Annotated in this window: 49 protein-coding genes and 2 riboswitches; of the genes, 26 read left to right on the forward strand and 23 right to left on the reverse strand. The window is 36.6% G+C overall.

Annotated features, from left to right (window positions below):
* Window positions 1-298 precede the first annotated feature (298 nt).
* Together V7122_RS17330 and V7122_RS17335 are read right to left on the reverse strand one after the other, a co-directional pair.
* The gene (locus tag V7122_RS17330) at window positions 299-442 is read right to left on the reverse strand and encodes a hypothetical protein (RefSeq protein ID WP_335347477.1); all 144 of its coding nucleotides are present in this window, start codon (window positions 440-442) and stop codon (window positions 299-301) included.
* Between the two features lie 455 nt (window positions 443-897).
* Complete coding sequence (locus V7122_RS17335; RefSeq protein WP_335354754.1) at window positions 898-1,215, reverse strand: hypothetical protein; 318 nt, start codon at window positions 1,213-1,215, stop codon at window positions 898-900.
* A gap of 898 nt (window positions 1,216-2,113) precedes the next feature.
* On the opposite strand from V7122_RS17335, the gene V7122_RS17340 reads away from it, so the two are divergent.
* Entirely contained in the window at window positions 2,114-2,686 is a 573-nt protein-coding gene (locus V7122_RS17340; protein WP_335347478.1) for a GNAT family N-acetyltransferase, read from the forward strand.
* 278 nt (window positions 2,687-2,964) lie between these two features.
* Here V7122_RS17340 and V7122_RS17345 read toward each other — a convergent pair whose 3' ends face one another.
* Window positions 2,965-3,492 (reverse strand): VUT family protein, encoded by a 528-nt coding sequence (locus V7122_RS17345; protein WP_335354752.1) that lies wholly within the window; start codon window positions 3,490-3,492, stop codon window positions 2,965-2,967.
* Window positions 3,493-3,506: 14 nt separating this feature from the next.
* The gene (queF, locus tag V7122_RS17350; RefSeq protein WP_335354751.1) at window positions 3,507-4,004 is read right to left on the reverse strand and encodes a preQ(1) synthase; all 498 of its coding nucleotides are present in this window, start codon (window positions 4,002-4,004) and stop codon (window positions 3,507-3,509) included.
* Between the two features lie 255 nt (window positions 4,005-4,259).
* Between queF and V7122_RS17355 the strand changes: the two genes are divergently transcribed.
* Entirely contained in the window at window positions 4,260-4,724 is a 465-nt protein-coding gene (locus tag V7122_RS17355; protein ID WP_335354750.1) for a PaaI family thioesterase, read from the forward strand.
* 75 nt (window positions 4,725-4,799) lie between these two features.
* On the opposite strand, the gene V7122_RS17360 is transcribed toward V7122_RS17355, so the two are convergent.
* The 3 genes from V7122_RS17360 to V7122_RS17370 all read right to left on the reverse strand — a co-directional run bounded on the left by V7122_RS17360 (window position 4,800) and on the right by V7122_RS17370 (window position 6,356).
* Window positions 4,800-4,973, reverse strand: a complete 174-nt coding sequence (locus V7122_RS17360) for an asparagine synthase (RefSeq protein WP_066298548.1) — start codon at window positions 4,971-4,973, stop codon at window positions 4,800-4,802.
* A 109-nt stretch (window positions 4,974-5,082) separates the two neighbouring features.
* On the reverse strand, window positions 5,083-6,108 hold the full coding sequence (splB, locus tag V7122_RS17365; protein WP_335347470.1) for a spore photoproduct lyase: 1,026 nt from the start codon (window positions 6,106-6,108) through the stop codon (window positions 5,083-5,085).
* Complete coding sequence (locus V7122_RS17370) at window positions 6,105-6,356, reverse strand: transcriptional regulator SplA domain-containing protein (protein WP_335347469.1); 252 nt, start codon at window positions 6,354-6,356, stop codon at window positions 6,105-6,107. Before V7122_RS17370 ends, splB begins: the two co-directional genes overlap by 4 nt.
* 157 nt (window positions 6,357-6,513) lie before the next feature.
* Between V7122_RS17370 and V7122_RS17375 the strand changes: the two genes are divergently transcribed.
* On the forward strand, window positions 6,514-6,879 hold the full coding sequence (locus tag V7122_RS17375) for a carboxymuconolactone decarboxylase family protein (protein ID WP_335347468.1): 366 nt from the start codon (window positions 6,514-6,516) through the stop codon (window positions 6,877-6,879).
* A 284-nt stretch (window positions 6,880-7,163) separates the two neighbouring features.
* Here the strand turns inward: V7122_RS17375 and V7122_RS17380 are convergent, their stop codons facing one another.
* On the reverse strand, window positions 7,164-7,592 hold the full coding sequence (locus tag V7122_RS17380) for a ferritin-like domain-containing protein (protein ID WP_335347467.1): 429 nt from the start codon (window positions 7,590-7,592) through the stop codon (window positions 7,164-7,166).
* Window positions 7,593-7,716: 124 nt separating this feature from the next.
* On the opposite strand from V7122_RS17380, the gene V7122_RS17385 reads away from it, so the two are divergent.
* Window positions 7,717-8,142, forward strand: a complete 426-nt coding sequence (locus V7122_RS17385; RefSeq protein ID WP_335347466.1) for a pyridoxamine 5'-phosphate oxidase family protein — start codon at window positions 7,717-7,719, stop codon at window positions 8,140-8,142.
* A 56-nt stretch (window positions 8,143-8,198) separates the two neighbouring features.
* Here the strand turns inward: V7122_RS17385 and uvsE (V7122_RS17390) are convergent, their stop codons facing one another.
* Window positions 8,199-9,164, reverse strand: a complete 966-nt coding sequence (gene uvsE, locus V7122_RS17390; protein WP_335347465.1) for a UV DNA damage repair endonuclease UvsE — start codon at window positions 9,162-9,164, stop codon at window positions 8,199-8,201.
* 53 nt (window positions 9,165-9,217) lie between these two features.
* On the reverse strand, window positions 9,218-10,171 hold the full coding sequence (gene uvsE / locus V7122_RS17395) for a UV DNA damage repair endonuclease UvsE (RefSeq protein ID WP_335347464.1): 954 nt from the start codon (window positions 10,169-10,171) through the stop codon (window positions 9,218-9,220).
* Between the two features lie 268 nt (window positions 10,172-10,439).
* Here uvsE (V7122_RS17395) and V7122_RS17400 point away from each other — a divergent pair, with 268 nt between their 5' ends.
* The 8 genes from V7122_RS17400 (at window position 10,440) to V7122_RS17435 (ending at window position 19,321) form a co-directional block, all read left to right on the forward strand.
* Entirely contained in the window at window positions 10,440-11,264 is an 825-nt protein-coding gene (locus V7122_RS17400; protein ID WP_335347463.1) for an alpha/beta fold hydrolase, read from the forward strand.
* A gap of 419 nt (window positions 11,265-11,683) precedes the next feature.
* The gene (locus V7122_RS17405; protein WP_335347462.1) at window positions 11,684-12,928 is read left to right on the forward strand and encodes an MFS transporter; all 1,245 of its coding nucleotides are present in this window, start codon (window positions 11,684-11,686) and stop codon (window positions 12,926-12,928) included.
* A 422-nt stretch (window positions 12,929-13,350) separates the two neighbouring features.
* The gene (locus V7122_RS17410; RefSeq protein WP_335527826.1) at window positions 13,351-14,799 is read left to right on the forward strand and encodes a DEAD/DEAH box helicase; all 1,449 of its coding nucleotides are present in this window, start codon (window positions 13,351-13,353) and stop codon (window positions 14,797-14,799) included.
* Window positions 14,800-15,237: 438 nt separating this feature from the next.
* Entirely contained in the window at window positions 15,238-17,397 is a 2,160-nt protein-coding gene (locus V7122_RS17415) for an Ig-like domain-containing protein (protein ID WP_335527828.1), read from the forward strand.
* 268 nt (window positions 17,398-17,665) lie between these two features.
* Complete coding sequence (locus tag V7122_RS17420) at window positions 17,666-18,088, forward strand: DUF1801 domain-containing protein (protein WP_335347460.1); 423 nt, start codon at window positions 17,666-17,668, stop codon at window positions 18,086-18,088.
* A 48-nt stretch (window positions 18,089-18,136) separates the two neighbouring features.
* Window positions 18,137-18,508, forward strand: a complete 372-nt coding sequence (locus V7122_RS17425; protein ID WP_335344336.1) for a VOC family protein — start codon at window positions 18,137-18,139, stop codon at window positions 18,506-18,508.
* A gap of 35 nt (window positions 18,509-18,543) precedes the next feature.
* Entirely contained in the window at window positions 18,544-18,939 is a 396-nt protein-coding gene (locus tag V7122_RS17430; RefSeq protein ID WP_335344335.1) for a VOC family protein, read from the forward strand.
* Window positions 18,940-19,045: 106 nt separating this feature from the next.
* A complete protein-coding gene (locus tag V7122_RS17435) occupies window positions 19,046-19,321 on the forward strand; it encodes a CC/Se motif family (seleno)protein (RefSeq protein ID WP_335344334.1) in 276 nt (91 codons plus the stop codon).
* Between the two features lie 42 nt (window positions 19,322-19,363).
* Here V7122_RS17435 and V7122_RS17440 read toward each other — a convergent pair whose 3' ends face one another.
* The 3 genes from V7122_RS17440 to V7122_RS17450 all read right to left on the reverse strand — a co-directional run bounded on the left by V7122_RS17440 (window position 19,364) and on the right by V7122_RS17450 (window position 23,809).
* A complete protein-coding gene (locus V7122_RS17440; RefSeq protein WP_335344333.1) occupies window positions 19,364-21,169 on the reverse strand; it encodes a carbon starvation CstA family protein in 1,806 nt (601 codons plus the stop codon).
* A gap of 143 nt (window positions 21,170-21,312) precedes the next feature.
* On the reverse strand, window positions 21,313-22,050 hold the full coding sequence (locus tag V7122_RS17445) for a LytR/AlgR family response regulator transcription factor (protein ID WP_335354561.1): 738 nt from the start codon (window positions 22,048-22,050) through the stop codon (window positions 21,313-21,315).
* Window positions 22,025-23,809 carry a sensor histidine kinase gene (locus V7122_RS17450; protein WP_335345005.1) on the reverse strand — a complete coding sequence of 595 codons (1,785 nt, stop codon included), beginning with the start codon at window positions 23,807-23,809 and terminating at the stop codon, window positions 22,025-22,027. Before V7122_RS17450 ends, V7122_RS17445 begins: the two co-directional genes overlap by 26 nt.
* 261 nt (window positions 23,810-24,070) lie before the next feature.
* On the opposite strand from V7122_RS17450, the gene V7122_RS17455 reads away from it, so the two are divergent.
* The 3 genes from V7122_RS17455 (at window position 24,071) to V7122_RS17465 (ending at window position 27,639) form a co-directional block, all read left to right on the forward strand.
* Window positions 24,071-24,577: a pyridoxamine 5'-phosphate oxidase family protein gene (locus V7122_RS17455; RefSeq protein WP_335527835.1), complete on the forward strand. Its 507-nt coding sequence runs from the start codon at window positions 24,071-24,073 to the stop codon at window positions 24,575-24,577.
* Window positions 24,578-25,228: 651 nt separating this feature from the next.
* Complete coding sequence (gene sstT, locus V7122_RS17460; protein WP_335345003.1) at window positions 25,229-26,467, forward strand: serine/threonine transporter SstT; 1,239 nt, start codon at window positions 25,229-25,231, stop codon at window positions 26,465-26,467.
* Window positions 26,468-26,637: 170 nt separating this feature from the next.
* On the forward strand, window positions 26,638-27,639 hold the full coding sequence (locus V7122_RS17465) for a hypothetical protein (RefSeq protein ID WP_335345002.1): 1,002 nt from the start codon (window positions 26,638-26,640) through the stop codon (window positions 27,637-27,639).
* 184 nt (window positions 27,640-27,823) lie between these two features.
* Here the strand turns inward: V7122_RS17465 and V7122_RS17470 are convergent, their stop codons facing one another.
* Window positions 27,824-29,188, reverse strand: coding sequence for a trypsin-like peptidase domain-containing protein (locus tag V7122_RS17470; protein ID WP_335345001.1), 1,365 nt, complete (start codon window positions 29,186-29,188; stop codon window positions 27,824-27,826).
* 381 nt (window positions 29,189-29,569) lie between these two features.
* Window positions 29,570-29,679, forward strand: a riboswitch (SAM riboswitch).
* 94 nt (window positions 29,680-29,773) lie between these two features.
* On the opposite strand from V7122_RS17470, the gene V7122_RS17475 reads away from it, so the two are divergent.
* The 11 genes from V7122_RS17475 (at window position 29,774) to V7122_RS17525 (ending at window position 42,400) form a co-directional block, all read left to right on the forward strand.
* Window positions 29,774-30,580 (forward strand): MetQ/NlpA family ABC transporter substrate-binding protein, encoded by an 807-nt coding sequence (locus tag V7122_RS17475; protein ID WP_335345000.1) that lies wholly within the window; start codon window positions 29,774-29,776, stop codon window positions 30,578-30,580.
* 240 nt (window positions 30,581-30,820) lie between these two features.
* Complete coding sequence (locus tag V7122_RS17480; protein ID WP_335527839.1) at window positions 30,821-31,834, forward strand: methionine ABC transporter ATP-binding protein; 1,014 nt, start codon at window positions 30,821-30,823, stop codon at window positions 31,832-31,834.
* 4 nt (window positions 31,835-31,838) lie between these two features.
* On the forward strand, window positions 31,839-32,501 hold the full coding sequence (locus tag V7122_RS17485; protein WP_335527842.1) for a methionine ABC transporter permease: 663 nt from the start codon (window positions 31,839-31,841) through the stop codon (window positions 32,499-32,501).
* A gap of 16 nt (window positions 32,502-32,517) precedes the next feature.
* Window positions 32,518-33,294: an enoyl-CoA hydratase/isomerase family protein gene (locus tag V7122_RS17490; protein WP_335527845.1), complete on the forward strand. Its 777-nt coding sequence runs from the start codon at window positions 32,518-32,520 to the stop codon at window positions 33,292-33,294.
* 21 nt (window positions 33,295-33,315) lie between these two features.
* Window positions 33,316-34,506 (forward strand): CaiB/BaiF CoA transferase family protein, encoded by a 1,191-nt coding sequence (locus V7122_RS17495; RefSeq protein WP_335527848.1) that lies wholly within the window; start codon window positions 33,316-33,318, stop codon window positions 34,504-34,506.
* Window positions 34,507-34,720: 214 nt separating this feature from the next.
* Window positions 34,721-35,575, forward strand: coding sequence for a chemotaxis protein (locus V7122_RS17500; RefSeq protein WP_335527851.1), 855 nt, complete (start codon window positions 34,721-34,723; stop codon window positions 35,573-35,575).
* Window positions 35,576-36,106: 531 nt separating this feature from the next.
* The gene (locus V7122_RS17505) at window positions 36,107-37,090 is read left to right on the forward strand and encodes an NAD(P)-dependent oxidoreductase (RefSeq protein WP_335345357.1); all 984 of its coding nucleotides are present in this window, start codon (window positions 36,107-36,109) and stop codon (window positions 37,088-37,090) included.
* Window positions 37,091-37,706: 616 nt separating this feature from the next.
* Window positions 37,707-38,579: an ATP-binding cassette domain-containing protein gene (locus V7122_RS17510; RefSeq protein WP_335527854.1), complete on the forward strand. Its 873-nt coding sequence runs from the start codon at window positions 37,707-37,709 to the stop codon at window positions 38,577-38,579.
* Between the two features lie 17 nt (window positions 38,580-38,596).
* A complete protein-coding gene (locus tag V7122_RS17515; RefSeq protein ID WP_335527857.1) occupies window positions 38,597-39,628 on the forward strand; it encodes an ATP-binding cassette domain-containing protein in 1,032 nt (343 codons plus the stop codon).
* A 143-nt stretch (window positions 39,629-39,771) separates the two neighbouring features.
* Window positions 39,772-40,632 carry an EamA family transporter gene (locus tag V7122_RS17520; RefSeq protein ID WP_335527860.1) on the forward strand — a complete coding sequence of 287 codons (861 nt, stop codon included), beginning with the start codon at window positions 39,772-39,774 and terminating at the stop codon, window positions 40,630-40,632.
* A 295-nt stretch (window positions 40,633-40,927) separates the two neighbouring features.
* Entirely contained in the window at window positions 40,928-42,400 is a 1,473-nt protein-coding gene (locus V7122_RS17525) for an alanine/glycine:cation symporter family protein (RefSeq protein ID WP_335527863.1), read from the forward strand.
* Window positions 42,401-42,550: 150 nt separating this feature from the next.
* On the opposite strand, the gene V7122_RS17530 is transcribed toward V7122_RS17525, so the two are convergent.
* The 9 genes from V7122_RS17530 to V7122_RS17570 form a co-directional block, all read right to left on the reverse strand.
* On the reverse strand, window positions 42,551-43,936 hold the full coding sequence (locus tag V7122_RS17530; RefSeq protein ID WP_335527866.1) for an MATE family efflux transporter: 1,386 nt from the start codon (window positions 43,934-43,936) through the stop codon (window positions 42,551-42,553).
* A 402-nt stretch (window positions 43,937-44,338) separates the two neighbouring features.
* On the reverse strand, window positions 44,339-44,821 hold the full coding sequence (locus tag V7122_RS17535; RefSeq protein WP_335346850.1) for a hypothetical protein: 483 nt from the start codon (window positions 44,819-44,821) through the stop codon (window positions 44,339-44,341).
* Window positions 44,822-44,913: 92 nt separating this feature from the next.
* Window positions 44,914-45,642 carry a class I SAM-dependent methyltransferase gene (locus V7122_RS17540; RefSeq protein ID WP_335346849.1) on the reverse strand — a complete coding sequence of 243 codons (729 nt, stop codon included), beginning with the start codon at window positions 45,640-45,642 and terminating at the stop codon, window positions 44,914-44,916.
* 243 nt (window positions 45,643-45,885) lie between these two features.
* On the reverse strand, window positions 45,886-46,668 hold the full coding sequence (locus tag V7122_RS17545) for a TatD family hydrolase (protein ID WP_335346848.1): 783 nt from the start codon (window positions 46,666-46,668) through the stop codon (window positions 45,886-45,888).
* Window positions 46,669-46,672: 4 nt separating this feature from the next.
* A complete protein-coding gene (locus V7122_RS17550; RefSeq protein ID WP_335346847.1) occupies window positions 46,673-47,413 on the reverse strand; it encodes an ABC transporter ATP-binding protein in 741 nt (246 codons plus the stop codon).
* A 1-nt stretch (window position 47,414) separates the two neighbouring features.
* On the reverse strand, window positions 47,415-48,176 hold the full coding sequence (locus tag V7122_RS17555; protein ID WP_335527870.1) for an ABC transporter permease: 762 nt from the start codon (window positions 48,174-48,176) through the stop codon (window positions 47,415-47,417).
* Entirely contained in the window at window positions 48,176-48,466 is a 291-nt protein-coding gene (locus V7122_RS17560) for an MTH1187 family thiamine-binding protein (protein ID WP_335354347.1), read from the reverse strand. Before V7122_RS17560 ends, V7122_RS17555 begins: the two co-directional genes overlap by 1 nt.
* Window positions 48,467-48,478: 12 nt before the next feature.
* A complete protein-coding gene (locus V7122_RS17565; protein WP_335527873.1) occupies window positions 48,479-49,477 on the reverse strand; it encodes an ABC transporter substrate-binding protein in 999 nt (332 codons plus the stop codon).
* A gap of 89 nt (window positions 49,478-49,566) precedes the next feature.
* Window positions 49,567-49,676, reverse strand: a riboswitch (TPP riboswitch).
* Between the two features lie 320 nt (window positions 49,677-49,996).
* Window positions 49,997-51,184 (reverse strand): MFS transporter, encoded by a 1,188-nt coding sequence (locus V7122_RS17570; protein ID WP_335527876.1) that lies wholly within the window; start codon window positions 51,182-51,184, stop codon window positions 49,997-49,999.
* Between the last annotated feature and the right edge of the window lie 90 nt (window positions 51,185-51,274).

Consider the following 51,274-nt stretch of genomic DNA (forward strand, 5'->3'; position numbering starts at 1 on the left):
CAACATCAGAAGAAGAAGCGACGTCAGAAGAAGAAGCGACATCAGAAGAAGAAGCAACGTCAGAAGAAGACGCAGTAACTGATAATCATTATTTCAAAGAGCCAAAAGGCTCTTTTTTTATGAAAGGCGGTATTTTGTCTTGATTGTTGGTATTGCAATAATTTCTTTACGGTTACTAAGTGGCCGAGCACTATTTTGGGTAAAAACAAACTAGGAATTCTGGATTCTTAGTCAAAAGAAATTACACCACAAATTTTGCAATACACCATTTAAACGTCTTCGCTGCAGTGGAAAGTTTCTAGATCTTCTTTGTAGTAGAGTTCGTATAAATGTCGAGTATCCGCTGGGTCTGACTTAACCTTTCGAAGGCTACTTTTCTAGTTTCGTAAGAACCCACTAGATTCACTAAATCTGGAATCACTAATAGGTCTGTCACTGTCATTATTTCCTCTCGCATCCAAGACGAGACTGAAGTTTTTTTTCATATGTAAGTATCTTAGATATGACAGCTCCAGCGGGATCAGTGCCGACTGCAATAAAATCAACAATGTTTCTTGAATTTATCAATTTGTATTTCCTTTACCATTAATTTATTTCATGAAAAAAAATGGGGGAGAATTAGGGAGAGATAAAGTTTTTATACAGTTTAAGAAATATATCATTCACTTAATAGGATTTGAAAGTTTAAAAAGAGTGGAACAATTTAATCCACTCTTCTTCCATTTCTAGTGTATAATATTACATTTGAAACATCATTTGGGATAATAGAAGAAATTCGAATTCTTTTCCTGGGTAAGATTTTCGAGATGCCTTAACGCATTATTATTGCTTTGAAATTCATCTTCTTATTTTTAGTGAAGGTGGGATAATAATTTTATTCCACCTTTTATTCAAATATTAACGACGACGACGGCGTCTTCTTTCTCTTTCTATATCTATATCTATGTCTAAATCTTGATCCTGATCATTTTCCTGTTCTTGTTCAGATCTCACTCTAGCGTTACTGCGGCTGTTGAGTCTGATATCAACCCTAGAATTACCTGAGTTAGTAATATTAGAACGTGCAACGTTGGTATTTTTATCGGTATTTCGAACATCCGCTTCTGATTCTGAATTAGATCTATTTCTTAACTCAGATTCAATATCTGTATCAAAATCCACATTTACATTTGTATTTTCATTATTTCTTCTTCTTATTCTTCTTCTTCTTGACATTTTTATTGACTCCTTCATTTTTTAAATATTTCCTTGCATTAGAACCTAAACAAGCTCTATATCAAAATATTAGTTTTGTACATTTTCTTGTTCTTGATTTGGATTAATACGAGCATTAGAAATTACACTCCAGAATTAATCGAAAACCTTGACAGTAGCATGTGTGGAAATATAAGTTTTTCGCAGTTTTACTAACTTCAAATTCAGTTTTTGACTTATCTCTGTTTCTGTTACGAATATCAGTTTTAACATCTCAGTATCAATATTTACCTTGATCTATTCATTCCTTTTCCTGTTTTCTCAACCTTAAATAAGTCTCCCCTTTCTTATTTACGTTTTTTCCTTTAAAGCCACTTTTCTTTCTTTTTAGTGTCCTCAGTAATACTGTATTCCTATGGTATTAATGATGAATAGACTAATCCCACAAATACGTTTGTTTTTTTACCCTTTTGGTAAAATTCTTTCATTAACGAGTGCTTTAGCACAATAAATGAGGAACTATTTTTGCAGTTTTTACGTGTTTTTCAATGTTATGCATTCGGGAGCGACTATAAAGTAAGTTTTGTATAGGGTCATTTAGTGTGAAGAAGGAAAATCATTTTGATAAGAAGAATATAAAAAGTGTTGTTAAGAATATTTGATGGAAGAATCCATCATGAATGGGATCGAAGCTGACGAATTACCACCGCAGAGCAATACCTTACAATGGATTACTTTGGGAGTAACATTAAGCTTGCTGTTCTGACTGTGGTTCATTTTATTATTCTTAGACGTAAAAAGAATGGCAGCAAGTTCTGCAACAAGAGATGAGCTTTTACTTAAAGAAGGACAAAAGAGCCCAATTCATCTGAAAATTAATGATAAACTAACTGGAGAATTAAATAAGGGGGGATTTATTATGACCAAAGATGTTGAAACTTTTCCGGTACTTGAAACTAATAGATTAGTATTGAGAAAAATTGAAAAAGGCGATGCAAACAGTATCTTGAAATATCTATCTGATAAAGAAGTAATGAAATATTATGGTTTAGAACCTTTTAAAACAATTAACGATGCTTTAAACGAGATATCATGGTATCAATCGATATTAAATGAAAGAACTGGAATAAGATGGGGAATTACTTTAAAAGGGGAAGATGAAGTTATTGGTAGTTGCGGATTTCATAACATGATACCTCAACATTATCGAACTGAAATTGGATTTGAGTTAAGTAAAAGTTATTGGGGGCAAGGATTAGCAAGTGAGGCATTGGAAGCTGTAATAAGGTACGGATTCGAACATTTAAAATTACAAAGGATCGAAGCGTTAATTGAACCGCCTAATATACCGTCACAAAAGTTAACAGAAAAACAGGGATTTATTAGAGAAGGGTTATTGAGGAATTATGAGTTTACTTGCGGTAAATTTGATGATTTATATATGTATTCATTGTTAAAGCAAGACTTTGATATACTTCAAAAAGAGAAATAAAGTATTTAAACAATTAATTATATTTCCGAGACCGAGAAGCGTTAATTTAACACTACATTATTAATGAACCTACTTTATTTAAATCAATTGTACATTGAATATATGTAAATAATGTGAGAACCATTGATTTTACAATAGTTCTCACATCGAAGTTTAGATATACGCGATTTGTTGGAGGTACCTAATAGATTTAGTCTGTGGATACAAGTTATTGTTGGATTAAACCGTATATAATTGTATTATGGCTAATTAATGTAATTATGAAATGGACTCAGTTATTAAATAATTTCTTTCTTAACACTTGCCAACTGCAGCACCAATACCCCAAGAAACTGCATGATCACTTTTACAATGATCTGGCCTAATATCGCCATCCAAATCACATTCCATGGTAAAATATTTGCACCAATTGGTGACAACCCGACAACGACAAAAATCGCTGAGTCTAATATTCCACCAATCACGCCGCTATACAAAACGCGTAAGTGCATCGGTAAATTTAATCTTGAATAAATCTCCGTATCAGTCGTTTCCGAAACAGCGAAGCTTATCGCACTTGCAAAAACAATCCACAACGTATCTCCAAGCAGATAACTAGAAATGGCTGATAGAATTAATGCTAAACAAATAAAAAGATAAGTTTTCTTTCTTCCATATTTATTTTGAACAAGATCCCGAAAAATAAATGTTGCCCCAATTAGAAATGAACCCATCGGAATTAGAAAAATGCCAGCTTCAAGCGGTGCAAATTTGGCAGTAACAACGTTTGCCAAAACGATCGCAAATAAATAGATGACTAATCTCATGTTATTTTCACTCCTTATCTATTATCAACTTTTTCGGGATATAAATCATGATTCATCAATCGATATTCTGCCATTTGTTCATATTTTGTGTTTGGCCGGCCGTAGTTTGTATAAGGGTCAATTGAAATTCCGCCCCTAGGCGTAAACTTGCCCCAAACTTCAATATATTTTGGATCCATTAATTTAATTAAATCGTTCATAATAATATTCATGCAATCTTCATGAAAATCGCCATGATTCCGAAAACTAAATAAATATAGTTTTAAAGATTTACTCTCCACCATCTTTTGTTCAGGGATATAACTAATATAAATCGTTGCAAAATCAGGCTGACCAGTTATTGGACAAAGACTAGTAAACTCAGGACAATTAAATTTTACAAAATAATCACGATATGGATGTTTATTACCAAAGGCCTCTAAAATCTCAGGGGAATATTCGAACAAATATTTTGTCCCTTGATTTCCTAGTAAGGTAATATCTTCTAATTCATGATCTTGACGTCCAGGCATAAAAAAATCCTCCTATTTGTCCCGAATGGACAGGGAGGCCAGCAGAATTAAACCAATAAAAAAAGCCATATCTATTTGCGGATATGGTTTACACCATAGTTTTTTATAGAGGGTTTCTGCTATGAACCTCTCCCGTTCAAACGGGTTTCTTTATTTAATTGATAAGGATACTATAAAGGAAAGACAAAGTAAGTGTCAATAGATAATTCCCTCTATCTGGTGATGGGAGAAAATAATAAAAGGGGGCAGGAAAAAGTGAAGAAGAAAATTGATGAGCACCAAATTTATGAGAAGCACTACGAACAAATTTATAATCAAGTGATAAGCGATCCATTTGCTCAATCCTTAGGCATTAAGTTAACAAAATTTGAGGCTGGTTTTGCAGAGGCAACGCTAGAAATGCAAAACCATATGGTAAATGCATATGGAACTGTTCATGGGGCCGTTATTTATGCTTTGGCAGATCATGCTTTTTCGGTAGCCTGTAATGCATATGGAAAAACATCGTTAGGACTTTTAGGACTTTCAACGACAATCCAATTTATTGAATCAGCCATGCCTGGCGACACGATCGTAGCCAGTGCAAAAGAGGTTAAACGAAACTATCGTACTGGTTTCTATCGGATCGACATTTATCCTAAGAGCAATTTGATAGCAACGATGGAAGCAGTATCTTACCGTAAAGACCATTATTTTATTAATCTTGATGAACAAGATTAGTAGCATCAAAAAATCATTTGCCATTAATAGCTAAAAGGAGGCGAGTCTAAAAAATAGCTCATCCTCCTTTAATTCTCAACGACGATGCTGGGCAAGGTCTATTACGCCTAATACTATGTGTGCTAAGCCAAATCCAAAAACGGTATTTGCAATCATCTTATTTGAACCTCGTTTTTGTTTTAAAGCGTAACCGGTAGCAGTAACAGCTGTACCTAATGCAGTCGGAATAATTCCTTCACGAATATTCATAGTAATATCCCCCTACATCGCATTTAGTTGGTGTTTAATCACCACCATTATTGTTGCCTTTATTAGTGTAATTATGCTATCTCCAATGCCATTGGAAGGCAACTTCCTTTTAAGTAAAATATTCTAATTTTGCTTCGGGGAAAAACTTTTCCATATAAGTGTAAAGATGTTTTTTTATATCCTCTTCTTCTTCTTTTTGATAAATATATTTTCCTATTCCATATTTACCCCATTTATATCTCCTTTTTTCTTCATCTAATTCTAACTTTGTCATAGGGTAGTTTTTTTCAATTACTCTCTTTGCCGGTTTTGTAAAACGATGCTGTATAAATTCAAAGGTAAGATCTTTCTTTGCTTCAGGAGGTAATTCAGCATCCAAACGCTCAAACATATGAAAGTATCCATCCTCCCATCCTTCATGAAGATAGATAGGTGCTACTATAAATCCAAGTGGATACCCAGCTCTTGCCACTTTTCCGGCAGCTTCAATTCTTTTTTCTAAGGGAGAAGTCCCCGGCTCAAAGTTTTTAATGATGTAATCTGCATTCACACTAAAACGAAATCTTGTTTTTCCGTTATGTTTAGCATCAAGTAAGTGATCTACATGGTGAAATTTTGTAACAAATCTTAATTTGCCGTATTCCGATTTTCCAAAATGCTCAATGGCTCTTTTAAGAGTATGGGTCAAATGATCAATTCCTACAATATCGGATGTACAAGAGGCTTCAAATCTTGTTATTTCTGGAGCGCGCTCCTCCATATATTTGTCGGCAGCCTCAAGAATTTCCTCTACATTAACATATGTACGGATATACGGCTTACTTCCCATCGTCGTTTGTAAGTAGCAATAATGACAGTGACCCATGCAGCCAGTTGCAAAAGGAATAGCATACTCTGCCGAAGGCTTCGAGTTGTCAAATTTAAGGGTTTTTCTAATACCAACAACTAGTGTAGACTTGGCCACCCGGTATCTTTGAAATTCGTTATCACCGGGGAGATTTCTTACTTGATTGTGGGAAGTGGTATGCCGAATCTCGATATCCATCTTTTTAAATTTCTCATGTAGTTCTTTTCCTAAAGGATAATCTAATGCATCAGGTTCAAAATAAACAAGTTTGGGTGTAAATGGTTTCATTCCAATATCCCCTCTGAATCATATCCGTAATAATAATGATAGGCCTGGTTTGCCTCTTGTTCTGTAGAATAAACAGCAATTTCATTTGATAGCGGATAATATGTTTCATATAAAAACAAGGCTAATTCATTCGCATTTTCAGGGTTATTGACTACTGCTGCTGCTTGAACATTCGCTACATCTTGGGTATGGGGATTACGATAAAAAACATAAACAATATCTCCAGCCTGATAATTTTGGTTTTCCATTCTATCACCTTCGTTTTATTAGTCCTATTAAGATTCTGCCATTCGTTCTGACAAATTATGATTTCTTAATTATGGAAAGGGATGAACAGGGAGTAAATAATTTATAGTTTGCTCATAATAATTTTGATTTACATAATATGAAGGAGTTGAATGTCATTTGGAAATGAAATCTAGAAACTCTACTGAAAATGCACTCATCAATTATAAAGAAGGGCTAGGTATGTTTGCCGAAAAAATGCCCGAATTTGTAAGTCAGTTTAATGCATTCACTGAAGAATGTTTTAAAGAAGGAGCATTATCTCAAAAACAAAAACAGTTAATCGCATTAGGAATTAGTATCCATGCTCAGGATGAGTATTGTATTATCTATCACACAAAAGGATGTCTTGATCAGGGATGCTCGGAGCAGGAAATTCTTGAAGCTATAGGTGTGACAGCGGCATTTGGTGGAGGAGCTTCTTTGAGTCAAGGGGTTACTCTTGTTCAGGAATGTATAAATGAGATGAGTCAATTGAAACAGTAAAAGGGTTTAATCCATATTTACTGTCAGATAACGATTGTGATTTATTTAAGGTGAAACCGTAAAGGTTTCATCTTTTTTGTTTGAATAACCATCTAGGTATTTTATTTCATACCATTAAATACCCCGTTTGCTGCAATATCCGTACCAACTTCATTGCCGTTTTGCTAACTTCATTGTTGCGTATAATGAACATTCCGTTTCTATATTTAGTTGCAGAACTTTTAACTCATTAAAATATGATAAAAGCACGATAGCAGAATGGTAATCTAAAAACAGTTATAAAATTATTGCAAAAGACGATTTAAAAAATCTACATGCTGCCTATCTTTGTTTAGCACTTCCTCAATCAATTGATGGCTTTCTGGGTCTAGATCCCCTCTTACAATTTCTTCAGATATTTGAATCCCATAATAATCTTCTCCTGTTAAAGCACTTTTGATAATACCTGAGGAAGTATCAGGAATCTTAAATTGGCTAATAAAGCCTTGAATAGAACCAATAACCCCTTCATCATCTACTGGCGTACCTCCGAGGTTTTGAATTCTTTCCGCAACTTTAAGGGCATGGTTCTTATGATCTTGTTGAATTCTTTGAAATTCACTTTTTATGTAAGGGTCTTTTAATTTTTGTATATGGTGTTCATAAGCATGGATCCCCATGTATTGCCCCTTCAGAAATTTATTTAAAGTATCTATTACATTGTTAACTTTCATTTAAATTCACTCCTTTTCTGTTTATTTTCTTCTATATATTGCAGGTTATCCAGCTTGTGAAATTTTTGTTTTTGGAAATGATAAGAAGGAAATTCAAAATGACTTAATAAAGGAGTATCAACCAATGAGTAAAGATTTAAAAGAAAAAGTGCTGAAAATTATATCCGATCATAGAACAGGCATCTTGTCATCGGTTGAAAATAATAAGCCCCATTCACGATATATGACGTTCTATAATAACCATTTAACGTTATATACACCAACAAAAAAGGATACCGAGAAAGTAGAGGAAATCGAAAAAAACCCTGCTGTTTCGGTATTGTTAGGTTATGAAGAGAATGGGCAAAGTGATGCCTATGTTGAAATTACTGGTACAGCTGCCATTAATGATTCACAAGAATTGAAAAACCAATATTGGGATGATTCATATAAAAAATGGTTTGACAGTCCAGAAGATCCAAATTACGTGTTTCTTCAGGTGCAACCTGAAACTGTTCGTATACTAAATATGGATGGTGAGCCACCCCAAGAACTTACTTTAGGATATTGAGGTAACTAGTCTGACTCCATATAAATCAATGCTTTTCAAATTAGCTCTTCTTTCTATTACATTAAAGAGAAAGAAGAGCCATCAATCATTTCAACGTCATTCCTTGATTTGACTTCATCCATTAATTTAAAAAGCGCCTCATCTTTCCTCTTAGCCTCAATCATACAATCAATTTGCGGAACACTGCCTCGTATTACGTTAAGGAATCTAAAAAACATATCGATATCTACATAATCAGAATGATGGCGAAAGGCTTTATCACTTTTTGGACTTGATATATGCATTTTTATTGGGAGCGGTGAATGCTTCCATGTCTGTACAACTCTATCCCAGTTGATTTCCCAATTGGGATCTTGGTGATAGGCAAGATGATGATGATAATCGAAAACTAGAGGGATGTTTAGTTTTTCACATAAGTAAAGTGTATTTTCTAATGTAAAAGAAGTATCATCATTTTCAAGCATGATCATTTTTTGAATCTTTTTTGGGACGTCCATCCAATTATCGATAAAACGTTCAAGTGACATGTCGGTTTCTTTATAATTACCGCCAACATGCATGACACACCGATGAGTCGGGTCAATCCCCATTGCCTTTAATAATAAGTAATGCAGCTTTAAGGTACTTATTGAATTTTTCAAGATGTGCTTCTCTTTTGCATTAATGAGAACAAAGTGGTCCGGATGAAAATCAACTCGTATCTTATGTTTTTTTGCGAAATCTCCAATCTCACGAAGTGGCTCTCTTAGCGGTTTTAAATAATTCCAATCAAGAAGCTCTTCGTGGTTGGCTAAAGGAATAAGGCGAGAGGTTAGTCGATAAAAATGAATGTCAGACGCGGCATTATGTTTTAACAGTCTTAGAGTATTGTGCAAATTCAAAAGTGCAATTCGTTCTAATTTACGAATGGCTGCTTCCCGGTCATCAATTTTCTGGAATTGGGCAAAAGTCATTGTTTTTGATGGGGATGCATTTTTAAGTTCCATACTCATTGCGACATAACCTAGACGTACAATCGTCATTTATTCCACCTCATCAAAAATTATGGCGATAGTTTTTTCCTGTTTCATTACGGTTACCATTCCACCGCTGCACTTGAAATACGTTTGACTCCCCGAATGGCAGCTATTTTTTCAACAAGTCTCTGCATGGCAAGATTCTTTTGTTTTGCTTCTATCATTATGTCGAAGTCTTGATTCAACTCCTTTGCCATCTTAAAGAAGGGAAGGACAAAGTCTATAGAAACAAAATCAGCATGGGAACGATAGGCTTGATCAGACTTTGGGGAAGAAATGTGGACTTTCGGTACAATATTAGAACGATTCCAAGTGTTAAATATACGGTTTAAATAAAGTGGGAGGTCACTTTCTTCGCTATTCGCCATATAGTGATGATAATCGAGTACCATTGGGATGTTTTCCTTTTCACAAGTAAGGAGTGTTTCCTGAATATTATACGTTTTATCATCATTCTCTAGTGTCATAACCTTCTTAATTTCCTCTGGCAATTTTTTAAGATTTTGATGGAAGCGATTTAATGACTCAGTTTTATCCCCATAGGCTCCGCCGATATGAATATTAATTAATCCCGTATTCAAAGCATTCATGGCTCCCAGCATCTTAAAATGATATTCCATATCTTTTACTGCATTCATCGTTACTTCTTCTCTTGGGCTTGTGAAAAGTGTAAATTGATTTGGGTGAAAGCTTAATCTGAGTTTAAATTGTTGTAATAGACTTCCAAGTTCTTTCCATTCATTTTTGAATGGGGTAATGAAATCCCACATCACTTCAGGATGGGTTGCTAAAGGGACAAGTGAGCTCGAGAATCGATATAATTCGATTTCATGCGCGATATTATAATGCAAAATTCTTTTCGTGTGATGTAAATTTTGTGCTGTAATAGATTTCAGCTTTTCCATTCGTTCGTCTTTAGGAAGTGTTGAATATCGTGCAAAAGTTACAGTTTTTGATGGACTTGCATCCCATAAGCCCAATGCATTTGCTACATAGCCGAACCGAATCTTCATTTGCTTTTTCCCCTTGGCTTTATACTTTGACTAGAAGTCTATTTTAAATAGGTTATTTATTTTATTTTCTGCAATAATCTATTTCTGTATACGGAAAATAAGAATGGAAGAAATCATAAGTGTTTTGAAATTGGAGCTGAAAAGAATTTTCCTTTTTAAAAATCAGTCGGATAAATCTCCTAATTTTCAAATGTGAGGCCATTCAAAAATGGAATTAAGCGTCATAGATTAGAATATAGTAGGTAAAAACTAGGAGTGAAGTAAGAGTATGTCATTTATAAATGGAAAATACATTGAAGTTGATTCTGGAGTAGAGTTGTTTGTTCAAGAAGCAGGCAGTGGAGAACCTATCGTGTTCATCCCGGGGTTTACGTTTACAACAGAAGTTTTTTCTAAACAGGTAGAATATTTCTCAAGGACGAATCGAGTTATCGTTATTGATCCAAGAAGTCATGGCAGATCGACTATAGCCATTCATGGAAATGATTATGTCTCCCATGGATCAGATTTAAATGCGGTACTTCAGGCGTTAGATGTTAAAAATGCTACTCTTTTAGGATGGTCTTTTGGTTGTTTGACAGTTTGGGAGTATATTAAGCAAAATGGTTTTGATAATATCAAATCACTAATCCTTGTAGACATGCCGCCTAAATCTTTATCAACAAAAGATGATGATTGGGTTGAAGGACCACTAGATGATATTTCAGCAATTTATAATACGTATTTACGAAATTCAAGCGGACAAAGGGAGTTCATTACTAGTTACATAACTCAAGTAATGGTGCAAAGAGAACTTGATGAAGAGGAATTATCCTGGCTAGTTGAACAGTCTTTAAAAACTCCACATTATATTGCAGGCAATTTGTTTGCTTCAGGAATGTTTTCTGATTATCGAGAAGAAGCGAGAAAAGCAAGCCAAACTGTTCCCACATTAGCCGTTGTAGCAGAGCATTGGGCTGATCATGCAGTTAATTATATAGAACGAATGACACCGGAAACAAAAATAGAAGTTCTTGGTGGACACATGATGTTTTGGGAGTATAGTGAAAAGTTCAATGAGATTGTTAACGATTTTATTAATAAGAATGACTAAATGTGTATAATAAAAAGTCACAGTGACTTCCCGAAATTTTATCGTATGTTAACAGGATATTAGGGAGACACTGAGTTTGCCCTTAATTTCTTGACTCACAAGAATAATTGAATTAATGAAGCAACTTTGTTATAATATTATCGACTTTTTAGAAGTGGAGGTTTTCCTTGTGACAGCATCAATGAGATTAAGATTCCCATTTTTCATTCGTTAATTAAATACGTATGAAGGCTCTGCCTATGTTCAGAGCAACGGGATTGGTCTGTCTATTTTTAAGGGAACCTATATTTAACGGTTATTTTAAAAGAGGGGATAAGTCTCCCTCTTTTTTTGTTGTCTTTAAAAATAATTAGATCGGTATGGGCGCATGAATGTGGGAAGCTTATTTAATAAATTTTAAAGAAATGGGATGTTAATCAATGAATACAGAAAATAACAATCTTAAGGAGAATTGGTTAAAGAATATTATTCTATTTTTAAGCAGCCAAACAATCTCACTTTTTGGATCGTCCCTGGTTCAATATGCAATCATGTGGCATATAACGCTTACGACGGAATCTGGTGTGATGATGACGCTGTATATCATTTGCGGTTTTATTCCGACTTTTCTTTTATCTCCGATTGCGGGGGTTTGGGCGGATCGCTACAACCGTAAAATGCTGATTATTTTAGCGGATGGACTCATCGCCATAGCTACACTCATTCTTGCTATTCTCTTTTTAATGGGATTTGATGACATATGGCTGTTATTTTTGATGGCGGCAGTTCGGGCTTTTGGTACAGGAATACAAACACCTGCTGTTGGGGCGATCTTACCGCAAATTGTTCCAAAGGATAAGCTGACTAAAGTAAACGGAGCAAATGGAAGTATTCAAGCCGTTATTATGTTCGTATCTCCAATGGTCAGTGCAGCTCTACTGGCAATGACTTCGATTGAAATCATATTTTTTATCGATGTCATTACGGCAGCGATTGCGATTGTGACACTTCTTGCCTTTTTAAAAATTTCTGTACATGAGAAGGCGGCGGAAAAACAAACAACAAGCTATATGAGCGACTTTAAACTAGGCTTACAATATGTGAATAACCATGAGTTTCTGAAGAATTTTTTCTTATTCTTTGCCGTCTTCTTTGTCTTGATGGCACCTGCAGCATTTTTGACTCCACTACAAGTGACACGTAGCTTTGGCAATGATGTGTGGCGACTAACCGCAATTGAAATAGCCTTTTCCATTGGTATGATGGTAGGTGGAGGAATCATTGCTTCTTGGGGAGGCTTTCCAAATAAAATGAAGACATTGGGATTGGCAAGTGTGATTATGGGAGTCTGTACATTCGCACTTGGCATCGTTCCGATTTTTTGGATTTATTTAGTTTTCATGGCTATATTCGGAATTGCCATGCCAATTTTTAATACACCAGCTACCGTTTTGTTACAGGAGAAAGTCGATGAAGATTATTTAGGCAGAGTTTTTGGCGTAATGGGAATGATCTCAACCTCGATGATGCCGCTCGGAATGCTAATATTCGGCCCAATCGCAGATATAATCAAAATTGAATGGCTACTAATAGGAACCGGTGTATTCATTATTATTTTAGCGATTCTTTTAGGCAGAAACAAAGTATTAATCGAAGCGGGGAAACCTGCAATGAAAGAATCATAAATTAAACAGTGATAGAGGAACGGATCCAATAGGGTTTGTTCCTTTTTCTATTTTACCTCCACAATTTAATAACAATATTTACACCATAAGGTTTGTTTTTCTGCAAATAGGAATACGACTTCCGTTTTTATCCAAACAGAGGTTGAGTATATTAAACAATCACCTTGTATTTTTTACAAACGAGATCGTCCAAACTTATGGAAAAAGAGAGTCACTTTTTATAATTACCCCAAAATTTCAGGAGCTAGCCGGTCTCTTGAAGTAGGCAGCACTTGACTTGCCCAAAGGGCAGGTCATTTTTTATTAATTCAAGCACTGACTTATTTACAAGGTGAAGTTCGCGTATAATGGTAGGTTGAATAGGGTAAAAAACTTGGCGGAAATAATAAGGTAAATAATCCAAAATAAAAAGAGGCTTAGTTATGTGTAAAGAAAGTTTTAAAGATTATAAATTAAGTGATGAAATAGTAAACGCGCTGGATAGTTTAGAAAATTTAAATCCAACAGCCGTTCAAAGTAAGGTTATCCCTCTTGTGTTAGAGAAAATGGATCTTGTCGTGAAATCACAAACAGGAAGTGGGAAGACAGCTTCATACGGGATTCCCATTTGTGAATTAATTGATTGGAAGGAAAATAAACCACAAGCGCTAATTTTGACACCAACGAGAGAACTTGCTGTGCAAGTGAAAGAGGATTTCATAAACATAGGCAGATTTAAACGGATAAAAGCAACAGCTGTTTATGGAAAACAACCTTTTGCCATCCAAAAAACAGAATTAAAGCAAAAAACACATGTAGTTGTCGGTACTCCAGGCCGTGTGTTAGATCATATTGAAAGAGGTACTCTGGCCTTAGATCAGATTCACTACCTTGTTATTGATGAAGCTGACGAGATGTTAAACATGGGGTTTATTGAACAAGTAGAAGCCATCATCAAGGAGTTACCTCGAAAACGAGTGACAATGCTATTTTCAGCTACTTTACCAGAGGAGGTCAAAAACCTCTCACTTAACTATATGAAAACACCTATCGATATTGAAATTAAAGCGACGGGACTCACGACTGATACAATTGATCATTCTCTTTTTGAAGTGGCAGAAGACGATAAATTTTCTATGCTTAAAGATGTGACGATAGTTGAAAATCCAGATAGTTGCATCATCTTCTGTCGAACAAAAGATCGAGTAGATACTGTGTGTGATCAGTTAGTGGATTTAGGTTATAGCTGTGATAAAATCCATGGCGGCATGATACAAGAGGATCGGCTTGACGTGATGAATGACTTTAGAAGAGGAGAATTTCGCTATTTGATTGCTACGGATGTAGCCGCTAGAGGGATTGATATTGATAATATTACACATGTCATCAACTATGACCTTCCATTAGAGAAAGAAAGCTATGTCCATCGTACGGGAAGAACAGGACGAGCGGGTCAAAAGGGGAAAGCCATCACTTTTGTTACACCTTTTGAAGATCGGTTTTTAAGTGAAATTGAAGAATACATTGGTTTTGAGATTCCGAAAATGGTCGCTCCTTCAAAAGAGGAAGTTTCAGATAAGAAACCTTTCTTTGAAGCAAAAATGAATGTTGAACCAACCATTAAAAAAGCAAAAAGTGAAAAATTAAACAAGCAAATCATGAAGTTGTACTTTAATGGTGGGAAGAAAAAGAAGCTTAGAGCGGTAGATTTTGTTGGAACGATTGCAAAAATTAACGGAGTATCAGTGGAGGACATTGGTATCATTACAATATTAGATACTGCTTCTTATGTTGAAATATTAAACGATAAAGGTCCGATTGTGTTGAAAAAGATGAAGGACACAACTATAAAAGGTAAGCTGCTGAAAGTATATGAAGCTAAAAAGAAGTGAAAAGTTAGAGTTGGCAGCAACTGGGGGTAATAAGACATGACTGGACTTTTTTCTTGTTAGTAACATTTAGTAGACATCAAACTGAAAACCTCATTTAGTTACAATGCGGGGAACCGTATCATAGCTTAATGAGGTTTTTATTTTTATTTACACTATAAAATATCAAATTGATTCCCCTTTAGATTTTATTAGGCTTCCAGAAAGTGTTTCTTAGATGGTGAATTTATGTATAAGTTTTTAGAGGCAAATTTCATCCATAACTTTAGGAGTCAAGCTTATTAACTCAATATCTTTCCATTATTTTCATGGAATGTTACAAAAAAGAGCCCCTAGTTCATCAAATGTATATAAAAAATAAAAATAAAATCAACAATACATTAACATTCATACAGTTTAATAGAATTGCACCAAAGATTCTACTACTAGGGGGATTATTAGATGATTAATAACAAACTTGTGAAAAAAGGTGCTACTTTAGCACTTGCTCTAGCTATTACAGTCCCAGCATTATCACCGACAGCAGTGAATGCTCAGAAAAATATAACAATAGAAGCTGTTAAATTTAATGGAATGAAAGCACCATCTACTATTGAAGAAATGGTAAAAACGTATACAACCGCAACAGTTGATGTGAAATATAGCAATGGAAAAGTAAAAACATTTCCGTTGTCCTACAACTACCTATTTAAATCGGAAGATAAGGTAGCAACTGTTAAAGGGGAAAAAATCCCTGCAGGTACACCAATTGATGTAAAAGGAAATCCAATTAAGGATCCAAGCAGCGCAGACGGAAAATACTTTGTCTCCGATGCTCCGGATTCAAACAGCTTAATGCTGCCCATTAACGGCAAACTTTATATGGTTACACATTATGAATATCAAACCATTGATGCTGCTGGTAAATCAGCATACGGTTTAGTTCCTGCATCTATGTCTTTAACTGAGTTGGAACAGGACAAAAAAACAGGTGAACTGAAACCTGTAAAAGTAGAAAAAATTGATTTTTCAGCAGTAAATGGACTTTGGATTCCATGTAACGGATCATTATCTCCTTGGAATACACATTTAGGTTCTGAAGAGTACGAACCAGATGCACGTCTTTTCTTAGATTCAACTTCGAAAGTAAGAAGTCAAGTTGAAACATTCGCTCAATTTTATTTTGGAGATAAAGCAAAGGCGAATCCTTATTTTTATGGGTACACTCCTGAAATTACAGTAGAAAAGAACGGGAAAACATCAGTTGTAAAACATTACAGTACAGGACGTTTCTCTCATGAGTTAGCTAAAGTCATGCCTGATAACAAAACTGTATTTTACGGGGATGATGGCGGTAATACAGGAATGTTTATGTATGTGGCTGACAAAGAAAAAGATTTATCATCAGGTACACTATATGCCGCAACATTTAAACAATCAGGTACTGAAAACGGTGGCTCAGGCGATTTACAATGGATTAATTTAGGACATGCAACCGATAGAGAAGTAAAAAATATTATTGATAGTGGGATTACATTCAATGATATTTTTGAAACTTCAGATGCGCCTAAAGAAGGTTTTACAGCTATTAAAACATACGCAAATGAAGGAAAAGTTGAGTACCTAAAACTTAAACCTGGCAAAGAAAAAGCAGCAGCCTTCCTTGAAACTCGCCGTTACGCTGCCATTCTTGGTGCGACTACAGAATTTAACAAAATGGAAGGTGTAGCACTAAACGAAAAGGATAAAAAAGTATATATTGCAATTTCCGATCAAAGTAAGGCTATGGAAAAAGATTCAACAGGAAAAGACCCAGTAGACCATATTCAATTACCGAAAATTAAATCCGGTGTAACATATCAATTAGATTTGCAAGGTGGCCAAAAGGATAGCGAAGGAAAGGCTATTAATAGCTCTTATGTAGCACCATCAATGTCTGGATTAGTTGTTGGTGAAGATTTAAAAGAAGCTGATTCATTTGGAAACACTGCAAATGTAGATAAAGTAGCCAATCCAGATAACTTAAGTTACTCTGAATCAATGAGAACACTCTTTATTGGTGAAGATAGTGGGGCTCACACAAATAACTACGTTTGGGCTTATAATGTTGATACGAAAGAATTAGATCGTGTCTTATCTGTTCCAGCAGGAGCGGAAGCAACTGGATTATTTGCTGCTGACGACCGCAATGGATTCTCATACATTTTCAGCAATTTCCAGCATCCTGGTGATGAGGTAGATGCTAAGTCAATTACAGCTGTTAATAAAGATGATTTACTTAAAGCTGTTGACGAACAAATTGGTATTAATAAAACAGGCGGTATTGGTTATATCTCTGGTCTGCCTTCTTTAACAAACATGCCAGATTTCACTGCACCTGAAGCTCCTAAAGTAGATAAAGTAACAGCAAAATCTAAATCAGTTACAGGTACAACTGAAAAAGATGCTACTGTACAAGTTTATAACGGGAAAACATTATTAGGGGAAGCAAAAGCAAATTCAAAAGGGAAGTTCACTGTGAAGATTAAAGCCCAAAAGGCAGGCACAAGCCTAAATGTTGTGGCTAAAGACAAGGCTGGAAACAATAGTGAATCAACTGTCATAAAAGTTGTTACTAAATAACAAACACGTACATTTAATGTGCATGTAAAAATGAAAAGGGCTGTCATAAAAGTGACTTTTGTGACAGCCCTCATTCTATTCCATGCTTTTCCATAAGAATGGATTAACTCATTGGGAGTTTATTTGTGAAACGACTCTTTTTGTTTGCGAAACACTCATTTAGCTTTCAAAATTCTTCGATTTTCAGTATAGTTAATATAACATTGGTAAATAAACGAAGCGGAAGATAATATTTCTATAAAAATAATAGTAAAAGGAGGATGCATAAATGTATGAACTGAAGACGAAAGAAACTGATAGTAGTGTCATTGAATTTATCGAAAGAGTCGAAAATATCAAAAAGCGTAAAGATGCATATGACTTGTTAGATATCTTCACGGAAGTGACAGGTTTTCCGGCCAAAATGTGGGGGCCTAGTATTATTGGGTTCGGTTCTTACCATTACATATATGAATCTGGGCACGTAGGAGATGCACCACTTGTAGGGTTTTCACCTCGTAAAGCAAAAATTAGTTTATATTTTAATCTGGGTGAAAAAGAACGAGAAGAATTACTAGAGCTTTTTGGGAAACATACAACAGGTAAAGCTTGTGTTTATATTAATAAACTAGATGACATAGATTTAGAAATATTAAAGAAGCTAATCAAACAATCTGTTAACTACTTAGAGAATAAATATCCTAAAAAGTGATATTTAATTAAAGCAAGTATTCTATTATCTGGTGAAAGGAGAAAAAACATGAGTATTGGGGCATTTTCTGTTAGTTTGACGGTAAAGGATATTCATGCATCAAAAACATTTTATGAGAAACTAGGGTTTAATGTTTTTGGTGGAAATATCGATCAAAACTGGTTAATCTTGAAAAATGAAGACTGTATTATTGGCCTATTTCAAGGCATGTTTGAAAAGAATATATTAACCTTTAATCCTGGGTGGGACGAGAATGCTGAAGAGGTAAATCCTTTTAAGGATGTAAGGGTATTACAAGAAGAACTTAAAGAAAAGGGAATAAACTTTATTCAGGAAGCAAATTTAGAAACTAAAGGTCCAAGCAGCTTTATGATTGAGGATCCAGATGGTAATCTAATCCTTGTTGATCAACACAGGTAGAAATAAAATCTATTGAATATTCTAGGAGGTTAATGATGGGAAGAGTCGTTCATTTTGAAATTCATGTAAATAATATGGAACAGGCAAAAACGTTTTATGGTGAGGTATTTGGCTGGACATTTCAAGACTGGAGCGAATTTGCTGGAATGCCTTACTTTGGGGTAGTGACAGGAAGTGAAGATGAACTAGGAATCAATGGTGCATTAATGCAGCGGCAAAGTGCTGCACCTGAAGTAAATCAAGCTTTAAATGCATATGTTTGTACAATTGGCGTTGAGAATTATGATGAATCGGAAGCTAAAATTCTTAATAATGGCGGAAAAGTCGCATTGCCAAAATATGCATTGCCAGGAATGGCGTGGCAAGGATATTATTTGGATACAGAAGGAAATATTTTCGGATTGCATCAGCCTGATGTTAATGCAAAATAAGGTATTTTTAAAACAATGATTACATAGAATTTATTTAGCTAAGGTGCCTTTCCCTAGGAACAGGTGCCTTTTTTCGTATAAAAGGATTGAAATGGGGGGATTGTTTATGAATGTTGAAATAGATGCTGAATCAAGGAATTGGATAGAGGCTAAGGGAAGCCAATTAACTGTAAAAACGCTCGATGTAAAGGGTTGCTGTGCACCAGGGGTTCAAGAAGTAGTTGCAGTGCCGGGAAAACCTCAAAACTTAAATCATTATAATGAATATATGGTTGGTAATCTATCAATATATGTTCAAAAACATATTCGGGCCAAGGAAAAACTGACGCTAAAATTATCCGGTATGAGCTTCTTAAAATCTATCTCAGCAAAGCTTCATTAATAAAAAACAGCACCCAATCATGGAGGATTGGGTGCTGTTTTATTAAGCAATTTCTCTCTCTGATTGTTCTACAAGAACAGCCTGTGGCAGTTTGGATAGCTTAATCCACTTGTTAATGGAAGTAACTAAAATGACGAATCCAAGGATAAGCATAATGATGGATAGCGTACCGTTTAATACGTTAAAACCAGCACTATCTGCGTTTAAGTAGACATTTTTCACCATCCAATATCCTGCAACATTTACAGTTACATAGAGATAAGATAGAGGGACTAAACATGTCAGCATATACCAACGTTTATCAGCAATCTTAAGGACTACAGTCGCACCGATGATCAGACCAATGGAAGCCATTAATTGGTTGGATACTCCGAATAATGCCCAAACGGAACTGATGTCGCCGGAATAGAGTAGATATCCCCAGAATAAACAAGCTAAAGCACTGGCGGTAATATTCGCAGGCAATGAATCTGTCCGTTTTAAAGGTTTAATAAATTGTCCGCCGAAATCCTGGATCAAATAGCGGGCAACACGGGTTCCTGCATCAATGGCTGTTAAGATAAAAACGGCTTCAAAAAGAATAACAAACTGGTAAAAGAAGGATGCCATATTTTTGAAAATAGGAATCTCCGTAAAGATATACGTCATCCCTACAGCAAGGGTAACGGCTCCACCCGTTCTACCTTCAAGATCCATCCCAATATCTTGACTAAGTTGGTTTAGATGAACAGTTTCCATACCTAGTGTTGCAAATTTCTCCGGTGTTGAATTGATGGCAAAATAATCTCCAGGCTGTAAAGATACTGCTGCAATTAACGCCATAACTGCAACTAAACATTCTACAAGCATGGATCCGAAAGCTACTCCTTTAGCATCACTCCAACGATTGATCATTTTCGGAGTTGTGCCGGAACCAACGAATGCGTGGAAGCCAGAGATTGCTCCACAAGCAATCGTAATGGAAACGAACGGCCACACAGGACCAGCAATAATAGGACCGCCGCCATTAATAAATTCTGTAAAGGCAGGGAATTGAACAGCTGGGTTCACATAGAATACACCAAGAATTAATGCAACAAATACCCCTATTTTCATAAACGTACTTAAATAATCACGCGGTGCAAGTAAAAACCATACAGGCAACGCAGCAGCAAAGAATGCATAGATTGGCAGAGCAAGGGCAAGAGTGCTTTTTTCAAGTGTTAAGAAATCACCTAAAGCTGTACCTTGGATGTTGGGCCCCAAGAATACTGCCAGCAAAATTAAACCGAAACCAACTATCGTTGCAACTTTTAAATTGCCTGTCTTCTTATGATACAATCCAACCCCCATAGCAATGGGAATCGTTATAGCTACTGCAAATGTTCCCCATGGGTTTCTTTCTAAAGCACTTAGGACAACTAAAGAGAGACCTGCCATTGTAATCGTTATAATGAATAACATTGCTAAACCTGTACAGAATCCAGCAACAGGGCCGAGTTCTTCTTTTGCGATCTCCGATAGTGATTTTCCATCTCTGCGCATAGAGGCGAAGAGAACAACTAAATCGTGGACAGCTCCACCGATGACAGCACCAATTAGGAGCCAAAGCAAACCTGGCAGATAACCGAATTGAGCTGCTAAGATTGGACCAACTAACGGCCCCGCTGCAGCAATCGCCGCAAAATGGTGACCAAATGAAACCCATTTATTCGTGGGTACATAATCTTGCCCGTCTTCTAATTTATGAGCCGGAGTCGGTTTAGATTCATTAAGCTTCAAAACCTTTGCCGCCATAAATGTCCCGTATAAACGGTAAGCAATTAAGAGTATACAGATAGCACCAATAACGATTGTAAGAGCACTCATTTATACAATCCTCCTTCAAAATGTATGAATACAAACTAATCATACAAAATGAAAGCGCTATTATTTCAATTTCAAGATAAAATACATAAATCGAATGTTGAATTACATTAATTTACTGATGAGTTGCAAAATTCTGATATATTTTAAAAACCGACTAGTTTCTTTAATTCCTTAACATAGGTTCGGCTAACTGGAACTTTGGAACTGTCCTTCATAATTAAATTGTATGTCGAGTTAAACCAAGGCTCTATTTCAAGGATGTGATCTACGTTCACAATAAAACTGCGATGAACACGGAGAAATTGTGTTTGATTTAACTTTTTTTCTAATACGACAAGTGCCTCACTAACTTTGTATGTATGTTCTAGCGCTTTAATTGTACACTTTCCCTCGCTGGATTCTAAATAAAGGATGTCATCATAGGCTAATAAAATAAATTTTTCATCAACATTGACCGCTATTTTTCCATTACGGGTATTTTTCAATGAGGGGTAGGCAGGAATATCCTGATTGCCGATTTTTTGCATTTTTTTAATTTTATCTAACGTTTTTTGAATACGATTTTCTTCATAGGGCTTTAAAATATAATCGACTGCATTTAATTCAAAGGCCTGCAGTGCATACTCATCGTATGCAGTTGCGAAAACTATTGCTGGTGTTATATCTAAAGTTTCTAATTGTTTTGCTAAGCTTAATCCGTTATCTTCGGCTAGTTCAATATCAAGGAAAACAAGATCAGGCTTAAGTTCAGAAATATCAGCAACCGCATCTTCTAGACAATCACTTTCACCTAAGATTTCAACTTGTTTGCTGCGAATAAGCAAGTATTTGATTTCATCTCTAGCTAATGGCTCGTCATCCACTATATAAGCTCTTAACATCTCTTTCAAAAACTCCTTTACTGTCGAGCGGAATGGAAATCGTGATCGTTGATCCACTATCCACTTGACTTTTTATTGTTAAGCTCGCTTGCCCGTTATAGATCCCTTTAAGACGTTCGCTAATATTAAAGAGGGCTGTTCCATTTCCTTTTTTCGAATTCACAATTTGCTTGCCAAGCACTTTTATCCTATCTTTAGGGATGCCATCTCCATTATCTGCAACAATAATTTTCAATTGATTATTCTTATGAAAAATCCGAATAGTAATTTTTCCTTCGGTTTTGCTTCGCGGAAATCCATAATGAATGGCATTTTCGACTAAAGGTTGTAAGGTAAATGGTGGAATATATACTTCTTCGAGTCCTGGATCAATTTGAAATGCAATGCAATACTTATTTGGAAAACGGGTTTGTTCTAATGAGATATAGGCCCGTACATTCTCTAATTCCTTCTCTAAAGGAATAAGCATCTGCCTTGCTCCTTGAAGATTGCCGCGGAAAAATGAGCTTAAGTCTAAAAGTAATTGACGGGCTTTATTTACATCTTTACGGCATAGTACTGAGATTGTATTGATGCTATTAAATAAAAAGTGCGGATGAATTTGTGCTTGCAGTGCTTTTATTTCTGCATCCTTCAACAATTTCGCCTGGTGTTCAGCCTCGGCAAGTTCTAGTTGTGTAGAGAACAGATTAGCAAGGCCTTCTGCTAATTGCTCCTGCACTTTATCCAGATATTCTGGCTGATTATAGTACATTTTTAATGTACCAACAATTTTGTTTTTGACTTTTAACGGTAGGACAATTGCCGCTTCTAATGGGCAATTCCGATGATAACAAAAAATATCTTCCTTTGTTTTGACAATGGCAATCTTACCGCTTTCAAGCACTTTTTTAGTCAACCCGGTCGCAAGTTTTTCATTAGGAATATGATGATCTGAAGCGATCCCAACATGAGCCAAAACTTGATGGTCATTTGTAACAGCGACCGCATCGGCGTTTGTCAGCTTCAGCATGATTTCCGAAATTTCTTTACATGAATGTGTATTTAAGCCTTGGCGAAAAAAAGGCAGAGTTCGATCGGCAATTTTGAAGGCAAGATTCGTTTGGTTCGCACGAGCACGTACTTCTTCATGCATGATAGATTGAATAATGAACATGAACAATAATGTTCCGAACCCATTAACAAAAATCATTGGAAAGCCAATAACTTGTACGAGAGCCCATGCAAGTTCAAACGGTTTGGCAGCCACGAGAATGATCAGCATCTGTAACGCTTCCAACGTCATACCTATCATAACCGCATACGCAGCCGTGATCTTTTTCCCTTTCAGTTTTCGTCTTCTGCCAAAATATCCAGCAATTAACCCAGCAATAAGAGTAGAAATTGAACAAGAAAATGCCGTAAAGCCGCCGAGTGTATATCGATGAACTGCTGCGATTAGGCCAGCACCTACTCCCACCATTGGACCGCCGAGCAAGCCTCCTATGACGACCCCCATTACTCTCGTATTCGCTATAGCACTTTCTGAGTCAATAAAAGAAAGCCACCCTGCTTTATTTATTGAACTTTGATGAATTTCAATACCTGTATAATTACTAATTATTCCAAAAGCGCCAAAAAGTAAAATGAGCATGATTTTCTCATTTTTATTGTGTTCCTTTAAGACGATTTGGCGAAATGATCTCATTTGTGAGAGTAAAAAAGCAACAATAACAATGATCCCGACTTTTTCAAGCATTAATGGCACTAAATTGAACATTGTCACCCGTCCCTTGGATACGTATGATTGGTTAAATTTTATTCTACCAAATGTTGAGGAAATTTTCTGCAAAAATGAAATTGTTTGCCAATTCATTTAGATAAGCTCTTAAAAAGGATTATGGCACGTTAAGTATAAACTAGGAGAATAGGAATATTTTTAAAGTTGAAAGGATATTATCCAAACGAATGCGAGTATTGTTAGCAATATTATGATGCATACCCAAGGGGTTGTGTACAAGGGATACTAAAAAAGCAAGGAGTGAGGAAGTTGAGAGGTTTAATTCATAATAAGAAGCGGGAAATGACGGAGGAAAGTGCTTATCATTTTTTAAAAATGGGTAAGGTCGCACATGTGGCGACAGTGGGGGAGGATGGGTTTCCATATGTAATCCCATTTGTCTATGTTTATGAGGACGGAAACAAACTATACCTACATATAGGAAATTTGTGGGAGAGTCATTTTTGGACAAATATCAAAAAAAATCCGCAAATTTGTATCGAGGTTAGCGAGATGGGGGATGTTCATCCAGGTAAAAAATTTGCGTGCCAATCTGCACTCGTCTACACAAGCGTAGTTTTATTTGGAATCATTAAGCATATTGAAGATGACAAGCAGAAAGAATGGTTCTATGATCGGTTAATGGAAAAGTATGGGGATCCAGAATGGACTTTTGAAAAAGGATACCCAGCCCTTTCGAAAACGGAGTTATTTGAAGTACAAATTGATAAGATTACTGGTAAATTAAGTGAAGGATTAAATCATTAACGAGTGCGCTTGATCCCAAATGCGGAAATTCTTTAGTACGCATGGGGTCAGGCGACTTTTTTGGGAAAATTTAAAGTCTGAACTGGTGATAGGCCTTTTTGTTTTATTTGGCGGACTGAGAATCCTTTATTCAATATAATCCACACTTTTGATAAATGAAAAGGACAGAGATTCCGTTATTAATGATAAACATGAGAAATTTGCTTACTTTTCTAGGGATAGCGGAACTAGAGTCCGTTACCTCTAAAAAAACAACCTTTTTCGGTAAATAACGGTACCAGTGTCCTCTCTTGAAAGTTCAGGTCTAATTTTTCAGTTTCCAAGATCCATTTCCAGTAAAAACCTCCAACATGGCCCGTTGTAAAAATCTTTACTATCTTCCTAGTAAAAGGAACAACGCAATTTGGAGTAAAATAACTATAATAATAATAATATTTTAAAACCAAGAATCACCAGAAATCTAGAGGTTTCCCACTTTTTATCTGAACAATCCGAATAATGTTAATAAAAATAATAGTATTGTAATATATCGAATAAAACCATATAATACTTTTCATAGAAAGACAAATGTCCTTTTGAAATGGAATTTCGAGGAAATGTATTATGCAATATTCATATTATCGTAATTATTACACCTAGGGAGGAACATCTATGAAAAGCTTACTAAAAAAGTGGAATCAACTAAGCTTAGTTAAACAAATAATCATAGGTTTGATTATCGGTATTATCTTAGCTTTAACGATCCCAGAAGCAGCAAAACCGATTGCCATTTTTGGCACATTGTTTGTAGGTGCGTTAAAGGCTATTGCACCTGTATTAGTACTCTTTTTGGGTATATCAGCTATTGCGCAACACAAAAGTGGTCAGCAAACGAATATGAAATCCGTTATCATTCTTTATCTCTTAGGAACATTTTTAGCTGGCTTAATTGCAGTAATTGCTAGTTTTATATTCCCTGTAAGCTTAACGCTTGTAAAGGGTGCTGAGGACGTGGCGCCTCCTAGCGGTGTTGTTGAGGTTCTAACTACATTGCTTATGAACATTGTTGATAACCCAGTGAAGGCGATTTTTAATGCGAACTATATTGGTATTTTAGCTTGGGCAATACTACTTGGTTTGGCTTTAAAAAATGCCGCCGATTCGACAAAAACAATGATTGCTAATTTTTCAGATGCTATTACCAAAATGGTTACATGGGTTATTAAGTGTGCACCATTAGGAATTATGGGTCTAGTATTTGAGTCCATTACGACAAGTGGAATTGATGCTTTACTTAGCTATGGGAAGTTACTTGCTATTTTACTAGGTTGTATGTTTTTTGTAGCGTTGGTTGTCAATCCACTCATCGTGTTTGTGTATATAAAACAAAATCCTTTCCCGCTTGTTTTTAAGTGCCTAAAGGAAAGTGGTATTACTGCATTCTTTACACGAAGCTCAGCTGCAAATATTCCTGTAAATTTGAGATTATGTGAAAATCTTGGTTTGAATAAGGATAGTTATTCAGTATCGATTCCATTAGGGGCAACGATCAATATGGCTGGTGCTGCCGTGACGATTTCTGTTTTGACCCTTGCAGCGGTTCATACACTTGGGATTCAAGTCGATATTCCTACAGCCATTATCCTGAGTGTGGTGTCTGCTATATGTGCTTGTGGTGCTTCAGGAGTTGCAGGCGGATCTTTATTACTGATTCCTTTAGCGTGCAGCTTATTTGGAATCCCTGCTGATGTGGCTATGCAAGTAGTTGGAGTAGGCTTTATCATCGGTGTTATTCAAGACTCTGTTGAAACAGCTATTAATTCATCTACAGATGTTATCTTTACAGCAGCCGCTGAATATAAAGAGTGGCGTAAAGAGGGGAAAACAATAGAGATTAAAAAAATTGCATAAAGTAGAATTGAGCTGTATCTCCATTGTTAGAATTGACGAACATTGGAGGTGCAGTTTTTTTTATGAATAAATACCAGTAATGTTTTGAAAATATTGATACTTTTTCCTATTATTTACGTCAATTTATATAGGTGAAAGAGATAAATTAATATTTAAAGGGGGATTGGAAAATGAAGAGATACTTACCCGGTATAGTAATTTTAACTGCCGGAATACTTGCTGGCTGCACCAATCAAGTAAATGCAGACCCAGCTAAAGAAATAAATGACTTAAAAAAACAAATTGAGCGGCTTTCCATTGAAAATGAAGACTTGAAAAATACAGTGGAGGAACAAAAGGAAGCTCTTGAGGTGAACAATGATTACTCTATTATTCTAGCTAAGGACATTGAAAAATATCCGCAATCGCTATATAAGGAAACAACTCTTGATATCGATCAGGATGGTGAGGAAGAAATAATTGAACTATATGTCAACGCAAGGAAAATGGAAAATGGCTTGTTTGCATGGGATGATGGAGAAACCTGGCTGTTGGTTGTGAAAGACGGTGAGAAAACGTATCCCCTTTTTGATAATTTTGTTCAATTGGGGTCAGTCGATATTAGTACGACAACCTTTGATAGAAAACCCGGTATTGTAATGTTAGAGACGTGGCATTCAGATATTTTTATTCATAAATTTATATTCGATCATGAAGCAAAGGGATTTGTTAAAGAAACTTTTTATAAAAAAGAAAATATAAATCAGCAATATAATCCACCTGCTTCCTACGCCTTTTTCAAGGAAGCGTACGAACTAATGGAACTGGCTTTTACTGAAAAAGCGGTGAAAGCTTTAGAATCTAGTGACGATAATCTACAGGAACAAAAGGATCGAGCTGCGATTTTTGATCCAATCCTTGTTGACCTTTGGAGAGCACAGTGGTTGTTTGAAACTGTCAGGCTGTTGAACCCGGATCTTCATGTTTCATTAGAGAGCGCAGTTCATTTGCTAAACCAAATGGGGATGAATCCCCCAACATCATTGCAAATGAACCAGTTAAGGCAAGTTCATGATGTGTTCAATGACGATGAAAGTGACAAATTGATTATAGAAGAAGAGAATCAAATTCACCCTAATATAAAGGAAAAGCTTCGAAAAGTGAATACGATTCTTAATGGGAGAAATCTTTAATTTTTCAATTTGATTAAATGGAGAGAATTAGTGCAACTATTTTATAATAGGAACTTTTATAAATCCTAAATAAGATAAATTAATGATAAAAATGCCTACCCCCATCGTGAAAACGATAGGAGGCAGGCATTTTATTCTGTTTTTTCCACTTTGTTTACGAAACCACTCAATTTATTTGCGAAACCTAGTCCGTATGCTCAATAAAATTCCGCCCAAAATGATATATATTTTCCGCAGGTACGGCTAAATTTAAATTTTGTCCCTTGTCAAAGCCCGCAGTGATTAGCCCCACTAGCCTTCCGTACATATCCAGCAAGGCGCCGCCAGAGCTTCCGTCAGAGATTGGAGCAGTGAATTGGATCATAGGGATATCCTTAATTTCCCGGAAACCGGATACAATGCCATCGGAGACGGAATTAAACAATCCTAATGGGCTGCCGATAGCTACAATTTTTTGTCCTCGCACTAAGTTGCCATCCGTTTTTACAGGGAGAGGAGCACAATTTTTATCAACCTTAATAATAGCCAGGTCATATTGCTGATGATATTTAATGAAATTTCCTGTTAGATATTCTTCGGTTTCATTCTCGTAGAGCACCGAAAAAAGATGACCGCCCGCAACCACATGCAGATTCGTTAAGATATACCCTTTGCTATGAATGACAACACCAGAGCCGCTGCATAATATTTTATTATGCTCATCAAAACTTTTAATCATGACTACGGAGTTCGATAGACCTGCCAGCTCCTCATAGCTGAATTCTCTGCTCTTAGTTGGAATTTGTTTCAGATTTTCTTTAGCAGAGATGCTTGAAGGTGCTGTCAAATCAGGAATAGTTATCTGATCTGAATTCAGTGTGCTGAATTTATATAAAGTTGAGAATTTTTCTATCTCAGGATACAAATGAACCATATCTTCTTTCGGGTTCATATAGCAAATATCACAGCCAAGACGGGACAGGAAATACAAGAATAATAGCTCATGCAGCTTAATATCTCCGATAAAAACCACTTTTGGAGATATGCTTGTACCTTCAAAAAGCTTAGGTAAATAAATTTCTATCCAATTCAAAAATTTAACTGCAAAGTTTTTAATTTGTGTGTCATTGGATTGTGGATGCAATGTTCTATACTTGGACAGAATCTCCACAAAAATAAGTTTTTTTGTCCATTCAAGGCTATCGTTATTTAATTGGCTGCAAAGGGGTGTTTGATGAAGTAAATGAGGATTCATGACAGCAACATTGGTGATTGCATCCCATTCCTCCCAAACCTTTGTAAGTCTGGAAATTTCATTTTTGTTTGAAATACCTTCAAGTCGCTGCAGTCGTAAGTAAGGAACAGCCGGCACACTTGATGAAAAACAGCGGTCTATTTTCAGAATGTTTTCAATGTAATGCTGAACAGTGTCAGGAATTCCGATGTACCTAAGAAAAATAACTTCTTTCGTAACGGCAGAATGATCAATTTTGCTAAGGAACATAAAATCTTCGAGAGGATTTCGTGTTTCTTTCAATTTAAACTTTAAAGGCTTAGTTCTCACTATCATATCCATACTCCCGATTCAAATAGTTATCTAGTGTAATTATAATTTAATTTTGCAAAAGTTCCTAGTTTAAAAGGAAAATATTGGGGTGAAATGAAGTGGAAGTAGGGGAAAGAGATAAAATAAAGTTCTAGGACTGGAACGATGCTTTCCGTAGAAATTATTTGAATGAGTTACTATTAAAAACAAATAATCACTATGGAACCTATTTAATACATTATATGACTGATTTTGTAACAGGGGAAAATAAAAGGACGGACGGCCTTTTACTTCAAAGAATGAAAAAGTGGGCCTAAATTAGTCATTTTTCTAAATCTTGTTGACAATATGATTAAATGAGAGTAAAGTTTGTATCTAAGGAATTTGAAAAATTAAATAGTTTATCTCTTATCAAGAGTAGCTGAGGGACTGGCCCGATGAAGCTCGGCAACCGTCTATGTTTAATAGATTGGTGCTAAATCCTGCAAAACATTCATTGTTTTGAAAGATAAGAGAGGATTTTTATGTATACATAAAGCCTCTCTTTTTTGATGGAGAGGCTTTTTATTTTTTCTTCTTCCAATACAACTACACAGGAGGAACAATAAAGTGAAGAAGTTTGGAATGGTTTTAGCATTACTTGGTATGACATTGTTTATTGCTGCTTGCAGTAAAGAAAGCAGCGGGGCACTGAACGAGAAGAAGCTAGTCATTGGAGCAACGGACGGTCCGCATGCTCAAATATTGGAAGTGGTTAAAGAAGTGGCTGCAGAAGACGGACTTGAGTTGGAAATTAAATCTTTTACTGACTACGTCCTTCCAAATACAGCTTTAGATGAAGGCGACTTAGATGTTAACAGCTATCAGCATAAGCCTTTTCTTGAAAAATTTAATGATGATCATGGAACTACATTAGTACCAGTTGGGAAAACGATTCTTAATCCAATGGGGATTTACTCAGAAAAATATAAAAGCTTTGAAGATCTTCCAGACGGAGCGAAATTTGGTCTGCCAAACGATCCGACAAATGGAGCACGTGCACTTTTCATCTTACAAGAAAATGGCCACATTAAGCTTGAAGAAGGCAAAGAAGAAACAGCCTCTATTCATGATGTGGTGGAAAATCCAAAGAATCTTGAGTTCATTGAACTTGACGCAGCACAAATTCCAAAACAATTAGGCGAAGTCGATGCTGCAGCCATTAATACAAACTTTGCAATCGCTGCGGGTCTTTATCCGAAAGAAGATGCATTTATTTTAGAATCAACTAACTCTCCATATGTGAATTATATTGTTGTCAGAGCGGAAAACGAAAACGATCCTGTCGTTAAAAAATTGGTGAACGCTTATCAGAGTGAAAAAGTTAAAAAATTCATCGAAGAAGAATTCCGCGGATCCATCATCCCTGGTTTTTAATAGAAATTTATGAAAGCAGTCCAAGAAGGCGAGTTTATTGGACAGGTTTTCGGTATTTTGATGAAAGCTGTCCAAGAAAGTGAGTTTCCTGGACAGGATATTGAGATTTCGATAAAAGCTGTCCAATAAAGATAGTTTCCTGGACAGACTTTCGGTAATTTGATAGAAGTTGTCCAAGAAAGTGAGTTTGCTAGACAGGTTTTCGGTCAAGCAAAGATAGCTCAGAAAGGAAAAGCCCCCATGATTATATTAGAACATGTTTCAAAATCCTTTGAGTCGAAAAAAGGGATTGTCAAAGCAGTTAAAGATGTGAATCTTCATGTGAAAAAAGGTGAAATTCATGGGGTGATCGGCTATAGCGGTGCTGGTAAGAGCACATTGATACGCTGTGTAAATTTATTGGAGAAGCCTACGAGCGGAAAAGTATTTATTGGCGGCAAAGAAGCTACTTCTTTGTCGCTCAACCAATTGCGCGATGTCCGAAAAAGAATCGGCATGATTTTCCAAGGTTTCAACCTCCTAAAAACAGCCACCGTATATGATAATATCGCCATCCCCCTAAAATTATTAGGCTACAACAAAACAGAAACAAATGACCGTGTTATCAAATATTTGGATATCGTTGGACTGGCTGATAAGCATCAATCATATCCAAGCCAACTTTCCGGCGGGCAAAAGCAGCGGGTTGCGATTGCCCGTGCACTTGCCCAAGAGCCTGAAATTTTACTAAGTGATGAAGCAACAAGTGCCCTTGATCCTGAGACAACGGATTCAATCCTGGAATTACTTTTAAAAATCAATCAAGAACTAGGGATTACTATTCTGCTGATCACACATGAAATGAATGTTATCCAAAAAATCTGTGACCATGTATCTGTCATGGAAAATGGTGAAGTTGTTGAACAAGGCTCGACAATCAATTTATTTACAAAGCCTCAACAACAGACTACGAAGAAGTTTTTAAATACAATCAGTCAGCGTAAACTGTCACCTTCCTTAATCAGCCAGCTTAATGTAACCGGCAAGGTTTCCCGTCTCACTTTTGTCGGAGAAAGTACGGGACAACCGCTTTTGGCGAAAGTAAGCCAGCAATTTAAAGTTCAGCCGAATATTTTAACTGCGAATATTCTTGAATTGAAAAACGGCATTATCGGCAATATTGTTGTCCATCTCATTGGTGAACAGCATGATGTGGATGATTCATTGAAGTATTTACAAAATCATGGTGTTGGCATCGAGGAATTGGAGGGATAAGAGTATGTCTGAATTTACTGATAAATGGTTTCCGATTATCTGGAAATCCGTGCTGGAAACATTCCAAATGGTTGGCGTTTCTATGGTATTCGCGATCATAATCGGTATCCCATTAGGGGTTTTACTTGTTTTAACACGCCCTGGCCAAGCTTGGCAAAATCAATGGATCTATCAAATATTGAATCTAGTCATTAATATTTTGCGCTCGGTTCCATTTATTATATTATTAATTTTCATTTTTCCATTTACAAAATTCATTGTTGGCACGACGATTGGCGTACAAGGTGCCATCGTTCCGCTCGTTATTTACACAGCTCCTTATCTTGCAAGATTGGTAGAATCATCTCTGCTTTCCGTTGATAATGGGGTATTGGAAGCCTATAAGGCAATGGGAATTAAAACGAGACAAATTATTTGGCATGTAATGCTTCGTGAAGCTAGGCCATCACTTGTCCTCGCATTAACCATCACAATTGTCAGCTTGATTGGTGCTACTGCAATGGCGGGACTTGTCGGTGCAGGAGGACTCGGGGATTTAGCCTACCGCTACGGACATTTACGCTACGAAGAAAGTGTCATGTATGCAACTGTTATCATCCTAATTATTCTTGTACAAAGCTGTCAGTCTATTGGTAATCGTATTTCGGCTCGTTTAAAGAAAGATTGATTGGAGAGAGGAACATATGTCAAACGAACTTTATGTAAAAAAAGATGGAGCGATTGCTTCCCTCATCATCAACCGTCCTCATAAAAAGAATTCATTCACTCTTGCTATGTTTCAAAAGCTAGGCGAGCTATTGGACGAATTGGAACATAATTCCAGCGTGAAAGTGCTAATTATTCGTGGTGTTGATGAAACAGCATTTTCAGCGGGTGCCGATATTACCGAGTTTCTAGAAGTGCGTCTTCATGCGGAGAAGGCAAAGGCCTATAACGATTACGCCTTGGAATCTATTGAAAAACTATATCGTTTTTCAAAACCAACGATAGCCTTAATTAAAACGCTGGCAATCGGAGGAGGACTTGAACTTGCGAACTCATGTGATTTCCGATTTGCCTCCGCTGGCAGTAAGGTCGGAATTACAGCTGCGAATATTGGCATTGTTTACAATCTATCAAGTACAAAAAGGCTTTATAATTTGATTGGCCCTTCAAAGACGAAAGAGTTGCTATATACAGCAAAGCTAATCAGTGCGGAAGAAGGCCAACACATTGGCTTAATTGATTATGTATATCCAATTGAAGAAATTGAGGAGAAATGCCTTGATTTTGCCAATAGAATTAAGGTGAAATCAGCTGTTGCCAACGCCGGCATTAAGAAAGTCATACAAGCCATTATTGATGGAGAGAACGAAGAAAGTGACTATATTGAAAATGTGATTTTAGAATCATACAGTTCTGATGATTATATGGAGGGCATTCAAGCCTTTTTGGAAAAAAGAAAACCGAACTTCTCGTGAAGGAAAAGGAGTCTTTACATCATGATTCAAGCATTAGAAGGAATGAAAGTAATTGACCTATCACAAGTATTGGCAGGTCCCTATTGTACGATGGTGCTTGGTGATATGGGTGCTGATGTAATCAAAATTGAAAAATACCCAAAGGGCGATGACACCCGGTCAATGGGTCACACTATATACGAAGAAAGCCATATGTATATGATGGTCAATCGTAATAAGCGCGGAATGTGTCTCAATTTAAAAAGTAACGAAGGCCGCAAAATCTTGCTCGACCTAATCAAAACCGCAGATGTATTCATTGAAAATTATCGTCCTGGTGTAACAAAAAAATTAGGCATTGACTATGAAACTTTGAAAGAAATCAATCCTGGATTAATTTACTGTTCGATATCAGGCTACGGACAGACTGGTCCTTATAGTAAAAAGGGCGGCTATGATATCATGGCACAAGGCATGTCGGGGCTGATGGATATGACTGGCGAAAAAAGAGGAAAGCCTGTAAAAGTTGGGATTGCCATTCATGATATCGCTGCAGCACAAACCGCCATTCAATCGATTTTAACTGCATACATCCACCGTTTAAAAAATGGAAAAGGTCAATATATCGATGTTTCCCTTGTTAATGCGGGACTTGCCTGGACTGTTTGGGAGGCTGCTGCGTTTTTTGGAACAGGAGAAGTGGCAAAACGGAATGGGACTGCACACCGCGCATCAGCCCCATATCAAGGCTACGAAACAAAAGATGGCTTTATACTAATTGGAGCAGCCAATCAGAAGCTATGGGAAAATTTTTGCTTAAACGTGGTCGATCAACCGCACTGGTTAGAAGATCCCCGCTACGAAACGGTTAGCTTGCGGACAGAACACGTGGATGAACTTGAAGTCGAAATCGAAGAAATTTTAAAACAAAAAGATTCAGCACACTGGCTGAAACTTCTTGAAGAAAACGGAATCCCATCAGGTCCGATCTATTCTTATGATCAAACCTTGAATGATCCACATATCCTTGAACAGGAGATGGTCCTTCAATATGAGCATCCTGTAGGTGGACAAATGAAAACACTAGGCTTCCCTGCTAAATTTTCCGAAACTCCGGGACAATTAAGAATGCCTGCCCCGCTCCTTGGACAGCATAATAAGGAAATCTTGACCGAGCTAGGATATTCTGACGAAGACTATGAAATTTTAAAAGACAAAGAAATCATCAAGTAATGCGAAGGGACGTATCTCTTGTGGAAACAAAAGATACGTCCCTTTTCTATATCTATGATTTATCCAGAGTACATGTTCTTTTATCGGAAAGCATTAAATTAGTTAATATTTTAGTTCATTATTAAAAACGTACTTTCAAATCTGTCTAATCCTGAATACATTGTTGTATGCCGTATGACGTGTATTGAAAATTTTTATTAAAGGGAGCGGACAAATGTATAAAAAGATAGCTGTCGCCATTATTCATGGAATGGGTAATCAAAAGGAGGATTTTGCTAACGAAACGATCACGATGATCAATCAAACATTCGCAAAAAAACTGGAGGATGTAGTTGAAGATCCTGCTTCCTATCTAATGATTCAACCGATACTATGGGCACCAGTTTTTGCAGATCGACAGGAAAAGCTATTTGAGAGTATGGTTCAGGACAACAAATTGAATTATCAAGGATCAAGGAAGTTCATTGTTACTTATTTAGGAGATGTTATTGCCTATCAACTGGTAGAGACGGCAAAGCAAAATTATGAGAGAGTTCATGAAAAAATTGGTGAAGGTCTTAACATTCTCTCTAACAGAGCAGGAGATCAGGCTCCTTTATGTGTCATTTCACATAGTTTAGGTTCTGTCATTGCGAGTAATTACTTTTACGATTTACAATTTAAAAAACATGATCTTGCCTGTATTGTAAATGAATCGTCGCCTTTGGAAAACGGAGAAACTTTAACGTTATTTTATACAATGGGGACTACCCTCCCGCTATGGAGTTTACGTTATTATAACTTTAACCGCCCGATCAATATTCCCTCTAAAAACCTCGAAAAATACTATCCTAGTTTAAAAGGTGAATGGATAAATTTTTATGACAAAGATGATGTTTTGGGCTTCCCATTAAGAGCTGTAGACGAAAATTATCTTCATGCAGTTAACGAAGATCGAGAAGTGAATGTAGGCAATTTATTAACGAGTTGGAATCCATTAAGTCATATAGGCTACTTTAAAGATATGGATGTAATTGAACCCATTGTAGATGGCTTGGTTCGTACGTGGAGACAAGTAAATAATCTCTAAAAATTGTAAAATTGTTTAATTAACCTGAAATATTCAATAAAATTAATAAAGAAAAAGCTGACCTTGAAAAGTAGTTCTTAACGAGCTATTGGGTCAGCTTTTTTTATAATTTATTTTTCCATAAGAAATCGACCTCCTGGTAATTTATTTTCAAAATGCCTTAATTCATATGATTTCCTATTAATAAGGCTTTTCGAGGATTTTGACAATTGTGTGAAAGAGGGATAAATACGATTGCATTATTTTTTTATCAGCATATAATCAAGGTATAAAACATTGTGAAAACATTCACAAATAAAGATTGATGGAGCTACAACAGAACTAAATCTTCATATTCCATTCATCGAGTTTTATCGCAGATTAACGGGCTGTAGGACTCCCACTTCAAAAAGTTGAGGGAACGAACGTTTCTAATGGAAGATCCAACAGCCCGTAAAAGCCCGATAAGTTCAACTAACATTCAGTGGGGAAAGACACCCCACTGAATGAAGTTTCACTTTATTAAAATAATAAAGAAGAGGTGTAAGGAAAATGGCGAAAATTTTAGTAGCAGGTGAAATTCCACAAAAAGGTTTGGACATGTTAACGATGGATCATGAGGTGGAAGTATTTGAAGGAGAAAAATTAATTTCTGAAGCGGAATTACAAGAACGTATAAAAGATAAAGATGCTTTATTAAGTTTACTCTCAACTCCAGTTAGTCGTGAAACCATTGACAAAGCACCCAATTTAAAAATTATTGCAAACTATGGTGCCGGGTTTAAAAATATTGATTTTGAATATGCGGCTTCTAAAGGAATTCCAACAACAAATACACCAATTGCATCTACTTCAGCAACAGCCGATTTAACAATTGCCCTTTTATTAGCGGCGGCAAGAAGAGTAGCTGAAGGGGATGAAGTGTGCCGAACAGTTGGATTCAACGGCTGGGCACCACTTTACTTCCGCGGTCGGGAAGTAACAGGCAAAACAATTGGTATTATCGGATTTGGACAAATTGGACAAGCTGTAGCGAAACGGGCAGCTGCTTTTGATATGAAAGTTTTATACAGTAATATAAGACAGCAAACCCCAGAAGTGGAAAAGACACTAAATGCCACTTATGTTACATTCGATGAATTAATTACCAAATCTGACTTTATTACAATCAATTGTTCATACAATCCAAGCAATAAACATATGTTCAGTACGCGGCAATTTGAAATGATGAAATCAACAGCCTATTTAATTAATTGTGCACACGGCCCTATTGTTGATGAAGCGGCTCTTATTAACGCATTGGAGAATAAAGTAATTGAAGGTGCTGCATTAGACGTATTTGAATCTGAGCCAGAGATTGGCGAGGGATTAAAGCAACTAAAAAATGTTGTTTTAACTCCACACATCGGAAATGCTACTTTTGAAGCGCGCGATGCAATGGCGGAAATGGCGGCAACTAATATTGTTAAGATATTAATTGGTGAAGAACCTTCCTATGTGATTAATGGTGTTAATAAAAAAGCTGTACTCATATAACCTTTTTGAAAGGGAAAAAATGAAATCTACACTTTAGTTGAGTGAATAGGGCAAAGAAATGGTGTGATATCCTTTCCTAACCTAACCCATTCATTCTCAATAGAATAATAAGGCTGATAATATTAATTTACAAAAAAATGAAAAGGTGAGATAATAAAGAAAATTTCGGAGGAGGAAAGTAAGTTTATGGAACCAACTAATTGCTAATATTAATTTTTTAATAAAAATTAATACAGATTTTATAATGAGTGAATTTTACCTATTTATGTTAGGTGTATTTGTTATGCTCTTTATGGAATGATGGCAATTTAGAAGGTAACTTACTTTACTAATATCGAGATGATAATTTATTGAATATTTCATGGTTTTCTTGAAATATTCCGCCAGTTGTATTGTCAACCTGGTGCAAGAGATATAGGAATCAAAATGCGTTTTTTTCGTGCGCATTTTTACTAATACTACTTGATTTAAATTAATCACTGGTTATTAAAGACTGTAAGGAGAAACCCTCTTCTTATGGTCTTTTTTATATGAAAAATAAATAGTACGGATACTCTTCTTTACCTTATCCATAAAAGGCGTAACTACTAGTCTATGGATGAAAGAAGGAATATATATGTTGGAAATGAAATTAAATGGTGTAAAAAAATTTATGGAAGCAACATTAGTGGTGGAAAATGTCACCTTTGAAGCCTATGAAGGAGAGAAGATAGGCATTATAGGTGCAAATGGCAGCGGAAAGAGCACGATTCTGAAATTGATTGCGGGAGTAGAGCCGATGAATTACTATCCGGGATACCCGCAAACCTCCAGCCCTGGGTATGATGAAGGCCTGATTCACTTGCCAAAAGAAGCCACTAGGGCTTACCTTGATCAATCGCCTGAGTATCCTGAGGGGTTAAAAGTAATTGATGTTTTAAATCAGGCTTTTGCGGAGATTGAAAGCATTGAGACTGAAATGCGTGAATTGGAAGAGCAAATGAAGACACTTGAAGATGCTGCTTTGGAAAAAGCATTAAATAAATACAGTGATTTCGTCCACTTATATGAAATTAAGGGCGGATACGAACGCCAAGAAAAACTAAGCAAGGTTTGTACAGGCCTCCAATTTGATGAGAGTTTTTTAAACAAGGATTTTGATTTATTAAGTGGAGGAGAAAAAACGACCGTTGTACTTGGAAAACTCCTCATTCACAATCCTGATATATTGCTGCTGGATGAGCCTACGAATCATTTAGATATGGAATCCATCGAATGGCTCGAAGGTTATCTTAAAAGCTATAAGGGAATTGTTCTGATCGTCTCCCATGACCGATATTTTTTGGACAATGTCGTAACTAAAATCGTGGAAATAGAGGATATGGAATCGATATGTTATAAGGGCAACTATTCCTCTTTTGTTAGTCAAAAAGAAGAGAATATGCGGATTCAATACGAGCATTTTAGGGAGCAGCAAAAAAAGATTAATAGCATGGAAAAGACGTTTTAAGCTTAAGGGACTGGGCAATGAGGGCTGATAATAACAAATTCTTTAGAAGAGCCGCGAGTATACAGAAGAAGCTCGATAAAATGGAACGAATCGACAAGCCTATTTTTGAAAGACGGAATATGAAACTGGATTTAAAAGCGGCTGTACGGTCAGGAAATGAAACCATCAAGGCGATCGGGCTCTCTAAAAGCTATAAGGATAAAATTATTTTTAAGGACGCAGATGTACTGATCGCTTTTGGTGAAAGAGTAGGCCTGATCGGTTCTAATGGCAGCGGGAAAACCACCTTCTTAAAGTTGCTTTTAGGTGAGGAACAGCCGGATGATGGGGTAGTTGAATTCGGTGCAAATGTGATGGCTGCCTATCTGCCGCAGAAAATTATTTTTAATAATGAAGAGCAGACGGTGCTGGAAACTTTTAGAGAGAATATTTCGATTGTGGAAGGAAAAGCAAGGGAGTATCTGTCAAAATACATGTTTTATAAAAGCAGTGTCTTCAAAAAAGTAAAACATTTATCAGGCGGAGAAAGAATTAGACTAAAGCTAGCTATACTGTTATTTAAAGATATCAATTTATTAATCCTGGATGAACCAACAAACCATCTTGATATTGATTCCATTGAAACTCTTGAGGAAGCTCTGGAGGACTTTAAAGGAACGATATTCTTAATCTCTCATGATAGATATTTTATCAATAAAATCGGTCAAAGAGTAATTGTAATAGAAAATCACTCCTTAAAAAGCTATCTTGGCAATTATGATTATTTTAAAAGTGAAAAGGAAAAGGTAAGTCTACAAGATTTGGATAAACCGATTGGAAAAACCGAAAAAGTGAAAAAACAAAGAAACAAATCTGAGGATTCAAAAAAGGAAGCAGCCAGGGAAAAGGCTCTGGCCACGATTGAAAGCCTGGAACAGGAAATAAGCAGGATAGATATGGCGATGGCTGGCGACCAAATGGATTATGAGGAGCTTAATAAGCTGTATGGCAGGAAGCTTGAATTAAGCAAAGAACTGGAGTCGGCAATGGAATTGTGGTTAAGTTTTTGACTTGATAAAGGTGTCTGGCCTACAAACTATCGGTTGAGCTTTAATATTATATTGACAATTTTTACACTCAATTATAGTGAGAAGTATAAAAGATCTAATTGTTTAGATTCCCACTAATAACAAGAGAAAAGCAGGTACTTTTAATGAGTATTACTTTAGCATTATTGGCAGCTTTATTTGCTTCACTCACAGCGATATTGGCGAAAATTGGAATTGAAAAGGTAAATTCAAATTTAGCAACAGCGATTCGAACAATTGTTGTACTAGTAATGGCTTTTATGATAGTGGTCGTAACGGGCAAGCTCGATACAATCTCTCAGATTTCTGGAAGTGCATTTTGGTTTATTATATTATCAGGTTTTGCAACAGGATTTTCGTGGTTATTTTTCTTTAAAGCACTGGCAATTGGCGATGTTTCCAAGGTCGTCCCCATTGATAAATCAAGTGTAGTCTTAACGATTGCTATCTCTATCCTTTTCTTAGGAGAGCCGGCAGAGCCCCTTGTCATCACTGGAGGAGCGATAATCGCCATTGGAACCTTCATATTAATTGGGAAAAATGATGAGAAGAAACGATTTACTGGCTCACAAATATATATTGTATATGCCATTTTGGCAGCAGTATTTGCGGCATTAACCTCTATATTAGCAAAAATAGGGATGGAAAATGTGGATTCTAATGTAGCTACCTTTTTACGAACAATCGTGATTTTATTGTTCGCTTGGGCCATCGTATTTTTTCAAGGAACTCATAAGAAAATGAAGGAAATTACAAAAAAGGGGTATCTTTTTTTGATTTTGTCTGGAGTTGCAACTGGTTTATCCTGGTTATGTTATTTTGCAGCATTAGCCATTGGGAAGGTTTCAGTTGTTGCCCCTATTGATAAATTTAGCGTTGTGATTACCATGATCTTAAGCTTCATTCTATTAAAAGAAACAATGACTAAACACACGATTATAGGTGGTATTGTCATTACTGCAGGAACTGTTTTGCTTATTTTGTAGTCAAGGGACTTTTTTAGAAGAATATGGTCACAAGAGCTGTTTAAAGAGTTCTCCTATTTTTTATCTAGAAAAACATTATATGGAAAAAGTAGTAAGCATATTAAAATGTAATATTTTGCGAACCGAAATAATTCAAGAAGTGAATAGTACAATAACTATAACCTACTTGTGGAGTGGTAAAAAACGGTAGGTTATTTTTTTTATTTTCCAATAAAAAAAAGATTGTCTTATTTTCTAATATAATTTATACTTCGAATATGAATAATATTCAGAAATATAAAAAGGGGGTATTTTTGTGTTTGATCAAATTGTAAATACCATTAACGGATGGCTATGGAGTCCTGTATTGGTTGGTTTCATTGTTTTAACTGGTTTGTATTTTAGTTTTCGTACTAGATTCCTGCAGATCCGTCATTTTAAGGAAATGGTTAAACTCGTGGCCTCAGGGAAGGGTTCCGATGCGGGGGTTTCTCCATTCCAGGCATTAGCAATGTCTTTATCAGGCCGTATCGGCGTAGGGAACGTCGCTGGAACCGCAACTGGTATTGCTTTTGGTGGACCAGGTGCCATTTTTTGGATGTGGGTCATTACCTTTATCGGTGCAGCCTCAGCTTATGTAGAGTCGACTCTTGCTCAAATTTATAAAGAAAAGCAAGATGGTGAGTATCGTGGGGGTCCTGCCTACTATATCGAAAAGGGACTTGGCTGGAAATGGTTTGCGGTGATTTTCGCAGTGGCCACATTGCTTGCAATGGCTTTCTTGATGCCAGGTATACAGGCAAATGCAATTGCAGATACAGTTCATAACGCTTTTGGTCTCGATAAAACAGTTACTGGTTTAATCGTTGTCGCACTTGTTGGTTTTACTATTTTTGGCGGTGTTAAGCGTATTGCTAAAGTTGCAGAATGGGTCGTTCCTTTCATGGCAGCTGCTTATGTATTAATTGCACTTATTATTATTGGATCTAATTTTGCCGATATTCCAGCAGTTTTTGGACTCATTTTTAAAAGCGCTTTCGGAGCTGAAGAAATGTTTGGCGGTATTATTGGTTCAGCTATTATGTGGGGAGTAAAACGCGGTCTATATGCGAATGAAGCTGGTCAAGGTACAGGTGCTCACCCAGCTGCGGCTGCTGAGGTATCCCACCCTGCTAAGCAAGGTCTTGTGCAAGCGTTTTCAATTTATTTAGATGTATTCTTAGTCGTTACAGCGACTGCATTGATGATTTTATTTACACAACAATACAATGTAATCGACGAAAAAACTGGAACAGTACTAACTGAAAACCTTCCAGGAGTTGAACCAGGAGCTGGTTACACTCAAGCGGCAGTTGATACGCTCATTCCAGGATACGGTGCAGGATTTGTTGCCATTGCTTTATTCTTCTTTGCCTTTACGACTATTTATGCTTATTACTATATCGCGGAGACAAACTTGGCCTATCTAGTACGTGGTAAATTCAAGGGAATTGCTTTTATTGCACTAAAACTCATCCTTTTAGGTACCATTTTCTTTGGATCAGTAAAAACTGCAACAACAGCATGGGCAATGGGCGATATCGGACTCGGAATTATGGTATGGCTAAACTTAATTGCGATTCTATTGTTATTTAAACCAGCGCTTATTGCTTTAAAGGACTATGAAGAGCAGCTTAAGGAAGGGAAAGATCCAGAATTCAATTCGTCTAAATATGGAATTAAGAATGCTGAGTTCTGGGAAAATGGTTATCAAAATCCTGAAAATAAAAAAAGGGATAAGGTATCATAAAGTGAACTTCTAACCGTGCGAATCCTTCGGATAGTTAGTTATATTAGGAAAGCACCAGCTTAGTGGCTGGTGCTTTTCTAATGACAAATTTTCCGAACGAGAATGTTCTTAATAATGAGTGTTAATTAACATATAAACCTCTTACTCTTTTTAACTAACTGCGACTTTCTCTACATCGGGATTGTCATGGGAAACAAGGGCGTATTTTTCCCATTTTCTGCTTTTCCATCTAAAGTACATGATGATGGCTCGAGTCCACTCATCGGCTGCAATTGCTAACCAAACGCCTGGTAAGCCAAGATCAAGGTAAAACACAAAGAAATAGCCTAATGGGAGACTCATTCCTACCATTGAGAACGCACCGATGATGACAGGGAAGGTTGCATCTCCTGCTGCACGTAACGAATTAATGACTACAATGTTAATCGTGCGCCCCGTTTCCAGTAGAATACTTAATAGTAAGACGCTCGCACCTAAACGAATGATCTCAGGATCATCTGTGAACAGCGCCATTAACGGTTTGCGAAGTATGATGACGATGGCTACGATTATCAAAGTAGCAGCACTCGCCCATTTTAAACTTTTCCAAACCCGGACATAAGCTTCATCCTTTAGATTTCCGCCAACAAGCCGACCGACGATGATCGATGTTCCCATCCCGATGGCTAAGGCAAATAAATACATGAACATAGAAATATTTGCTGCATACTGTCTTGCTGCAAGTGAGTTCTCACCGAGAAAAGTTACATAAAATAAGAAGACGATTTGGCATGATTGATACATAACCTGTTCAAAGGCAGAAGGTAAACCGATTTTTAATATTTTCCCAATATATTCTCGTGATAGGTTGAAATAATATTTAATTTCAATGCGGATTTCCATGATTCGATAGAGGAGCCAGAAGAATACAAACAGTGCAAGAAGGCGGCTTAATACGGAAGAAATAGCCGCACCTTGGACACCTAACTCTGGGAATCCAAACTTCCCAAATATTAAACAATAGTTTCCTATAATATGAATCACGTTCATACCAAGTGAGACAAGCATCGCCTGCTTCGTGAATCCATGAACACGAATGATTGCGGCAACTGAATTAATAAGTGCCTGCAAGAAGATAGCTCCACCGACAATCTTTAAATAGCTGTCAGCATATAGTAAGATATCTCCTGATAAATTTAATCCTTCCAATATATTCCTGCTAAAAAGAAGAAAAATCACACTGACAATTAAGCCAACCATTAAATTCATGACTATGGCTGTCGCAGATATTTTCGCGACCTCGGCCATTTTTCTTGAACCAATATATTGAGCAATAACGATGGCTGCACCGTTACCGACTACTTCCAAAATGAGTATGGAAATATGAAGATATTGATTTGCCGCGCCAACACCTGAAACAGCATTATCCGATATTGCACTCAACATAAACGTGTCAACAATACCCATAAGCATAAAAAGAAATATTTCTAAAAATATCGGCCAAGTTAAGTAGAAGAGATTAAATTCCTTCTGTATTCTTGTTGCGTTTTTTACCACTTAGTTCACCTTTTCACAAAGAATTTAATCAAAACAAAAAGTATCTTATAACAATTTGAAGAGTGTTACAAGACTTTTTTTACTGTTTATGGAATGTAATTGTTAACAAAAGTGACAAGTACTGTTTAAGGGATAGCTTTATAGGGGCAAGGGTGGGGAATTAAGGACATAAAGTAGGTGGAACCAACATTGCATGTCCTATAGCTGGGCTTTAAAGGACATAAAGTGGATGTAATCGCTAAAGAATGTCCTTTACCCAGGATTTAAAGGACATATAGTGGAGGAAATCACCTAAGCGTGTCCTATAACTAGGCTTTAAAGGACATAATGTGAGTGTAACCACCAAAGTATGTCCTATAATGGTGCGAATGTTGAGTAATTCAGTAATGGAATGATACACATTTATATAAAAACATGTAAAATCACAAATCCCAAAAATACAAAAGCCATAGTAAAATGAAACTTTCTCCTTTTTCCTGATGCTTTCCATCTGCGTAATAAACCGCTAAATAACAAGATAATCAGGATCCCAATCGCTGCTGCCCCACTAACAGTTTTTGTATTCCAGAGATTAACAAAGCGTGTAGAAATCATCAATGCTGCATGGGCAATGATTAACAGAGTCGCAGTTATTGCAATTGGTATGTGGTATCTCATCATTTTCTTTGAAATTTTTGCAAGTTTTACTTTTACATTTCTTATTTTACTTTTCCTTATAAGGAGAAAGACGAAATACATATTTATATTAATTAAAAATAAAATAAATGCTGCTTGTGCTATGATTTTCCCCATCAAAATATAACTTGAATCATATCCTTGGTACAAGCTCCACAAAACAATGACGAGGATAGTAATGATATTAATGGTCAGCCATCTGGTGATCATATAAACCCTCCTCCACTTTAATAGAAAAAGGATGAGCAGACGAAACATCTTTTTTCTTCTTTAAAAACTGTTCATAAGGAGCTTGTGCTTTTTCATTTATACGCAATACCAATTAATGCAGGAGATTCAGTCGTATATGCCGATCCTTTAAAATCTCCAAATAACTGAACTCGTCCAAAACCAGCCATTTTTAGACTCTCATTGAGCTCATTTGAAGTTAATGGATACAGCTCGACACTATTTGAGAAGGTCTGAATGCCTGCTCCCTGATTGATCGTAAGTGCTCCGTTGAATTTAATTTTATTTTCAAAGTGGTCATAGGTTCTCTTAAATGTAACTCCCTTATTCGGCAATTCAATAATCGGCAATTCTGTAATATGGTGTTGAAGGATACGATCATAATTTACAGTTTGAATAATTAATACGCCGTCTTCGGATAGCACATTCCATATTTTCTTTATGGACATACTTATCTCTTCAAATGATTCTAAATGAACAATAGAGTTTCCGATACAAATGGCAGCATCAAACGATCGATCATGAAAGTGATCTATGTTTCTCATATCTAATTGTAATGTCAATAAATTTAGATGGTGATCCATTCGCTTTTTTTCGATTTTTTCGACCATCTTCTCATCTAGATCAACGGCTGTTACATGATAGCCAGCTTTCGCTAATTCAATCGCTTGGTTGCCTGCTCCGGCAGCAATATCTAGTAGTTTTATTTTTTTGTTTGCGGCGGTCTTAATAAATTCTAGTTGAGCTGGATTACTAGGAAATAGATCATCATAATATTGACTTAATACTTTATAAAAAGACATCTCTTATCCACCTCATCTTTAATAAGCTATTGTATTCAACATTACTATATACTTTCATTGCAAATTATAACCGATGTAAGAGATAAATCTAATGATAGAAATCACAGTCGTTAATGATCCTACTTACAGCCACCTTTATCGTAATTTATTTGCGAAACGACAGGATTAATTGCAAACAACTCAATTTATTTGCGAAATCACCTCATTTGTTTGCGTATGTAATTAAGAGCGAACAATCATAACTCATTGTTCGCTCTTACTCTTCAAACCATAAAATCCAACTGCATTTTCCCTAACAATAGAGTAAACGTCAGTAATCGGCACTCGCTTTAATCTGGAAATTTGCTCAAGGGATTTATGCATCATTTGTGGGTGGGTCTGCTTACCTGTAAAAGGACCTTCGAATGGCCAAGGTCCATCGGTTTCAACCATGATTTGCTCGAGTGGATACTTTTTGACAAGCTCCTTAATATCGTTTTCATAGAGTACATCTGGTGTGATGGATATGAAGTAGCCATTCTGAATCATCCGGTCAATCGTATACTCATCACCCTTGAACCAATGGAAATGTGCTTTTGAAATCGAGTGCTTTTCAAGAAGATCACAAACAATTTTAGCGTCTTCGTATACAGCGTGAAGCACAAGCGGTTTTTGCCATATTTTCGCCTTGATTGTTATTTCTTCTAACAATTCAAGATAGGGACTTAGTGGAAGATCCTGTTCTTGACGCAAATAATAAGGAAGCCCCACTTCACCAACTGCAATCATCTCGTCTTGATGATGATCCATCCAATTAATAAGCTTGATAAGCTCATATTCATGAGGAAGAGGCTGCTCTGGGTGATAGCCGTAAGCAGGGTAAACTTGTTGAAAATGCGAAGCAATTTCCTGTGTAGCCTTACATGATTTCAAGTCAAAAGAAACGGCAATAAGGGCTTCAATGGAAGGGTCACCTTCAATAATTCTGCTTAAATCTCGTTTTTCATATTGATCAAGATGAATATGGGCATCAATGATTTTTTTCATATCATTACTCCATGAACGATTTCAGTTCGTAATAGATTTTCCGTTTCCATTGTAAAAAGTCGCCCTCTAACAGTAGCTCTTCCTTACGTGGTCTAGGAAAAGGAATAACAAATTCAGCTGCAATGGTTGCCGGTTTATTTGAAAGAATCACAATCCGATCGGATAAAAACAAAGCTTCCTCAAGATTATGGGTGACAAACAAAACAGTTCGGCGATTATTTTCCCAGATGGATAATAGCCATTTTTGCATGTCCAGTCTTGTCAGTTCATCTAACGCTGAAAACGGCTCATCAAGCAAAATGATGGGCTGTGGACTAAGCAAAGCTCGAATAAAGGATACCCGCTGTTTCATGCCGCCGGAAAGCTCATGAGGATAAGAATTGGTATATTCAGCTAACCCAGCTTTTTCAATCATTTTTAAAGCTTTACTAGTATCCTTTGTTCCTTTTAGCTCTTGACCAAGAAGAACATTTTGTAAGACAGTTCTCCAAGGAAGCAAGCTAGGGGATTGCGGCATGTAGCTGACCGCACCTGTTTGGCTGTTGATTTTTTCACCCTTCAGTGTAATCGTCCCTTCATCAGGAGTGAGAATGCCGCCAATGAGCGAAAAGAGCGTACTTTTTCCACTGCCTGAAGGCCCAAGAATAGAGACAAATTCCCCTTCATTCACTTGTAAATTTAAATGACTAATGACATCTACATCGGCAAATTTTTTCGAAATATCTTGTATCGTTAAGACACTCATTTTAGTTTGCTCCTTTTGACTGCCAGCGGATAAGAAGTCGTTCAACCAAAACGATTACCGCAAAGAATAATAGGCTTAACGCCATGATTGCAAAGATAGCAACAAACACACGATCGGTTCGGAATGAGGAAGAAGCTAGTGTCATATACACGCCGATGCCTGATTTTGCCCCAAGCCATTCGGAAATAACGGCACCCATAATGCTATAAGTGGCAGAGATTTTTATTCCTGAAAAAATGGAGGGGAGAGCATGTGGAAGTTCCAGCTTCCAAAACAATTGGCTCTTTGTCGCACCAGCCATTTTCATGTAATGCCTTAAGTCAGGTGATGTTTGCTTAAATCCATCAAGTGCTGCAATCGTCACCGGGAAAAAACAAACAAGTGTAATGACTATCATTTTGGGCAATATCCCAAAACCAAACCAGATGACTAATAATGGGGCTAGTACGATCACGGGAATATTTTGCGAAAGAATTAGAAACGGATAAATAGCTTCTCGGACAAACGGCAGGAGATAGAGCAGGATAGCTGCGAAAAGCCCAATCCCAACACCGATCGCAAACCCTGTAGCCCCAAGTCTTATCGTTGAAAGCAAATGTTCAGAAAAACTGGGAAAGCCTGCAATCACTTCGGTCATAATCGTTGAGGGAGCAGGAAGCAGCCATTCTGGAATATCGGCTTTTTTAACGATAATCTCCCAAATGAAAAAGAAGAGAAGGAGAACGAAAACCGATCTCCATCCCTTAAAACGAATTATTTTCATTATCGATACTTCTCCGTTAACTGATTCATGGCTATGCCTGTTGGCTGATATAAAATTTTTACTTGAGAAATCACGTTTTTGCTGCCCATTTCAATCATTCGTTCATTCATTTTTTTGATCACATCAAATAGTTCAGAAAGCTCGCCTTCCATCGTTGTTTCTAACGGATGGACTTCATAAGTGACACCTGATTCTTCAATAATTTTTATCGCTTCATCCACATATGGAATCACGTCTTCTCCATTTTTTGTTTTCGGTATAATTTGAATGCTAACCAGGGAATTGTTCATCTTACAGTCTCCTCACTGTGGTAAATAATCGTTTGTAAAAGCTTTTTTTGCCTCAAGCTCTTTGTCTAATAATTGATTTTCAAACATCCAGCTTGCATAGTTTTCCCAAACTTCAAGTTTTTGCTCACCCCATCTTGGAGCATCATCTTGATAACGTGATGCTAACCACTCCTGACTTTTCTTCACAAGCTCTTGATCAAGATCAGGTGCTGCTTTTAATAAACTATCTGCTGCTTCAGATGGGTTATCGATCGCAAACTTGTAGCCTTTTGAAACTGCCTTCAAAAATTTCTTCACTTGTTCCGGATTAGATTGAAGCTTCTTTTCATTTGTTGCAAGAACTGGTGTATAGTAATCTAGTTTTTTACTATAATCGGTTAAATAGACCATATTAATCTTTTCTCCGCGAATTTCCGCTTCAATGCCTGTCCAGCCGTAATAAATCCATGCAAAATCAATATCTCGTTTTACAGCTGTAAAAAAGTCTGTATCCCCCATATTTACAATGGAAACATCTTCTACATTGGCATTTTCGATTTGCATTAATGAAGTAATGACTGATTTTTCAACTGGAGCTCCCCAGCCCCCGTATGTTTTTCCTGCAAAATCCTTTGGTGATGTAATATTTTTCTCCGCTGGGGAGGCAAATCCAGACGTATTATGCTGGATTACTGCTGCGATTGAAACTAAAGGCACCCCTTGAACCCGTGCTTGTGTAATGCTTTCTTGATAGCTGACGCCAAAATCGGCTTTTCCAGAAGCAACTAGCTGATCGGCTCCCGCTTCACCAGGCATAATAATTTCCACATCCAAGCCTTCTTCTTTAAAGTATCCTTTATCCTGTGCCACATATAAACCGGTGTGATTCGTATTCGGTGTCCAATCCAAAACAACCGTTACCTTTTCATTTTTTTCTTGTTGTACCTTTGTTGAATCAGTGGATTCCTTTCCTCCAGCACATCCTGCGAGAAGCAAGGTAGTCATTATCGTTGCAATCAACCATTTCATCATTTTTTCCTCCAAAGCATTCATGATAGTTTCCAGAAAAAATAAAAAACACCCGGATGAGAACCCGCGCGTACATGAACAAACATATCTATACTTCATTCGAATATGTTTCCTCCGCTGGTGTTAACCAGATCAGGTTCAAAGGGTCAGCACCTCATAGGTACAGTCTCAACCGGTAACACCGGTTCCCCCACAATTCTAATGCTATTTATTTTTTCAGATACTTTATTATATCAAATAAAAGAGAGGGAAGTAGCATAATTATATAATCTTATTAGTAGGTCGGTTTTTTTACGGATGAACTTGGGGAATAAAGGAATATTGTCTACACGCGTTCTATGAATTATTCATTGCGATCATTTTGGGAGGGAACTTAGGAAAGAGCATTTTATGTAAGATTAGTGTCCGCCACAGCCACCACAAGACCGACTATTCTAAAAGATAAAGAGCTATCCACTAAGTCTAGAAAAACTGACTTTCTGGATAGCCCAAAAATTCACAAAATCAAGGAAGACAAGTGGTTTAAGACCTTTGGAAAGACGCAGGGGAGTTTGTATTTTCTCTTGCTATAGCTGGTCTTGTCAAAGAAAAGACTGCAAATAGTAACGAGATAATGACAACGCCACTTCCAAACCAAGCTGTACTAGAAACAGTTCCGGAATTGTTTAACACAAGACCACCAATAGCTGATCCAAGTGAAATTCCGATTTGCAGAGCAGAGTTATTTAAGCTTTGCTGTATGTCGGACGTTGCCGGATCAATTTGAATCAAATAACTTTGTAGAGGTGGTGCCAAGGCCCAACTCAATGCTCCCCAAACCATCATCATTGGAATGAATAAGACAAGGGAAAAGGTTGTTAATGGCAATAAGCATAAGCAAATCGCAAATGCACTGATAACGATCACAATACTTTTGTGAGTACCAATCCGATCCGAAAGTGTTCCACCGAATGCTCCGCCGCCTACTGCCGCAATACCAAATATAAAATAGAAGATACTGATCCAGTAGGAATTAAGATGAAAATTCGTCTCTAAAAATGGTGTGAAATATGCATAAACCGTATAATGTCCCGCCAGCATAAACACCGTAGAGAGGTGGGCACTTCCTATTTTCGCACTGCCTGCTGCCTTTAATTGTTGGGAGAGCGGAATGGTTCTTTCCCCTGGAATACGCTCCAAGAATATTGAAATAAGCACCATTGATCCAATTGATAACGCGGCGATTCCAAGGAATATGATGCGCCATCCAAATATATTGGATAGAAGGATTCCCAATGGTACACCTAATACTAGAGAAGAACTTATGCCCATATAAATGAGACCTAAAGCCTTTGCTCGGTGAGAAGGGGCAACAATTTTCACAGCAATGGTCAAGGAAAGTACAACAATTAGTGCTGTACTAGCTGCAGTTAAAACTCTTGCAATCATCATAAAGATATAATTCGGACTAAAATACGTCATGACATTTCCAAGGAAAAATATGAATAACGAAGCAAGATACAATTTTTTTCGTTCGATTTTGCTCGTTAACACAAGTAAAACAGGCCCTGCGATGGCGTATATAAGAGCGTACACAGTGATTAGCTGTCCAGCAGAGCTTAAAGAAATGTTAAAATCATCGGCAATTGTCGGCAATATCCCGCCAATGATCAATTCAACCAATCCAACCGCGATAGTTGATAATGCTAGAATAAAAACTTTCAAATTCATAATCTATTTCATGTCCTTTCTTAGCTGATATCAAAAGAAATAGGCTTTGAAGGTCTTTTTCTGAACAAAAAAAAATCCTGACTACAGAAA

This window comes from Bacillus sp. JJ1532, from assembly GCF_036965085.1.
Taxonomy (GTDB): Bacteria; Bacillota; Bacilli; order Bacillales; family Cytobacillaceae; genus Cytobacillus.

Coding starts and splice junctions, on each gene's coding strand:
- sstT (WP_335345003.1), top strand. CDS start 25,229: ATGAAAAGCTTACTAAAAAAGTGGAATCAACTAAGCTTAGTTAAACAA.
- V7122_RS17415 (WP_335527828.1), top strand. CDS start 15,238: ATGATTAATAACAAACTTGTGAAAAAAGGTGCTACTTTAGCACTTGCT.
- V7122_RS17555 (WP_335527870.1), bottom strand. CDS start 48,176: ATGAAAATAATTCGTTTTAAGGGATGGAGATCGGTTTTCGTTCTCCTT.
- V7122_RS17400 (WP_335347463.1), top strand. CDS start 10,440: ATGTCATTTATAAATGGAAAATACATTGAAGTTGATTCTGGAGTAGAG.
- splB (WP_335347470.1), bottom strand. CDS start 6,108: ATGAAACCATTTACACCCAAACTTGTTTATTTTGAACCTGATGCATTA.
- V7122_RS17335 (WP_335354754.1), bottom strand. CDS start 1,215: ATGTCAAGAAGAAGAAGAATAAGAAGAAGAAATAATGAAAATACAAAT.
- uvsE (WP_335347465.1), bottom strand. CDS start 9,164: ATGACGATTGTACGTCTAGGTTATGTCGCAATGAGTATGGAACTTAAA.
- V7122_RS17545 (WP_335346848.1), bottom strand. CDS start 46,668: ATGAAAAAAATCATTGATGCCCATATTCATCTTGATCAATATGAAAAA.
- V7122_RS17360 (WP_066298548.1), bottom strand. CDS start 4,973: ATGAATATTCGTGAAGGAATTATTCCGACTGCATTAGGTACAGCTGTT.
- V7122_RS17560 (WP_335354347.1), bottom strand. CDS start 48,466: ATGAACAATTCCCTGGTTAGCATTCAAATTATACCGAAAACAAAAAAT.
- V7122_RS17465 (WP_335345002.1), top strand. CDS start 26,638: ATGAAGAGATACTTACCCGGTATAGTAATTTTAACTGCCGGAATACTT.
- V7122_RS17570 (WP_335527876.1), bottom strand. CDS start 51,184: ATGAATTTGAAAGTTTTTATTCTAGCATTATCAACTATCGCGGTTGGA.
- V7122_RS17485 (WP_335527842.1), top strand. CDS start 31,839: ATGTCTGAATTTACTGATAAATGGTTTCCGATTATCTGGAAATCCGTG.
- V7122_RS17380 (WP_335347467.1), bottom strand. CDS start 7,592: ATGAAAGTTAACAATGTAATAGATACTTTAAATAAATTTCTGAAGGGG.
- V7122_RS17340 (WP_335347478.1), top strand. CDS start 2,114: ATGACCAAAGATGTTGAAACTTTTCCGGTACTTGAAACTAATAGATTA.
- V7122_RS17550 (WP_335346847.1), bottom strand. CDS start 47,413: ATGAGTGTCTTAACGATACAAGATATTTCGAAAAAATTTGCCGATGTA.
- V7122_RS17425 (WP_335344336.1), top strand. CDS start 18,137: ATGAGTATTGGGGCATTTTCTGTTAGTTTGACGGTAAAGGATATTCAT.
- V7122_RS17345 (WP_335354752.1), bottom strand. CDS start 3,492: ATGAGATTAGTCATCTATTTATTTGCGATCGTTTTGGCAAACGTTGTT.
- V7122_RS17410 (WP_335527826.1), top strand. CDS start 13,351: ATGTGTAAAGAAAGTTTTAAAGATTATAAATTAAGTGATGAAATAGTA.
- V7122_RS17535 (WP_335346850.1), bottom strand. CDS start 44,821: ATGATCACCAGATGGCTGACCATTAATATCATTACTATCCTCGTCATT.
- V7122_RS17505 (WP_335345357.1), top strand. CDS start 36,107: ATGGCGAAAATTTTAGTAGCAGGTGAAATTCCACAAAAAGGTTTGGAC.
- V7122_RS17470 (WP_335345001.1), bottom strand. CDS start 29,188: ATGATAGTGAGAACTAAGCCTTTAAAGTTTAAATTGAAAGAAACACGA.
- V7122_RS17330 (WP_335347477.1), bottom strand. CDS start 442: ATGACAGTGACAGACCTATTAGTGATTCCAGATTTAGTGAATCTAGTG.
- queF (WP_335354751.1), bottom strand. CDS start 4,004: ATGCCTGGACGTCAAGATCATGAATTAGAAGATATTACCTTACTAGGA.
- V7122_RS17495 (WP_335527848.1), top strand. CDS start 33,316: ATGATTCAAGCATTAGAAGGAATGAAAGTAATTGACCTATCACAAGTA.
- V7122_RS17440 (WP_335344333.1), bottom strand. CDS start 21,169: ATGAGTGCTCTTACAATCGTTATTGGTGCTATCTGTATACTCTTAATT.
- V7122_RS17515 (WP_335527857.1), top strand. CDS start 38,597: ATGAGGGCTGATAATAACAAATTCTTTAGAAGAGCCGCGAGTATACAG.
- V7122_RS17430 (WP_335344335.1), top strand. CDS start 18,544: ATGGGAAGAGTCGTTCATTTTGAAATTCATGTAAATAATATGGAACAG.
- uvsE (WP_335347464.1), bottom strand. CDS start 10,171: ATGAAGATTCGGTTCGGCTATGTAGCAAATGCATTGGGCTTATGGGAT.
- V7122_RS17540 (WP_335346849.1), bottom strand. CDS start 45,642: ATGTCTTTTTATAAAGTATTAAGTCAATATTATGATGATCTATTTCCT.
- V7122_RS17510 (WP_335527854.1), top strand. CDS start 37,707: ATGTTGGAAATGAAATTAAATGGTGTAAAAAAATTTATGGAAGCAACA.
- V7122_RS17500 (WP_335527851.1), top strand. CDS start 34,721: ATGTATAAAAAGATAGCTGTCGCCATTATTCATGGAATGGGTAATCAA.
- V7122_RS17480 (WP_335527839.1), top strand. CDS start 30,821: ATGATTATATTAGAACATGTTTCAAAATCCTTTGAGTCGAAAAAAGGG.
- V7122_RS17445 (WP_335354561.1), bottom strand. CDS start 22,050: ATGTTAAGAGCTTATATAGTGGATGACGAGCCATTAGCTAGAGATGAA.
- V7122_RS17405 (WP_335347462.1), top strand. CDS start 11,684: ATGAATACAGAAAATAACAATCTTAAGGAGAATTGGTTAAAGAATATT.
- V7122_RS17385 (WP_335347466.1), top strand. CDS start 7,717: ATGAGTAAAGATTTAAAAGAAAAAGTGCTGAAAATTATATCCGATCAT.
- V7122_RS17520 (WP_335527860.1), top strand. CDS start 39,772: ATGAGTATTACTTTAGCATTATTGGCAGCTTTATTTGCTTCACTCACA.
- V7122_RS17565 (WP_335527873.1), bottom strand. CDS start 49,477: ATGATGAAATGGTTGATTGCAACGATAATGACTACCTTGCTTCTCGCA.
- V7122_RS17420 (WP_335347460.1), top strand. CDS start 17,666: ATGTATGAACTGAAGACGAAAGAAACTGATAGTAGTGTCATTGAATTT.
- V7122_RS17490 (WP_335527845.1), top strand. CDS start 32,518: ATGTCAAACGAACTTTATGTAAAAAAAGATGGAGCGATTGCTTCCCTC.
- V7122_RS17370 (WP_335347469.1), bottom strand. CDS start 6,356: ATGGAAAACCAAAATTATCAGGCTGGAGATATTGTTTATGTTTTTTAT.
- V7122_RS17450 (WP_335345005.1), bottom strand. CDS start 23,809: ATGTTCAATTTAGTGCCATTAATGCTTGAAAAAGTCGGGATCATTGTT.
- V7122_RS17435 (WP_335344334.1), top strand. CDS start 19,046: ATGAATGTTGAAATAGATGCTGAATCAAGGAATTGGATAGAGGCTAAG.